A 57,671-nucleotide genomic window follows, 5' to 3' on the forward strand; every position below is an offset into this window, starting at 1 on the left:
CACAGGACCTATCGCCAACAAACCAAAAGAATGGAAAATCATCACGGAAAAATAACGCAAACATACAAATAAAAAGATGTTGAAAAGCGAATTCCTGCAATTCATAGGGGTTCGCTTTTTTTATTATCTTATGGGTCGCGACGATGTTCATAGGAATACCATTCTTTTACACCATATTCTTTTCTCACGGGACCCGTCGCCTATCAACTATAAGAAATCTAAACAGAAAAGATAACCATCACGCTTTTTACTCACACAAAAAGGAGCTGAACACCATGGACCACCCAATGGTTGTAAAAATGAACCAGTGCGGCTATCTTGGCACAGTCGAACAGGAAAACATCATCGAAACGTGTAAATGCTGTGACAAACCATTACAACGGGGAACCGACATTGTCGAATTTCAAGGCCACCTATATTGTGATACCGACTGTCTTACTGATGCGTTCTGTGATGATCCAGAAGCCTTTGGTATGGAAAAAACGGAAATAACTTAATTCATTACACTAAGAAGGAGTCGAAAATCTGTGAGTAAAAATCCGCGCGAATCCAAAATCGAAACCTACTTGAAAGAACAAATAAAAGCCGTCGGTGGATTATGCTACAAATGGAAAAGTACAGTCAACGGCGTACCAGACCAAATCGTAATTTTTGACGGCAATGTTCATTTTATCGAAGTGAAACGACCAGGAGAAAAACCACGGGCAAACCAGATCATTATTCATGAAAAGATTCAAAAACAAAGCGTTCCTGTCTACACCATTGATACGGAAGCATCTGTAGACGCTTTTATCAAGGACGTCTTGAGCGCAGAACCGAAGATGTCATCTAAACCAAGAGAAACGATCATCAAATCTAAAAACCAATTCAAACATATACAGGGATAAAGGGAAAGGTGTTGTATAAGACCCCCTCCCCTTTTCTTGCTATTCTTAAATTAATAACATAAAAGAAAAAAATTAGAGGTGAATTTCGATATGGATTTACAATTAGAAAATTCAAATTTAGATTGGTTAGGAGAAAGAACTATTCTGTTAGCACCGACAGGTAGTTACGCTTATGGGACAAATACGGAGAATTCCGATAAAGACTATAAAGGCGTTTGTATCCCTCCAATTGATTATTATCTAGGATTGGAATCATTCAATGAGTACAACACAAGCGGTGGAAAGAACTTCAAGAACACAAAAGATGATATTGATGTAAACATCATTCATGTTAATAAATTCGTAAAAGACGCCATGCAAGGTGTCCCAAATAATATCGAAATTCTTTTTGTCCATCCAGAGGATTGTTTAAAAATTACGCCTTTGGGACAGAAATTGTTAGATCATCGACATTTGTTTTTATCAAAAGCGATTAAAAAGAAATTTGGCGGATATGCCTATTCTCAAATTCAGAAATTAAAAGCGAAAAATTCAAATGGAACGGGAAGGCAAGATTTAATTCAGAAGTTTGGATACGATACGAAATTTTTCATGCACAGTATCAGACTATTAACCAGTGGAATTGAAATTCTGGAGACAGGTGACTTCCAAACGCTTCGTCCAAACAGACAACTGTTATTGGATTGTCGAAATGGACTTTATCCATTCAATGAAGCATTAGAAATGATAAATGTCTACGATGAAAAACTACAAACAGTTTTTGAAGAATCCACACTACCGACAAAACCAGATTATAAGAAAATCAATGATTTACTCATTGAAATAAATAAAGAAGGGCTTGCACTATAAAGCCTTTTCTTTATGCGCTTTAAAATTTAAAAAAAAGATGAATTAGCTCAGAAAAAAGGAGTTACGAACACAATGACACAAGGAATTAACCACTACAACGTCGGAGAAGCCTTTGAAGGGTTTCTATTAATCAAAAACGTAACGAATGGAACAACAAGCGCCGGTAAGCCGTTTCTGACTCTACAACTCGGTGATACCACTGGCAGTATTGACGCGAAATTATGGAACGTGACAGAAGATGATATCACCACCTATACAAACGGGACGGTCGTGGAATTAAAAGCAAATATCATTGACTTTCGTGGGAGCGCCCAGCTTCAAATGCAACAAATTCTAGTCAGTGATGCGACCAAAGAGATGTTACCTGAAGATTTTATGGAAAAAGCGCCTATTAGCAAAAGAGAACTCCAAGATGAAATCGACCAGACAATTTTTGAAATACAAAACACGACAATCCGAGGTATCGTCCGCTCTTTCATCGAGCGCTACAATCACGAATTCTTCGTATACCCAGCAGCGGCGTCGATTCATCATGCCTTTATTTCTGGTCTCGCCTATCACACCGTGACCATGCTACGTATCGCGAAATCGTTGTGCAGTATTTATCCGGAACTAAACAAAGACTTGTTGTATGCGGGTGTCATCCTACATGACATCGGAAAAATTCATGAATTTACGAGTGCAACCGACACGACAAGGTCTCGTGACGGGAACCTGCTTGGCCACATCCCTATCATGGCGTCTGAAATCAAAGAAGTAGCAAACGAACTATCCATTGAAAAAGACAATGAAGAAATCGCTTTGTTGCAACATATGGTCCTATCCCACCACGGAAAACCTGAATGGGGAAGCGCCCGTACACCATTGATTCAGGAGGCGGAAATCTTACACATGATCGATAACATCGACGCGAAAATGAACACAATGACAAAGGTGTTGAGTAAAACAAACGCCGGTGAATTCACCGAGAAAATGTTCGCACTTGATAACCGCTCTTTCTACAAACCACTGATTTAACCAACGGTTTAAGTATTCGCGCCATTTTATAGATATCACATAGATAGGAGGTGACGTCGAAAATGAATAAAGAACAAACGCGTGCAGTTGGAACAAAAAGTAAGCAAAATGGATATAAATTTATCGATTTAGTGTTTTTTGCAATGTACGTAATATTCATTTCTGGAATTCTTTGGTTTAATGAATTCAAAACTTCCCTTATGGGACTCCTTTTAGCAACGTTATTTTTATCTATTATGGCATACACTTCAGATGATAGGGAAAATCGAATGAAGATAGGTTTAAAAGTTGTATTTTTCGGTACTTTATTACCTTTCTTCGTTTTTATTACCCCAATGTTGTTATTAAATATAATGGAATTACTATAGACTTTTCTTTAAAAAATTTAAATGAGAGCTAACAAACGTATCGATCTGGATTCGGTCTTAATAACCGCTGATTAAATCAGCGGTTTTTTGGTGCGCGCATATTCAGATAAGACACGGAAAGGAGAATACCCAATTATGAATAGAAACGATTATTCATTCAACGGGGATGACAGAACGGAAAATACACACATGGAAACCACATACATCATCTTACTCCCTGATGGTTATCAGGCCGAATAGGAGGAACTCACATGAAAGCGACACTCTATGATTATCAACGATTCTGTGCGGAGTTTATAAAACATGTCCCCCGGTCTGCTCTATTTCTTGATGTGGGTTTAGGGAAAACACTCATCACGCTAACCGCTTTCGTCGAACTGGCACAAATAAACCGGCTACATGGACACATTCTGGTCATCGCGCCAAAGCGAATCGCCATTAATACTTGGCCCGACGAAATCCTAAAATGGGATCACACGAAACACGGCACGTTCACTCAGCTCGCGGGGTTACCCAAGAAAAAACGCGATAAAATTCTTGATGGAGTAGAAACTGACTCGCCAACAATTTACATTATCAACCGGGAACTTATCCCGAAGCTCGTTAAACGTTTTCCTGGAGAGAAATGGCCATTCTTGAACGTCGTCATCGACGAAGCACAGAGTTTCAAAGGATACAATACGAGCGGTTTTAAAGCACTGAAATCCATCGCACCGTATACAATGCGTTGGATTGAACTGACCGGAACCCCGTCTCCAAATGGGCTCATGGACATCTGGGCATTAGTTTACTTAATCGATGGCGGACAGCGACTTGGGCATAACATCACCGAATACCGCAATCGTCACTTCATCCCCGGTAGAAGAACACCGGAAGGGTATCCCTACGAGTGGTTATTGATTCACGGTCATGACCACTACATTCATCACGCCATAAAAGATGTGACCATCAGCATGATGAAGAAAGACTATCTTGACTTGCCACCAGTCACCCATAACGTTATCGAGCTTGAAATGACGAAGAAAGAATATGACATCTACAAACAGCTCAAAAAGGATAAAGTCCTCCCTCTTTTAAGTGGAGACGCCATCGAAGCAGCAAACTCTGCTGTGTTATCCGGGGCATTGCTCCAACTCTCCAACGGTGCGATTTACGCGGATGAGGAACGAAAAGAGATCATAGAGCTTCACGATCATAAAATTAAAGCGCTGGAAGAAATTGTAGAGGGTTCAAATGGACAGCCGATTCTCTGTTTCTATTGGTTCAAACACGACATCATACGGCTGAAAAAACATTTCCCGGATGCTGAAGTATTTACTGGTAATCCCGAGCAGTTAAAACGATGGAATAATAAAGAGATCCCGTTATTGTTCGCACATCCCGCAAGCGCAGGTCACGGATTAAATTTCCAGTACGGCGGTCACATCCTGGTTTTCTTTGTTGTCCCCCGCTCTCTCGAACTGTATTTACAGTCAATCGGACGCCTAGACCGCAACGGACAGACTGAACCCGTCATCGTACATTATCTTAAAATGCGTGGCACTGTTGAAGACCGGGTTATCGCAACACTTTTAGACAAACAAGATGTCCAGCAAGCCCTTATCGACGCTGTAAAAGTGGAAATCGGGGGTATGCAATCCGTGCCGTAAACCCATGAGAAACCTACAGGAAGGATACGCTACCGCCCTTCCTGTTCTCTATGGAAGCATACCATTATAAAAAGGTTGTGATTCAAACGGAAACCAAAACATCAACTGAATACAAAATAGCTATCAGCGTTGTTACAGGAACAGGACTCGTGGCAGCTTCTACAGCCCCTGAATTCGTACGGTATTGGGTTGATGCTCAATTCGCAGAACAGAACCCCCTAACTATGATCATAGCGATGACCGTTACGCTATTCATTGGAATAATCCTCGTACTAAGCATCGCAGAATTATTACGAGTTCTCCTCTCAACGATTTGCGTGAGGAACAAAATTTATGAAATACAGCACATCAGTTCAGAAACAGAACCAGGCGGTTTCGGCGCATTCGGAAGATGGGAAACCCGAGCAGTTACCCTAAAAGACACAAAATCAGGGAAAACCAAAGTGCTTGACGTATACCCGAACTTTGTTGCGAATTTGCATGCGGGTGATCGGGTAGGGCTCGTAAAACGACCCGCGGAACACACCTACGAAATCGACAAGTATTACCTCATACCCGAATCCGAATTTAACGTAAAAGCGGAACGAAAAAAATACGTATACGGAACCAGTATGAATATCGAAAAATACAACTGAATCAACATCATAAAACATTACAGGAGGGATGCTATGCTCCCCCTCCCTGTTTCACACAAAAAAGGAGGAACCAAACATGAAACAACCCAAAAGAAAAATCCTAAACCTAACCAAGCGTGACATCGGCCTGGTTATCGGTATCGGGACCCTGGCTGCTATTCTGAACGTCTACCCTTACCCATTCATCGCTGCCGCAGCCGTCGTTATCGGTATTCTGTTGCTACGACTCACCGAAACTCGGGAAGAAATCGAACCGGAAACGGTAGAGAAATCCGTACCTGAATCCCATCCGGAAACAACCGTCGAACAGAAATCCGCACAGGAAATTATCACAGAAAAACTGAACGGTGGGATCATCGAAAAAGCCATCGAAGAACAATTTGGAAAAACGGTAAACAAAGTAGTGAGTGACCTATTCGGTATTCACGGTGACATCACGCGTGAAATACAAAAACGACTGAAAGAAACCATGTCACCGTACATCGAACAATACGACTTTGGCAAGTACAACGTCAAGCTTGAGCATTTCCTAAATGAGTTGGTTACTAACGTAACCAATGATCAAGGGCGTATCATCAAAAACGTCAAAGAAATCATGGGTGTCGAGCCTGTGAAAGAAGTCAAAACGAGCGAACTGTTCGATAAATACACCGAATTTATCAGTGGTGCTATAGCAACGGAAAAGCTCGAAATCGACGAAGATGACACACCGAGATATGTACCGCTAAATGCACACTTGCAAACATTGGATAAACGAAGTTACGGTTCTTCCAGTGAAAGAAAAGTTATCTCATTTACCTGTGAAGAAGATGAAGAACTGAACCTATCTGTCGTCATCCATCGATGGACAGACTCCATCTTAGGGAATGATTGGACAATCGAGAGCATCGAGCGCCCCACAAGCGATGGTAAAACCATTTATGCGTTTCAAATCCAGAGCGGAAAGCAAGACATCACATCGCTTGAATTGCCAATGAGCAACCTTCGTGACTTAACAGACTTAGAGGTTTACTTGCTAAAACTACACTACGACCATACGGCCGTTATCATCGACGAAACCGATATCTCAGACGATTACGTCGAAGTGAATGCCGAACCGGAATACATTTTAACATAACAGTCGATATACCCGACTGTGACAAGCTAAGGCTTGCATTAAAAAAGGATAGACGTAACATAGCGAATAAAAGCAAAGAACAAGAAAGCCAAACAAATAGCTGTGAAAAATGTAATAGGCGCAGAATACAACGTACTCTACGAATACTGCGACGGAAGTGGAAAAGTATCCAAATAGAACAATAAAAAACACAAGGTTAGTTTAGACCTTGTGTTTTTTGCATTATTCGCTGATATCAGGCTGCTCCGTGTCAGACGGAAATAAAAGGATCATACCAGCAGGAATGAAGTCTGCATCATGAATTCCATTTAGCTCTACAAGCTGACCAAGTGAGACATTGAATGCACGACTTAGTTTAATTAACGTATCCCCTTCTTCCGCTACGTAATACATATAGTCTGTTGCATTTAGGTCTTCCACCAGTTTTAATCGTGTCGATCCGTTAATTTGTCCAGGATATAACCGTTCCGCTTCAGCATAAGCATCTTCAAGCGACCCCTGTAGCGACGACTCCGTCTTATCAGACATGACAGACGACTGCTGTTTGGAATTCGGACGTACGGTTGTTAGGAACGTATTTACGAGCGTATTAAATTCAACCGCGTCCATCTGTTTGAGATAAGCGATGATGTCTAATTTTTTATGCTCACTCTGTAATAGTAAATCGTGCAGCTCACTGGTTAAACCCGACGTTTCAATATCTCTCTGTTCCGTTTTTTCTGTGAACGTGTTGATAAACGTCTGAAAGTCTTCATCGCTCATACGACTTAAATAGTCAACAGCATCCTCCCTGCTCACATCTGGATCATTCAAGACAGAAGTGAAATCAAGGGTGGAATCCGAAACACCTGACAGGTTAGTATGATCTGATGTACTTGAATGTGTAGCATATACCGATGTTGTTTTCGCCGCTATGATTTTATTTCGTATATCCGAAGAAAAGAAAAATGCAAGAAACAAAAGTGTACCTATAACCCCTGCAATACAGAAAATCGCTAGCATGCGATGATTAAAGTCTTCTATCTGTTCTTTAATAAGACCACTTTTCTGTCTCACGGGTTTGTTTTGCCTTTTGCTTGTTCCGTTCGTCTTTTTACGAGCCATTTTACCATTCCTTTCCATATATTTACATTATACGGCATCATGGTACCTGGTACAATAAAAACATTTGCCAAATAACTGAACAGAGAGGGTTTTTAAAGAATGTCATATGCATATGTAAATAATCCGGCATACCACGCCGAAAACGAAGAATTAAAGAGTATTTACAATAAATGGAGACAAAGGCAATTTGGAAAACGTATTCCAGTACATGTCTTCGGTTCAGGGTCTGAGGGAAATTCCGTTTATCTAAAACCGCACCATACACTGATAGACTTAGGCCTTACGTTTAAATCCTATCAAGAATACAGTCCGACATTTTTCTTGGATGTTGATTATCTAATTATCACGCACCATCATGGCGACCACTTAAATCCAGCCACATTGCACCGAGTATTATGCAATTATCCGCATATCAAAGTCATCATGTCCGAGTTCATGTGGAAAATGATTACGTCGGATGACTATAAGCCTGAATATAAGAAACGAAAAAAAGGGGAAATTATTCCATTCGGTCATGACCCCTTGTACCAGACAGACAACAGTGGTCGCCGCATCAAAAAGCCGTCCAAATGGGCAAACGCATTCTTGCTTAACCAATCACGAGTATATATCGCCGAAGCCCAAACGCTGGTCACACATGACGGTAAGAAATTCTTATTTGAGCCATTAACCGTCAAGCACGGTGACATCGTAAACATCGCCGTGCAAATCAGTGACCCGGAGCTAGAATTCGAATTCTTATATGCCTCGGACCTAGATAATCTCGGTGGCGAACGAACATTCACAGACTGTTACGGCAACATTCAGCATGTAACCGGACTAGATCAGAAAAGGCGCTACACCTGTATGTTTTTAGAGGCCAATTATGACGAAACCATCTTGCAGAATTGGTATAACAATCTGAGTGAAGACGATCCGAATTACCGCGGAAAAAAAGCAAGGGCGGACGGAAACTTGAGGCATATTTCCGAACAGGAAGCGAGTGTGTATATCGAACAACATTTGGATGAAAACGGGCTGTTCGTCCCATTACATGCGTCCAAGACGTTCGGTACGCTTCATCAATCCTAAATATTCGAAAATAAAGCAAAAACACTTCGATACAAACAACATACAACGCAAAGAAGTCAACCCACCCTTTCAAAAAGGTTGGGTTGCTTTTAGGGCGAAAAGCGAACTTTTCGCCTAAATAAAATTTGAGAAAAAGTGCCACAAATGTGTTATAAAAACCTGTTAAAAAACCCATAAACGATTGAATGCACAACGTTTTTGTCGTAAAATAAGGGTATAGCAGGGCGAATTATCTACATCGACGGCATATCGACAAAAATAAAACGCATGGCTTATCCATGCGAAAGGAGAAGATGCATTATGGTAAAACAAAGACGTGAACAAATGGGTGTACAACCCGGAGATGAAATTGTCCTGAAAGGTACAGTAACATTTGCACGCTTGGATAAACCCGTCACAGGAGAAGCACTTGTGCAAGAAAACAATCGCCGCGCCCGACTTGGTATGAGCCCGATAGATGAATTCCGTAGCATCACAATTGAAAATCCCGAAATCGTACAAGGTGAAGGAACACCGCTTGCTAACTTCCACGCGCAGGGTGTGTATCAGGCGAAAGGTACAGGAAAACCGACGATGGGCTTCGAGAGTAAATCCTTATACCCGCCTAAATATGGACACATGCAAGAAGACGGAAGTGTTCAGGAAATTCCTGACCCACAGAAGAATCCGTCTCCCGGACAAGTTGTTTATCTATTGATTAGAGCTTACGGGAAGAAAGGCTATAATAACCTCGGTTCAACATTTGACAACATTGTGTTCGCACCCGGTGAGATCAATTTTTATGAAGGTAGAGGTAATGGTCTTGAGGGCTTCGGCAAAGCAATGAACATGCCGGTACATCCTATCAAAAATGACAACACGCAAAACCAACCAGTACAGGAAAATGTTGACCAAAAACAACTTGTCGGTGCAGGTGCGGGTCAGGGTCAAGGATTTGGCGGTTTTAGTCAAGCACCCGCTGGCGATCCAAACCAACCTGAAACGAACCAAGACGGATTTGCAGGTTTCGGACAAGCAAACGGAGCAACTAACAACCCGTTCGGTGTTCAAGAGGGAACAATACCAAATCAAGGCTCCCCGTTCGGTAACAGCGGACAGAGAGGTAAGAGTCCGTACGCTTAATTGATAATTCAGTGAGCGACGATAAACCGAGGGGTATAAGCCCCTCGGTTTTTTTTAATCACTACATAACCAATAAGGATGATGTAAAATAAAAGTATTATGTGTTAAAAAACTATATGCAACTGTATCGAATGACGGTCATTATTTAGATATTTCAGCTAACAGAAAAGAATGCGAAAATTGGGATAGAGATGACATTAATTCCAATGGAATTATTGAAGGATACGGAATTTTTAACAAAGAAACAAATTTCATCGAAGAGGAAGCCCTAGATTTTTATTATACGATTGATGAAGCAGAACAAGATTTAAAAACAATCATGTTTAAATCTTTATAAGATACACACGCGACATGACATAAGAAAGGAGTGTACGATGTATATGTCCCAATACCCAATGGTGCACCCGTTAACATTCGCACAAAACCCACTCATACATCACTTATCCGGAGACCCCTACTGGACGGTTTCCGATGATAATAAACGTCCGGTAAACGCCCGAATATTGCTTGACACGGGGAATGTATACAATGCGCGATTCGACGGCGAGTGGCCACTGGTCACACTCGATAAACTGGACGCAGACCAGAACCTACAAGCCGTGAACCGAGCCTATCGACTAAGGGCAAGAGAGAATCGCGTCATTGCTATTGACGTTGAACCAAATGCGCCAGAGAGCATGAAACAAGAGGTGCTTGAATTTCCGTCACATTTTACCGAGCTGTCCAAAAACGGTGGGGTTCATCTCTTGATTCTCGTACCGGAAGACTTAATTAACCAGGAAAACCGGTACATGTTCGACGAGTTATCTGTATTCAAAGAACCTGTACCTAAACCGGAAGACCCGAAGGAAAAGCCACGCGACGCTTACTTCGAGGTCTTGTTCAACGATCACTTCGTGACGTTCACCAAGCGCATGCTCACACAAAAACCGTGTATCGATTATAATCAGAATCCGGAGGCGAAAGAAAAACTCGCAGGATTCCTGAATAATATCGTCCAGATGGATAAGCAACGGAAAAAAGAGCGCGAGGTCGCCAAGCAGTACCGCATAGGAATGATGAAGAATCTCATCGACGAAGACAAAGAAAAGACCATTGAGTCTTTCATCTCGATTAAACCATTCGAAGAGGCGAAAGAACAAGCCAAGAACAAAACCGTGAGTGACTTCGGAGAAGATTATTCCCGCTATGAAATGAGTGTTGCCAACGGAATAGCGTTCCACACGATCCGCGTACACAAGCTAGCGAAAGATACGCAGTCGTTCCGTAAAATGGCCCGATCCCTCACCGAGCAAGACCTTGCCTATGCGATATACCTACTTCTCAAATCTGTCATTCCATACCGTGAAAAACACGATGAAACTCGCGATGGGCTACCTTGGTTGTTGTTCACATCAAAACGAGCATATGAATTCGTGAAGGCCCAGAACGCAAAAAGGAAAAATGGGAAAAAGTGAAAGGATGAAGGTGTATGAAGATAGCAGTTATTGTAGAAGGAGGCGTCGTTCAAAACGTTTTATCCAATCAAGAAAATGTAGACATAGTTATCGTAGATTACGATACAGAAGGTGCGGATGAAGAAGAAACCACGACGGTTCTTGAAAATGAGGCTTATGTTTATGGAGGAATAACTAAACCAGAAGTAAATAAAAAAGAAATCGACCAGATTTGTCAAGACGCTAGTCCATTAATTAAGTAAAGGATGAATGGTAAGCATGAATAAAAAACAAAAACAGGAAGTATTAGATGTCTTAAATGACTTAGAGGTAATCGAATCTAACGGTGGCGAAGACGCCTATATTTTAGTCAAAAATAACAAGGAAAACCAAGCAGCGTTGCATCATGTCGGTGTAGACACCGAAACCATTAGCAGATATGGCGATGAAGAAACATTTTGCATTTTGGCATTAGCATTTGGTGAAGGATATGCAAACGACTTTAGAAATGGCAAATTGACCAATGAACCAGAAGAAAATGCAGACTTTGACCTGTAATTATTCAATGGAAAAACGAATTAAAAGAGCGATAAACGACTTGGAATCAGACCGACCAAAAACAGCCGGCTATATATTGCGCAGCATGCTTTTTGATAATTTCGGCAACGAAAAGGGTATTCCTCAAATTATCCAAGACTGTTGTGAATCATAAGCACCACTAGGAGTGATACCGTGAAAACAAAGATATTTTCTAACGGGCTGGTTGTCAAATACCGACGGTCAGCCATTATTCTTGAAAATTCAAGTGGCAAAACCGAACGGGATTCGAACTTTGAATATGCATTTACAGCCGATGAACTCAAAGACTTCTTAGCATATATCACAAAAGTAGCAAACGAAGCTTGGACGAATATCACACCGAAAGAAGCGTACAGCATGGATTCGGATTATGATGAGTATTACGACCGGCGTTACGATAACAACGGCTATCTATCTATCACAGATTCCGGCATCGTGATCGAGGCTCCACATCTATCGAAAGACACGTTGTATCAATTTAATAAGGCGAAAATACAGTCGTTTCTCTATGATCTGGAGAAAAAACAGCAAGGAGGTTAAAGCGTGCCTAATCACATCAAAACCGAACACATCAACCGCATGTTCCCCTTCGAATTCTATGACGAGTTGAGCGAACACCTAAAAGCCTTCACACTGCTCAACCCGGCGCTATTCCTAAAGGGCAGACTCAATGATACAACGGAACAGCGAAAAGCGTTATTCGAACAATCTCGGAACAACAAGGCAAACGAAACTCTGAACCAAAACAATTTGTTTCAGGTGGAGCCATTCGGCGAGCTTTTGGCGCTTGACGTATGCTGTCCCAACGAAGATAAAGAAACCGTCCTGAAAGAACGCGACAAGCGCGGTCAATTGCCACTATCCGTCATCGTGGCGCAGCTTTATGATTCATCCAATACCCCGATATTCGCATCAGACGTCACTGAGGAATCTATTAAACAGATCCCTGAAGTTCTCTGGGATGACCCTAACCTTCTTTTAGGTGTCGTGTCGTTCACGCAGGAGGAACCGCGTGTCGCTGTAATAAAGATACCGAAGCAAATCGAAGGCCAGCTATTTGAAACTATCCAGGAGGACAATGATTAGTAATACATGACGTGTCAGTATATGCTGGCACGTTTTTTCTATTGCATTCCGTCATTTCATGGGTTCATACATATCACATAAGAAGAAGTGTAACAAACGGAACAAAAAACTGAAGTAAAACACTCTGTATGCATAGTTTTGTAAAGCATTTAATGTCATAATAGACTTATACTATTTACCAAAAAATGGAAAAGGAGTATAGCCCATGACCACCATAAGAAAGTCACTGAAAGTCCGCAAAATTAAAAGAACAAAAGAGAAGGAGTATTCAAAAACCTATTTAAAACGTAAACAAGAACGCATGGAAGAACCGAATAGTTACCCACTCACCCGGCTCATCCTCATTAAAGATTTTTTCCGGACACCAGATTTGTACAAAGCCGTTGGGTTCTTTTTCAGCGTTCAAATCGTCATCGCAACCATATCCGCAGGTGTGAGCTACCCAACGTTTGCGGGAGCCATGAATCTGCTTGCTATCTTTTTAGGATTAATAACCGTCGTCTTGTCCATCCGGACGATCAACAGGCGGCAACGAGTGGACCCTACACGAAGACGATTCAAGCTCTCCCGCGTACTGTTCATTGTGAGTGCTATGCTTGTCGCATTGTTCCTTTCAACTTACATCTTTAATCTAATCGGTATCACCATGCCAGCGCAACCGAACCAAACATCACTTGATAACCTACTCACCCAATTCCCGTTGGCGATGATATTTACAATGATCGTCGTATCACCAGTCACAGAGGAAATTGTATTTCGTGAACTGTTGCCGTTCGCAACAGGACCTAGTTATTTGAGCTTTGTCATTGCAAGCCTTATCTTCATCGCTCTGCATGCACCATTCGGTATCATGGGGTGGACAAGCTACGGGATATTGGCAGCCGGATTTTTATATGCCAGATTAAAAGATAACAATGTATATACCGGCATCGCTGTCCATATGATCTGGAACGCCTTAACAATTATTATATGACGATATAAACATAAAAAAAATATAAGCAGAAAGGGTCGAATCTATCGTGAATAGACAAGAAATATTCGAACAAACCAAAGAACAAATAATACATTTAATTCAAAAAGATTTGTTGTTTGACGCGGAAACCATTCATTCCGTGTATAGTGGATTATACCAATACGAACAATTTTTACACGCATTATGCGACATACCAGTTGAAGAAAATTTGAAGGAATCTGACACCAAAACAAAGATGGAATTGCCAACCACTCCAATCCAATCAACACAAAAGTTGCAAGATCAACAGGTGTCGAATCATGAGACAGTACAAATAGAAAATGACACTGAACCCTTATACACGTTCACACGTAATCTCAGAGGTGGCTGTATCATAGTTAATGGAAAAAAAGTGTATGTGCCCGAAACAACTATTCGGTTATTAAATATCGAACATGGTGACAAACTCATTCTGTCAAGCAAAAGAGATAACAAATATTTTTATGAAATTGCAGAAAAAACGGATGACCCAAATACCCCAGAGCGCGCAACAGTTGAGTATGCGCTCGTCGAAAAACAAGATGGTATGCTCATAGCAAATCGTTCTATGGTAGAAGGTGGATTAAATATCAAAATCGACGACATGTTACACACATTCCGTCTCCCAAAAGAAGACTGTCTAAAATTTAACTTAAAAGAAGGCGATTTGATTGACATTGCATACAACCCAAATGACCCAACGTTTCATCGTGTTATTTGGAAATACGAAATCGAAAAAATGGAACAAGTAGATCGACCGCAAAAAGCAGGCGAATATAAAGATAAAACCAAAAAGACAGAGAGCGAAAACCAAAAACAAGAATTAGACGGGAAAGTCGTGCTTGTAATCGGCTTAGAACCACGCAAAGCCATATTTCAAAAAGCTATTGAAGACCGAGGCGGACAATTCTTGTTTTTAGAAGGAACTGAACAAAAAGATCGTTTCACATCAGCCATACGACAAGCTGATGTGGTCGTAATTCTGACAGCTTTTATTAAACATCGTGCAAGTATCTTTGCTGTAAAAGTATGCAAAGAGCAGGATACGCCGTTTTCAATTATCGATACATTAGGAGTTTCCCGTATTTTAAATGGCGCCATTCATCCATCGGTGAATGTGCGCAAACATTATCATAATAGCTAACCTAAAATAACAACATCCCAGTAAAAAAGGAGAAAAATCGTATGAGAAGGACCACTAAAAGCGAACAAAAAACTTTTTATAAACGAAAAGCGGCTCGCCGACTTCATTATGAAAACTACATCAAGGGTTGGCGCCTGCGGGACTGTCACACATGTGATGGGAATACAGCAGACTGTCCTACCTGTTCGGGTTCCGGTCAGGAATGGGCCAAACCTAACTGTACGACCGACATTAAATCACTTATAGGCAAAACATTACGAATCGAAGTTATTCCAGAGGTAGACCTTCATCTCCATATCCAAAATAACAGGAGGGTCATTAAGCAATTCATCTCAACCGACGATGATACCCGGGAACCACGGATTTATGATAAATTAGAATTTTGATACGATGAAGATAACAACATCGAAGATTGGTACGTGACGAATACATTCGGCGGCCGATTCTATCTGCACGAATTCAAACGGATTGACGACCGTCAATCGGCCTAAATACAAAAAGGGAGCAACTAAACATGAACACCAGAGATACATCCAAAAAAACAGACAAAAACAAAGAAAACGATGACCTACAAACCATCGAACACAAAAGTGAATCATCCCCAGCATTTGAGACGGACATAGATCCTATTACCGTATTGAAAACACTGAACAACCACATTGAGATCTTACATAACAACCCGAGCAAAAAAGACGTCCAACGCGTCCACTCCGAGCTTACATCTATGGAAATCCTCACGATAGAACACGGGGATGAGACCTGGTGGATAAATGAACCACTTTCCCTACACCGACACGTCATGAGAAGACCAATGTCCAAACGTATCGGTCATCTACTCAAAACAAAAGGTGAATGGAAAGGCGAGTACGTCCATAAAGACAACATCGAAGTAAAAGCGCGCGTCTATCTACCGATAGACGTAGCCATACAACCCAAAGCAGAAGCCGGCATCAAAAACGGCGAAATCAGCACGTTGCTTCTTTCGGTGATCGGTCTTCACAACATCATTGAATCCATGCTAGAGGCCGGAGCCTCATTTTGTGGTATCTTTCGAAAACCAGATGGTGTTATCCATATGAACAAACTCAAAATGTGGCTAAAAGACAACGAAAACTACGGTACATGGAGCATGAAAGACGAGCTAAACATGATAACTCTCTATGACATCGTGAATACAGCCACACTTACAACAAATCAGTGATGAAAAAAAACCTCACAGGGATCAAATTCACCCCTTGTAAGGTTTTTTTGTTTGTCATACGGTATATCCTATAGTTTCGTAGGACTATATTAAAAGATTTTAAAAGGTAAAAACAAGACGAATCCCCAGCCAGATCAAATTTATCTGAGCAAGTCTACGTATATTTCCGAAGATAGTGTAGTGAATTGTTTTAGTTATGTTCCAATTCTTTCTTAATGAACGCTATTTTTGGTGTTCATTTAATTTATTTACTATATTTTCGGGAACATCCTCTTTCTTAACGACTGTCACATCATGCATTCGAGTATCGCTACCTTTTTTTATAGCTTTGATATATGTTCCAATTGGGTGCTTATTCTTAGAATTAAAACTTAAATCAATTTCATTTAAATCTTTATCATATCCAATTAAATCATATGAATTAACATCATCACCGTGTTCTTTTGCTATAGAGTCTTTTGTAGGTTCTACTGTTACCACTCCATACACATCTGTTTTACTTGCAAATGGATTATAGCGACTCAAGTTACTACTTAATGCTTCTGATTTCTCACACCCAGCTAATCCTATACTAAATACAATTGCTAATATCAATATGCAAAATCTTTTCTTCATATTTATTTACTCCTTATTTGTATGTTCTTTTGATGTTATATAGATATATTAACACGTCTAAAAATAATATACCCTTTCAATTATGTAAGGTGTATAAAACATATGAAATATATACTGCGCATATAAAGAATCCCTATAAAAAGGAGTACATTAGTAGAGATTTAGTTCCTGCCCCTGATATCACAATAAGTGGAAGGAAATATTGGAAGCAATCAACTTGTGAAAAGTTTTTAAAAGAACAGCAGCAATCAGAATGATTTTTTTTAAAAATGTATTTACACCATAAGTAAACGTTGATTTTCTTATTAAGTTAAGTTTTAAATGATACAATAGAAGAAAATATATAATTCAATCATTTTTTGGGGGATACAACTGTAGGAAGCTATTTTGGAAGCTAACATTAATAGTTAATAGGAAAGGAGTTTTTCCATGCAGGTAAGAAAACATAATGAAATAGGAGATTTGATTTTTGCGCAAATTATAAATACCGGTATGTATAAATCAGCGAGGTATGATGTGGTCTATAATAAAAAAACTAAAATTTTGCATATTTATGATGATTGTTTACATAATGATACTTCTATTACGAATAACACAATTGTTAAGCATGACATTTTAGAAGCTCTCGGGCATTCAGATGGTTTTGTTCAAACGTTTCTAAATAGAATTGGAAAAAAAGCAGATAATGCCCGTATTCGAATGTTTATTTATATATATCATATTATTTGGGAAGTAACGCAGGATAATGATTTTTTGTGGGTAGAAGATGAATCATTGTTATACAAGCCATTTGCTGAAAAAATATATGAATATGCGAAAAAAGAAGGTCAAAATTTTTGAGAAGAAAACTTATAGAACTGTTAGATAGTTTGATTGTAATAAGCGATTCTAATGATTATTTCAGTATGAAAGTTAAAGGTTATCTAAATTAATGTTAGGGGGTTTCCCCCCCCTTAACATACTCATACCTGTCCAAGACTTGACCAAATGACGAATACGGCACACAGGGTATGAACACCAATCGCCGCATAAAACATCATTGATTCTGCAACGCCACCTGTTTCATAGGTAAATGGGAGTCTTCGCTTTCGTCTGAACGAAGGAACGGGATAAAACCAATGGATACCCTGCTCGCTGAACGAATCCTCTACAATATGAGCCGTATATCCGAGCGCAAGCGCAAGCAGATATATCGACTCGAAATACCATGCAATACCCGCAATCAACAACGCTGCCCAGATTGTGTGCGTGATTGTTCGGTGTGGAATAAAACTGCTTATTGGTGCAATGTACTTTCCTATCGTGGATGTATTAGAATCTATGTCTGGTAAAACCGTCCCGAGTGCGAAACATAGGATAACCATGGTTATTGTAAACGAATAGCTTTCCCCAACCGTAAAGCGGAGCAATATTAAACTTACAGCCATCAAAACCAAATGCGTTGTACGAATACGCCAGTGGCCTCCTATATGAAGAAGCCACAAGATAAAGAAACCGACCGCTGCAACCATCAAACCATATTCCATAATTGACATCGGTTTGCCGATAGAAAGACCGAATACCTGCAGGTATTCCTCTTTTCCACTTTCTGTGACATCTCTATTTGCATACATCGTGTACCCGATCAAACCAGTATGCATCAAAGCAAGGGAACTTAAAATATGCGTCCTTCCGAGCATAAATTCTCACCTCTTTTCTCTTTTTTTGGTAAAGCAATCCTGCATGCTATAACTACAGAATTTAGTATTTATATTACATATTACTGTTACATATTATGTAATACTTTTGTTTCGGAAAATCATTCGGCATTTCTCACCCGATGATACGCATCATTGCGTATCGCTTCCCTTACCTCATCGGTATTATCAGTGATTACGGTCTGATGTAAGGCGACCAGTTCGGATAATAATACGTTCGTCACACGACTTTCAACCATAACGGCATCCAATCGGTCATGGATTCGCTCCAGTGTTTGGAGCTGAATATCGGACGCATGCAACTGTTTCCCAGACGTTACCGTCTGTTCTTTGGCAAGCTGCTGTACGTGAGCCAATTGTTTCTGCAATCCCTTGAACAACATCGACCATTCCCCATCCTGTGGCCGCATGGGTGGCATTCGTTTCTTAATTTCCGAGACGTTCGTCACGACAAATCCCCCTTTTTTGTTATATTATGACCCGGCTTACGCCGGGATATCTGTAACGTCAAATAATAAAGGTTCGTTCAAAACAAATCTGTGTTTTCCATACGGAGCATTGCCAGATATTCACCAGGGTCCTCGTTGACCTCCAAAACATTCTGTCCGTCAAAGTACGGTAGAATCGGTATACCAAGATACACCATCCCACTCACCAGACACACATTTTGGTATCGTGGTGAACCATCTACAAACAACGGGTGACGCGAGCGAAAGCGGAATGTCTTTTTCTTCGAGTAGTCACTATGTATACGCTCCACAATCTTAAATCCCGCTGGGATTCTACTCCGGCCGAAAGACGTACTAATGAACTTGATTAAATTAATAAGCGAGCTGTCGATCATGTGAGATTCCGGATAGAATTCTTCTTCGAACACTGGTAAAGCGTTTACTCCGTCCCCACCTTGAAGAAAATCCATCAACGGTTTCTCCAATACCTCATACATCGAAAAGGACCTTACTTTATTATCATCACACATCTAACCTTTCCACCTTTCCACTTTTTATGGGTTGCTTGAGATTTTTTTCCATATGTCTAACCTTGTTGTCCTAATACTATTTTACCATAAATAGTTATTGTTTAACAATCAAATCGCTGTGTGCATAGACATTTGAGTTTATATTTGATAGTTTACACCCATTGTCAATAAAAAGCAATACTTAGTTATAAAGTACCTGTTTTTTAAAAACGCTGATGGATCAACGAAATACGTAAGAAACACCGTCAATATGGGCGATCAGTCGCTTGGATTAAATGATTGAAATTTTCATAAAAACACTGTATACACAGTCAAATAAATGTAAAAACAAAAAATGACATTACTTTACAGATCTGTGATTAATACAGGTAAAAATACCTAATTACTTCGCCGAGAAATCAGGCGAAGTAATCGATAAAATACATGAGCCCAAGCCCAATAAGGACTTGCGCTTTTTAATTGAAAAAAAATTATAAAAAGGGAGTCATGCGCATGCCAAAAGAAAAACAGGAAATCCTGGACGAACTCACAGATATGTTCTACGAGGTGCAGCCAGATGAAGATTACTTGGGGAACGACGAAGAAACCACAGAAAGCATCAATGATGTGCAAAACCTTCTGGATGACGAGTCTGCACCAATCGAGCAGAAAATCGAGGAACTTGTATCGTTCAATAGTGAATGGTTCCCAGACGGACTACCAGCAAGCGAACAAAAAATATACCGACACCTATTGAATGAAGCAGAGAATATTAAAGCCTAAAAATGCCCTAGAAGTTTAGGGCGATATGTCTTAAAACCCTGTAATTCCGCTTAAATAACGTGCGGAATTACCAATAAATCAAAAGAAGGAGAACCCCACGTTCTGTCTGTGATCCTACATAACAGGACATGGGAAATCCATAAAAAAACAAATTATTCGAAAGAGAGGAATCTGTTATGAAATCAGCATTAACATTCGCACAAGTTAAACCATTCATCGAGGCCGACTTAAAAGCAGGTCAAACCCCAGCCCTTATGGGAGAGCCGGGTATCGGTAAATCAAGCCTTATCGAAGATTTATCCCGCACGTTCAAAACAGCAGTTTTCACCCTACCTGTTAACCAGTTAGCCGATCGTGCAGATCTGACCGGTGTCCGTATGACTCAGTCCGAAAACGGAACATGGCGTCAGGAAGCCTTCCCGCATTCGACGATCATGGAAGCTATCGAATACGCAGCGGATCACCCGGACGAAAATCCAATTTTGTTCCTAGATGAATTTAATCGAGCGTCTTCAGATATCACGTCTTCTATTCTGTCATTCCAAACGCTCCGCCGTATTGGAACAATCAATTTCCCGGACAACCTTCGTTTAATCGTTGCCGGAAATGACAAAGGAAATGTCACCAGCCTGGACCAAGCGAGTATCTCTCGTTTCTCCGTGTATCACGTACGTCCGGATCTTGACACATTCTTGAGTATCCAATCACTCAACCCGTTTATCACGGATGTGTTGACGAAACATCCGGAAGATTTAATGGCATTGGAAGCTATTGAAAACAGCAGCCAGGACTCTGCTGATGATGACGATGATGAAGATAGCGAAAGTGAAGATTACGCCTTCTCACAATTCGAATTTTTGGCAGAAGATACATTCACGCAAATTACACGCCCAAGAACCATTACGTATGCGAGTGAATGGCTAAACAACATGGGACTTGATAAATCCGGAAGCGACAAAGAACACGAATTGCTCGGACAACTGTTTGCTGATATGACAGAATCGGATGAGTCAAACATTTTATTTGCTGGTATTGAAGCACACGTCGGAAACACAACGTTCGCTCATCATCTGTTTGACGAAATCAATACACATTTCAACTCTATGTTAAGTGCTACACACGTTTCCAATCAGCCGGTTCTAAAGGACCTTCGTCCGAAACAAGACATCATCAACACGATGAGCCGTGCTGCAAATGTACAGGACGTGGAACAACTTATCGACGCCATGGACGAGAAAGATCGTTTGAACACGTTGGTTTGGTTGACAGAAATCTCCAGCACGAAAGAAATAAACAACAATCAAGCCGTGACAGCATTCATGTCCAATGCGCCACACCATATCACGCAGTTTGACAACAAAGCCATCCAAAACTTAATGAAAGTGCTACCAGATTCAGCAAAAGTGGCTGAAAACGCTGTACAATCGATGTTAAGCAGTACCGCACCTGTCATGAACCAGTGGAAAGGCATGATTCAATCCGTAATGGAGCAAGACTAATCGGAGCTAAATCCGCGCATTAAATTACCCTCTGAGGATAACGCTCAGAGGGTTCCTTTTTAATAAACGATAAAAGCGAGCAGGTGAATAAAGCGTGAAGAAAATTGAAAGTAAAGCATGGTAGACGTAATGGTGGACGCCTTAAAAAACGGAAACGAAATCCGCATCTCAGGTGTCGGTGTATTCCGTCCGGAAAAAACATGTGTCTGCTGCGGACAAACCACAAATGTTCAATTCTCATATAGTCGTTCATGGAAAGAAAAGCTCCAACAGAATGACACATTTCTATCCGAAGCGGGCGGTAACGCGACCCGCTTCCGATAAATAAAGCGAGAATCATTCTAATACGAATCCGAAAGGGGACTTATGTATGTCAATCAAAATCAGAAACCAGAAACCGGCAATTTTGTACCAAGACCCGTTCGATGTCCTACCGAACATTAACGCAGATAAAAGTGTAGCCGATTATCAAGATAAACTCACTGATCACATTAAAGAGCGCTACATCAAACCAATGTACGCCCCGATAAATGCCAATCATCCGGTCGTCATCGAGGACAACACAAACGGAAACAAACAGCAAATTGACGAAGATACGCTGTTCAATGGTGTTATGCACCTATGGACGAATCCTACGATTGATGTGAACTTGCAAAACCAAATCGGTGAAATTTATCGCCAGGGAATTCAATATCATGCCCAAAACGACTGGTATTTCGAAGAACAACTTGGAGTCGAAGCAATTACACGCATGAAGCTTCCCGTACCATCACAGAAAGCCGGAAGAATTGTGAAATATTCAGCATCAGTAGATGTCATCCCGACGGCGAAAGCGTTCCTGGCACAACCTGACGCTGCAGGTGCCATCAACTGGTTTGCCAACATCGCAGCGTATACGCATGATCGTCCGTTTAATAACTATTTACTCATGACGGTACAAACCGCGGATGTATTCAACGACATTAAACAGCAGTTGAAAAATTATGTACAAGCGTGGCAAGCACAACAACCAATTACGAAGGAAGTGAATAAACTTCTTGCCGATTTCGATAAAATCGACCTAACGAGCGACTTGTCAGCAGGATTATTCATGCCGAACGGCGGTGGTGGAAACCCAAGCGAACAAGATACATTATCGTTCACGCGCATCATCATGTACATCATGAGCCAATATGAGAAAAACACGACAAACCCAGGAGCGCTCACGATTCAACCATCGAATTTGCAACAGGTGTACATGCCAGAGAACATCATCATCCTAAATCTGGAGAACTATGCTCATGCCAAAGCGACAGACATCAAGAAGGATTGGGACGTGTTCGAGAAGGCACTCAACGCCAAGAAAAACCTACGCTTTGTTTCAAACAAAAAGCTAATGACAGCAAAAGCCATCAACCGAAGCATAGGTGGTGGTCAAAAAGCAACAAGCGCCGATGGTAAAGGGAAATCACTCGAACGTGCAAAAGTACAACCGTTCAGCGGAAAACCAATACCGGCACAACAAATGCTTGCCATGATGAAACGTGTGATTGAATCACAGGTCACAAAACAAGTTACGCAAAACACGTATAAAAGTCAGTCTACCTCATACATGCGTCCCAATAGACGAAAACCGGATGACATCAACCTACCAGGCAAACTGACCACAACAATGTATCGTCCAGACATTCATGTCTATCTCGATACATCCGGATCAATTTCCGAATCGCAATATCGGGACGCCGTAACGAACTTGATTATGCTAACCAAACGCATTAACTGTAACTTATACATCACAAGTTTCAGCCATTATGTTAGCCAGACAAGTCTTCTCAAAACGAAAGACCGCTCGACATCCCAAATTTACCAACAATTCCTACGTGTTCCGAAAGTCACAGGAGGAACAGACTTTGAGCAGGTATGGCGCAAAATTGACTTGATTGATGAGTTCAACAAGAAAAACAACTACTCACATCAGATCAACTTCATGATTACTGACTTCGGTTACTCTCTCTCAAGTGGTCACCGTTGGAGTCGAGAACAGGCGAGCTTAAAGAATACGTATTATGTGCCTATGTCGATGGACCCGTACGGGTGGAACCATCTTCGTCGATGGGCGAAAGAATTCCGAGAACAGATGATAAAGGCGGGCGATTACGGCGTGCGTAAGCGCATGCTTTTATAACACCATCTATCAAATACCTAAAAGGGAGCGGTGCAGAGTATCCATCGCTCCCTTTCACCAATAAAATCTATAAAGTTGAAAATCTATTACACCGGAAAAAAACAGACAACAGGGGGTTGCTTATGAAATGGATACAAGAGAGGTGTTACGACCATATAAAAAACAACGATTAGGGTTTGAAGGCGTACTGGTTGACGTTATGGAGCCGAATAGACGGAATGGACATACCTACGGTCTAGTATTCGGAAGCATATATGCACCGAACGAAAATATTGAACTAGACCACGCCGTTATCCAAATGGATATCGCAGATTTCAAGAAAGCTAAATTAAACCTATACACACGTTACTATTTTACAGCAGAAATTACCTCGTACTACAAGGCGACGAACATCATGGGAGTTATTGCTCAACGAGAAAATTTCATGCTTCAGAATATCAGCATTCTCAAACTACGAGAAATGCCTGACTCCAACATAACCCAACCGACGATGTATGTGATGAAACGTATCCACAACATCATGCTATGCAAAGGCAAACTACGCCATACCGAGGAAGAACTGATCAAGACCGTATTTCATACACCAAACGATGGCTCAGTTGAACGGTTCATCAATGAATGCACTGGAAGTTACCAGCAGGTCAGCATGAACAAACACAATATGGAGGAAATCCTTTATACCTAAACCAGAAAAGCACGAACTGCCTAGTACCATCCGTTATAAAATTAACGAAAAAAATTGCGGAGCACATCAGGCTAAACACAAAAAATCAGAGGAGTGTTGAAGATGGAAAATACAACAACTATCAAAATGGGAAAAGACGATACCTTACGCATGGCATCGATCCATGATTTTGGAAAAAACGACAACAAGGGAAACGGTAGTGCTTCCGGTACAAGCTCAAACGCACCCAATGCGGCTGCAACAGTCACGCAGGTTCCTTCCAAATCAAATGGAAATGGTCAGGAAGACGGAGATATGGACTTACTTGTCAATTACAATGAACTTGCCAAAAAAGGCGAATTCTCCGAAGCCCTATTTCGTGACGTCCAAATCATGCAGGTCTTGAGTGTGCTCGCTTCCAAGAATAAACCGAACGCTCTACTTACAGGGGACGCCGGTGTTGGAAAGACACAAATTGTCGAGGAGATTGCCCGTCGTCTGGTTGATGACGATCCAATTGTAAATGGCATACTGAAAGGCGTCACGCTGTATGAGTTACCTCTAGGGAAAATAGTCAGCGGTTCGAGCTTCGTCGGTCAATTAGAGGAAAAACTCTATCAAATTATAGACTTCGCACAAAATCCGAAGAATAAAGCCATCATTTTCATTGATGAAATCCATCAGATTATGGGATCTTCGGAATCAAACCCAACTTATAACAAACTCGCACAAATTTTGAAACCAGCTCTTGGTCGCGGACATTTGCGCGTCATTGGGGCGACAACGACCCAAGAAGCTGTCACGTTCCTAAGTGACCCGGCATTCTCACGCCGTTGGTCAGAAGTGCAAGTTCCGGAATTAAGCCCGGAGCAAACTGCAGAAATCGTCCTGAACATCCGTAACGCCTTCCAGAAACATCATAATGTGATTCTGCCAGACAACGTGATCGAACAGGCAGTTGCCATCGGAGACGAATTCAAGCAATACGGATCCCACCGACCGGACTCAACAATTACATTGATTGACAAAGCGATGGCGGACGCCCGCATTAAGCGTATCAAACTACAGGAGGAAGCGAAAAGCAATCCGAGCCTACAATACATCATTACAGCGCAGCCTCGTCCTGTGATTAACGTCAAACAGTTAAAACAATCAGCACTGTCGCTTCTCACTGGTGATGAACAAATGTTCGAACAGAACGCCGACCTGCTTGAAAACAAACTGGATACCCAAATTATCGGACAGGAAACGGCAAAAACAGCCGTCGTAGACGCTGTCAAACGTCTGGGTCTGCGCCTTATCAAACGCAAACGGCCTGTAAGCTTCTTGTTCGCCGGACCATCCGGAACCGGAAAAACCGAAATTGCCAAGCAAATGACCGAAGCGGTCTTCGGTTCTAAAGAGCGCATGGTGTATATCAATATGTCCGAATTCTCGAATTCAGCATCCATGACACGCATCATCGGCTCATCTGCCGGATATGTTGGTAGCGACTCCAAACAGGAGCTACCGTTCGATACACTGGAAAATAATCCGTATCAGGTCGTATTACTAGATGAATTCGAAAAGGCGCACACCGAAGTACAGCGCTTCTTCATGCAGGCGCTCGATGAAGGAACCGTGAAGACAAACCGTAACAAAGAAATCGACTTCTCCCGTACAATCATCATTGCAACGACCAACGCTGGTGTTATCGACTTAACAAAACGTTCCGTTGGCTTTATGCAAGAAGAAGAACCAGAACGTTCCAACGAAGATATTATCCGTATACTACAAGCATCATTCGATACGGAACTTTTGAATCGCTTCGAGAAACTCATCGCCTTTACACCAATTAAGAAAGAGGATTACACAAAGATCCTGGCAGTCAAATACAACGAGCTAATTGAAGAAGCACAAACGAACCGAAAAGATCTACTTCTCACACCAGATCATATCGACATTGATCAGGCACTTCAAAACGACAAACTGTGTGAATTAGCTGAGCAATCTTATACGCCAGCGTCCAATGGGCGTCCGGCCGAAAGAACGATTCGTGAATACATTGAAAACACCATTATGGAAGATACAAACGTCACACAATTTGATTTGCTGTAAAACCTGAATACCTTCCCTAACGACAAACCAAAGCGATTTGTCATAGGACACACGGCCATGTGTACCCATTTATCGTACACATGGCCAATTAACTATACAGAGATTAAAATCTAAAATCAAAACGAAAGAGGGTATAAATATGCCAATTACAATCGATACGACGTCTGATAATCTGAATGAACAGATACAACAAGTGAACAACAGCATCGCTTTGAATAAACAAGTAGACGCAAAATATTTTTCGAAAAATATGACCGGAAACGGTAAACGCAAAACCGGCCTGTTCTCCGTGGATAACGATACGATTAATACGTTTATTAAAGAAAGCCGTCGCCTTCTGGGGAATGTAGCTTTAAACGAAGCCGCCTATAAGAATATGGATCGCCACGAACAGCAGACGTTCGGTAACTTCTTTCACCAGAGTACAAAGGAAAAAGAAACAGAATTCAAGAAATTTGAAAACAACCTAACTACAATGGTTCCACCAATCATGTTGCTTCCGATTTTATCGGCGAGAACACCTGCGGCGCTGTCCTTCCCGAAAAATATTGGGATGTACAACTTGAATGCACTAGAGACAACTTGGGAGAAAATCACAAGCGGAACAATCGATGGAAAACCTGCGACAACTTATGCAAAACCGGTTGTGCAGTCCATGCGTCTGTACTCCCGTGAGAAGAAACACCAATTGAAATCCGGTCACGTCAGCACGGAATCACAAGTGTCCGGGCAACCTGATATCTATGTACTATTTGCAACAGTACTTGACAACATGGACAAAGACGGCGACATGATTTTTGCCAATGAGCGTATTAATGGCGGACGCTCTGTCACTAGGAACCAAGGTGTTGTTACACTTACAAGGCTTGAGGAAAAATCTATAACCCAATATAACTACACCAAATTAAACGAACAACTAAGCGATCACCTGGGTAAAGTTATAGGTAACACACAGGTCAACATCCCGGGAATTACCGACCATCAGCTATCTCTTGTAATCGGCGACCAATCTATGAGTGATTTGATGAAATCGCAAGCAATGACTATCACTCACCAAGCTAAAGAAACATTGCTTACGTTTGTAAAGGCTTTCGCTGCACGCATGAAAGAATTGCAAAATAAAAAGATTAAATATCCAAGCGTGCAGAAACAGCTAAATAATGCCCTTATCACGTTTGTCCAGCACATTGATTTATTAAACGACATAGAAGACAACCTGATTACGACGGATCTCTTGGCATCGATTTATCAGACACTGAAAGAGAACTTGGGTGACCAACGTACGATTAATAACATCGCCCGCCATAGCCTGCGTTTATTGTTGTCTCAACGCCTGCATGAACTGGAAGAAATCCGTGACAGCAACGGATTGTACCAATTTGACCCGAAAGACCAACAGGTTAGCCAAGCCATGCAACAAAATCCGAATTATTCGACGCAGCAAAAGCGTATCGTTACGACGACTGACCCACTTGTTATTGGTCAAGCTGGTGCAGGTTCTGGTAAGTCTCACACGCTCATCGGACGGATTAACTACCTGAAAGATCAGGGAGAAAACTTGAGCAAGGTACTCGTCTTGAGCTTTACGAATGTCGCGGCAATTAACATTACCAACCGTTTTCCAGGTGTACGGTCTGAAACACTTGCGAATATGTTCCATACGATTTATTCAGCAACGTATCCGGCACAAAGCCTGTCTCAGCCGTCAACAGTCGCCAATTCTATCCGCTTACTTAATCCAGCAAGCCAATATTTCCAAGACATGGGGCTGGATGCAGCGGAGCTAAAAGAGTTTATCGACAATTTCGCAATGAGGCTCGAACAATTCGACCAAACCGGATTCAAACGTGTGAACCTGCAACAAGAACTGAAACGTTTATCCAATCTTGTCGAAGGAAACCTAGATATGTGCGCCCATGTCTTAGACGCCGTCGAGCAGACAACGCTTGAACTTGAGCCAATTATTATTCATCATAAATTGCTTCAGGGTGGAGATGATTTGAACATTCCAGACGCGTATCAGAACCTAAACTACATCATCACAGATGAATCGCAGGACATCTCAACGTTCGAATACATCTTGCTATTGGAACTGACGATCCACTATCGTTCCCAGCTTTTGATTATTGGTGACGGTTCGCAAACATTGTATGAATTCCGTAATTCTGACCCGCGATACATGAACGCACTAGAAGCATCAAACGTATTTACCAGCCATAAGCTGGAAACGAATTATCGTTCCAACGAAGAAATCCTGATGTTTGCTAACCAGTTCTTGCAGGTCATCGACGCGAATAAATACGCCAACATCCAGCTCAAATCGTCCAATTTCAGCTCGCCGACTGAACAGTCTGTGCGTGACACCATCACCATTGGTAACAATGAAATTGAAAGCAGTACGTTGAAGGACTATACGGAAGGCTTAAAGAACTATTTACAGCATGACGACGACTTCAAAAAGTGGTTTATTGATCGTGTGAAGAAAGGTGAACAAGTTGCCATCATGGGGTGGACACGAAAAGAGGTTGTGGAGGCAGGAGAGGTTATCGAAGCCATGTTGAAAGATCATCAACTCGGCCACATCGAGATTACCAACATCATGTCAAATAACGAGCGACCAATGACATTGTTGTCACGTTTCGCACGAGCGAAAGCAGAGACGTTACGTTCTCTCGACCCAACGCACCAGCACTACCTGCAAGAAATTGAACGTCACGCCGATCAGTTTGTGCATAAGAATTTCAAACGATCATCTGGCAAACAGACGACATTTTATTATGACTTTATTATGAGAAATATAAAAACCGTCGTACAAAGTAATGAATGGAACGCATGGATTATCGACTACCGCAAAGGGAACATCAACAAACACCAAATTGGCAGTTTTCTGATTCAACAACTATTGCGTCTGGAAACACGCAAGAACGCGATGGATCAGTTCCTGCGCAAACAAAAAGACGTGCCAAACTACGACCAATGTCCGATCATTCTGTCTACCATTCATGGGACAAAAGGGCTGGAATTCGATCACACTGTCGTATTGTTCAATGAAGCGAAACGTGGCGCAACGTCACAAGAATCCATGCGGATGATGTTTGTGGCATTATCACGCGCAAAAAAGTCTGAGTATATTATCAATTCACACCGCGCATCAAAAATGCGCTCGGTGTCGGACACGCACGCGAGTATGTTCCAGACACCAATCAGCAGTGCGTATCTCCGCACGTTGAACGACGTAAAAAAGACAAATCAAGCCCAACCAGAGGTAGCAACACCATAATGATGAACTGATAAACGACCTCCAGACCCTAATGGGTGTTTGGAGGTCTTTTTTTATGAACGGTTCCTAATTAACATTGCATTGCAAAAATAAATGAAAGAGGGATGTAATATGAAGGTGAAACGAAAAAACTTATTACTAAATGATTGTACGATTGAAGATACAACGAGAAAATCCATCGATAGAACATTAACAAGCGAGATCAATTCAATGTGCAATGTTCTTATCAGTGAAGGTTTAGCTCAACATAGAGACGAAGCTCGCATACTAATCGCAAATGCCTTAGAAAATCACGCGGTTCAAGAAGAAATCATCAGAATTACAAAACACAGAATCGATCATGGTCATATCGGCTTTGGCGGATACGAAGATTCCCCGTTTTACAGAAACGTAAATTTCGATTAAGAAACATTTAATAAGCAACTTCTAACACAAACATTTTTTGAACGCATGGTTTCAAAAAATGTAAATAAAGTACCATGAAAGACGTTCCGTATTTCGATTCAATGCCAAGAGGGTTTGAGTGTAGCGAATTTGTCAACTCCTTAAATTCCCTACGCTGTCGCTTCGGTCAGACATTTACCGTTGACAAACGCCATACAGGGCGATTCTATCGTTTTTTAGTAGTCGTCCCTAGTAGTTTACCCCTTGAAAGCCAAAAGTAGTGCCTGTATGGCTCTTATTTTGCTTTCTATGGCTAAAGATCGTCACCCCCTCCTTATCAGGTTGAGAGAGTGAAGGCTAGGGGTGTGGGGGCTAGCCCCCACAAAACGTCTCTTAAATCTAGCAAAAGGCAGATATTTAGAGCGATTGCACTGGCGGTTTTGCGGGCTACACTATATTAGCGAACGACCGGTAACTTATGTTGTCCTTATCAGTATATCGGTCGTTCGGCGAAGCCCCCGAAGCCCGCAAAATTGCATGGAGCAAAGCCCTTTGATTAAGAAGAGAGCTATTTTCAAGATAAGAAAAAACAGAAAAAAACTATCAAGACTATAAAACTAATCTTAAAAAAATAATCTCACAAAAATAATAACCAAAGAGAATAAAAAAAGCTATTAAAGATCTTGGTGGAAATCTAAATAAAGACTTACAAGATGCATTACTAGATTTTGCGGGAATAACTGTAATAACTGCTATTACAGCAAACTGTACTTCTGCAACGTAATCGAATAGAGGGAAAAGTTAAGTAACTTTTCGCCCCTCTCAAACCATCGTATGTACGGATCCGTATACGGCGGTTCAATAGTTTGAGTGTACGAACTGGTATTGTAGAGCGATATCTTTATATCCTCTTGATGCCAGTTTTTTATCTATGTTAATTAATTCTTCGCTTCAACCATTCATTTAAATCCTCTATGCCATAAAAAAGAGTCACAGCAATAAAAACATAAAGAATAATTATTTATCATACACAAACATATCTGGAAATCCTGGAATAATTTTCTAATTTATTCATTGAATTTACTACAATTAATGTTAAATTTATAATAATGAAAAATACAAAAGTTGTTTGCCAGGGAATTGTGTTCAAAATGATCGACTAAATATAATATACAAGGAGGGAGAATTATGAAAAAAATTATCGGGATTATATTTCTAATTGTATTGGTATGCCTTTTCGTAATCCCATTTACAAGTTGGACTCTTCCAAAACCTGTAACACTCAGCGTTGCTACTGATAATACTAAAATCCCAGTAAAATACGGTCTTTATTGTGGAGATGCTTTTTTAACAAATAAATGCGATACAATTGAAAAAGTTGATATTTCTACATTAGAGGCAGTTGAAGTTTCTCCTAATTCAACAGTAAAATTTAACTTTGAAGAAAAACCAGATGAATTGCAAATAATTCGTGAGGATAAGGAAGGTAATGAAAAAGATCGAAAAAGCTATTTGGATGACGATAAAAATAATATTATTATACCTAATAAAGCTGGTATTCACTATTACTCTATCGAAGCCAAATGGGACGACAAAAGTAGGTCTGCATACTACTATTTTTCAATAAAAGTAATATAGATAAACGTATGGGGATTTCCCTATACGTTTATCTATCACTATCATCTGCTGTTTTTTGTTGATAAATTCAAAAAACCCGGGAATGTTAGTAAGATCAATATTGTCAACTTTTGCTAACATTCCAGTAAATAGCGTTTGTACCAAGTCTTCGTAGTTCTGCGGGTCTGTTTCCACAGATACTTTTTTTATAAGAGCATTCCTGTAACGAAGAAATTTGAGGGTTGAACAAAAAAGAGCCCTCTTGGTATAGTACAGCCGTAGCGACTCCAACATATGTCGCTATGGATTTAATAGAACTACCATGGACGTAATATCCAATAGATGTAGGATTACTCCACTCAGGATTACCCGCACAAATAAAATGCTCACCGCAATCACACTGACTATGATACGTAAAACCATACTTTCTGGTAACATCCTCTTTCGTTTTATAATCTCTTACAGAGAGCTTGGTTGCAGGTTTCATACGATGTACTCCATATAATAGGCAAGGTCTAATTGCCATTTTCCCATCCCTTTCTATTATGAAATAGTTATTATTTGAAGTTTAATCAAGTAAACTACCTCGATTAACTTCCTACCTTAAAAAGGGAAACTTAATTGAAAGATAACAACCCTATTTTTAAAATTTTCTGGGGAAATTTTAATTAGTAAAGCTAATCCTATTTAACATAAACCTTCACTTATATTATTATTTCCTCAACGTCCATAATTTCTATTTGCGCTAAGCCCTTTAGGAGATATAGAACACAATTAACCAAAAAACGCACAGAGAAGCTCTTAGATAGACAGAAAGATAACAGGTGATGGTCACAGAGTGAGAGCGATGTTTACTTAAACGTTTAAACGCGCACAGAAATCCCTCAAATTCGATATATGTTCCTCCGTTCCTCATTTTTTTGAGAAAACTTTATATGCGTGACATACGGCTATTATATATTTTTTATTATAGTCTTTAATTAAAAGAAGTAGGAACAAAGGAACATAAACGTGTGACCTATTGGTACAGAAGGGTTTAGTTGTTCCTTTTTGCTAAAAATAGGCAGGGACATTTAAGGAACATTTTGGGGTAAAAAGGAACAAAGTTCCAAAAAATACTTGCATCTATGCAAAACGAATCATTTGTTCGCGTAACCTTAGAGGATCGGAAAGCCTTAAAATTACTTGCATGCATGCAAAATAGACCTCAAAAAAGGAACATATCGACCAAAAAGGAACATTATATGGGAAAAAGGAACAAAACCAGGAACAAAAAATGAAACATATTTTAGGATTACATCCCTCATTTTTTCTGTGACTTACAGAATCAAATGGTCCGATTTTTGCCTATAAACAACACCTAACATAAAATTACCAAAACGCTGTACGCACAACAGAATAATTATAATCTTTTATTGTTAAACAATTAGGTATATGTTATAATAAATTCGAATAAAAACACTGAATAATCAACGTTTTGATATAATTTTGGCATAATTTTTATGATGGCTAGAATATTAAACAAACAGGAGGTTTTATAGATGATAAGCGAAACCAAACATATAAACCAAGTAAATCAGACAGAAGATACCAATCAAAACAACATCGAACCAATTCAGACGGCCATTGCTGAAGTAAACATCACACCAGCTATCACGGAAACATCCAATTTCCAAGCGGTATTACAAGAAATTCCCAAACGGGTGAAAGAAGCGGACGACCTGCTCGAAGATTACCGGAAGGACCCAGATGCTTTCCTTGAAAGCATCGATGACGCCGCTCTCGATGCCCAACTGAAAGAGATGACAAAGGTATCTGGTTTTGTAAGAGATATTGAGAAATCACGCAAAGCTATCAAGACGTATATAAACGGTGTTCGGGATCAACTCATTAATACGCTAGATAAACGGTTGGAAGGGGCTTCTTTTCATGAATTAGAACGAGCCCAATCTGACATCAAACAATTAAAGAAAGACGTCGAAGCTGACCGTCGCGCAAAACGCTGGGAGGAAATCCGATCCACATTTGAAGCCAACGTCAATCGTTATCCGTTGCTCGGAGAATTCGCTCCGGAACTTGCGGATTTCAGCCGGTTTAAGCTCTTGTTTCCAAAATTGATTTCCGGTGCAAAAACTCGAAAAGTGACAGAATCTGATCACACGATGGTCAATGAGACGCTATATGCATGGAACACTGCTGTCGAGCTTATGAAGGAAAATGAATGGTCGCTATCTCCTCAGGATTTGAACCAGCTACTGACGACGTTCAAACAGAACCCTAGCGTAGAATTCGTTCAACGAGAAGGGCGACAACTCAAAATCAACGCCGAAGCACGGGAGAAAGCGAAACAAGAAGCAGAAGCCCGTCGTATCGAACAGGAGCGCCAAATGAAAATCGCTGAACAACAGCGACAGCAGGAGATGGCTCGTATACAGGAACAAGAACGCCAGGCGAAGCTCAAACGGGACGCTGAAGCACAAAAACAGGCGGAACAGCAACGAAAGGAACTCGAAGAACGTTCCCGCTTAATGGCCGAAAAGGAACGGCAGCGCCAAGCGCAATACGCCCAATTTGGTGGACAATACAAGACGATTTTCAAAGAGTCGTTCCCGCAGTTTATCGAATACTTGTTTAACAACCCGGCCTACCACGATGTACATTCAAGCGCACAGACGAAAGCGTCCGTCATTTATGACGTTATGCGCCAGGTAGAGCATCCGAACTCTGTCGTTACACGGGAAACAGCGAAAGACCCACAGAAGGTACTGGATCTCGTCCGCTACATCCTGGATGCCTAATATAGTTTATAGTATTATAGGGGTATCGCGGATCGCCCATGACGCTACCCAATCCTTAAATATAATTGGTTCATAGTCCTATTAAAATTCTGATTAATTTATTTACTGAAAACAACGGATATCAAATATATTATTGATTGCATCACATTTTTAATATACAATAATTTCAATTGATGATATAGGAATTAAAAACAGTAAAACATAATGAAGTATCAATCACACAATAACGATAAGTCATGATATGCTCGTACTGCCAACCGAAAATAAAAAGGAGTAGTTCCAATGAGAAAATTTAAAAGGGAAGACAGTAAATATGAAAAAAAAATATAAAAGCTATTTAGCTATTATTATTATTTGTATTATTATATTGGCAGCCACTGTAATTTTTGATTTACCAGATAGTCTTTATGCTATTGTAATCATAGGATTTATTGTTAATGCAATAGTAATTGAAATGAAAAACAAGTAATCCTTTTTAGGGATCACTTGTTTTTTTTTATTTTAGTAAATTTTTATACTATCGATATAATAGTAGCCTTGATTAGATCCTGCCTGTCTATATCTATAAGTTATTTTTACTTTAAATGATTTTTTAGTGGATTTTTTTAATTTGGCGCTGATTAAGTCCCCATGTGTTTTAGAATATGATGTTAGTAAAGTGACAGCAGCTCCTGCCGGAACAGAAGCATAAACGTTCAGTGGTGCTGATAATATGGTTGCTGCCAAACCAGCCCAAGCTGATTGATGACCTTTTCGTTTATCAAAGTAGTCGCTGATTTTTATTAATTGAGATCTACTAATCGTTTTAGTTGTAGAGAATTTCCATCCTATTTTCTTTGCCTTTGATGGATGAGCATAAAAGACAGTTTTGGTAGCTGCAGATGCTTCGTCAGGTTTAACTGTGAATGTGCCTAAACCTATACTTCCAAATATTAGCGTAACTACTAGTATTTTCGTTAATATTTTCTTCATAATTTACCATTCCCTTATAAATTTCTTGCAAGAGTTAATATTCGATTAATTAATGTAATATCTTTAAATTATGTTAGAAATTCATACTAAAGGGCTTTCATAAAAGCAACCTTCTTTTGTTTACAAGAATAATTCTCTTTCTCTGAAGCTACTGGCTGAACAAAACTAATAAACGCAAAAAATCCAACAATAGTAAAAACAGATATTTTTTTAATCTATATAATATCCTCCTCTCCATTAGAAAATATTATATAAAATAAACCCAATAATCGGAAGTATATTTTTGAATTTTTCAAGAAATAGAAAAATAAATAACAAAAACTCTGTTTTGACTTCTTTTATAGCTTGTTCAGTATGCATTTAGTTATCAAGTTTGTAATTCACAACCGTTTTTTATTCTATGACCTAGCCCCAAAAGGATGGATTGTCGACTTTATAACCTTATAAGGTTACTTCTAATCTAGCGGAAACTGTCTACTTTAGTTTAGCAGTCACATTTGTCCAGTAACTACTATTCTATTAAGCGTCAGGATTTGGTGTTCCCCCCATCATAGAAATATTAGTTTTTTAGAAAAAATTAAGAGATGGTTTAATTTTGTACTGCAAATTCTCTTTATATAAATGAAACTACAAGCTTGTGATTTCAATTTTAAAAAGGGATAGGGTATAACATGTCATTTACTATACAATAAACCTTCAGTTAGGGCGCTTGACTGGTTGCCACCTGGCGATCTTAAAGACCTTGAAAAATTATTAGATCAACAAGACCTTTCTTATTTAATGAATGATTCTATTTCAGAACAAAATGCTGTAGAATTTTCAAGTATCGGATCGGAAAAAGAGTTACATCATATAGCGCAAGTAATAAAGTTTAACCAGAATGTTAAACTAGAAATTATTAGCGGTAATGAATTCCCTTTCTTTGCAAGATTGTTTCATTTGCAAGAGAAAGATGGTAAGAATTCCATTCGACTTTTAGCAATTGATAATGGTGAAATCATTGTTAATAAAGAAGAACCAATTGAAGCCGGAATGCTAGATACTCAGAATTTATTCCAGTTGTTTAAAGAAACATTTTCAACTGATGAAATTTCTACTCAAGCATGGTATGACAATTTACCTTGTGTCGGGAATGGGTGTTGTGTCTTCAGTGAACCAGCTTGGACTGGAGGTCCACTAATTCCAATTCCTTATAACTGGTGTGGGGCAAACTGTGGAAGTGGAAGTCCTGCTAATTCATTAGATAGATGCTGTAGATCTCATGATTATTGTTACCAAAGTTTTTCCGGATATCCAGACCGTTGTAGTTGTGATCAGAATCTAATTGACTGTGTAGCAGCAGTAGGAAATGCAAGTTCACTAGCAATTCGCATTGCTTTTAGTATAAGTTAAAAACCAAAAAAATTATACACTCTCCTTTTCAGTTGGAATCAAAAACGAAAATCTGAATCCTTGAAAAGGAGAGTGTTTTTATGCTTGAAAGTGGGGTAACTATATTTAAAGTGAATTCCTAAAAGTAGGAGGATAATATCTAACTGTTAAATTCTATTCGATTATTACAAGAATGTTGTTTTTGTTTTTACAAACGTAAGTCCATTAAAATGAAATTGTTGTGTATAATTGATTTATTACATAAATATCTTAAATTGGAGAAAGACTTCAAAAATTATAACTAATAAGGAGTGATTTCTTTGCAAAAGAGATTTTTTTCTATATTATCGGTCTTTTTCTTTATAATGACAATTCTATTAATACTATACATTCCTAATCAGCGTGAGTGGGAGAATGCTCTTTTTGAATATATTTTGGAATTTCCGTTTATATTTGGTGGGCTGGGAATAGTAAGTGCTTTGCTAGGGGTTAAGGGTAGTACTAAAATTACTCTTATTTTATTAATTTCTATAGTGATGGTTTGGTATCTTTTCGTATACTTAATGGGTACAGTTGGATTTCAAGAACCATAAATGAGTGGGTAGACTAGATAATTTGTTCATTTTACTTAAGAAGAGAATCCCGACATTTTGGGATTCTCTATACATTTATTTTCTAGTCTGCATATCGCAATATTCTTTGAGAAGACATGATGAATGATTAGCATATTTAATAAGTTCATATATTAATTCTCGTTTCTTGTTCTGAGAGGTTCTTATCCTCTAAACAATTAGTGTAAAATGCTTGTGTTTCTCTGGCTTTACAGTAGCAAGACATTATATCTCCAATATTCATTTTGACCACCTTTTCAATTGTTTTTATTAATCGCTTTAATGACCTCTGATAACTGCAATATGACAGTTTCTAATTTATCTAGCTTACGCTCAAATCTTACGAATAGATAAACTGTAATAGCTATTGGAAATCCAAAATTCCCTATTAATGTTATCCATGTTGGAACAGATTCAGGTGTCATGTATAATTTCAACTCCCGTATTGTTTATTTAATCACTTTAGAAAATAACTTAAGGTGATACTCGGATTCGAACCGAGGATGAAGGTTTTGCAGACCTTTGCTTTTACCTCTTGGCTATATCACCAAATGAATGATTATATTATAAAAAGTGTCTAAAATGAGTAAATAAACAACCTCTATTTGAATTTTACTAAGATAGCTTATTTTTATTTCCGTTAATCTCTTTTATAAATAAAGGAGGGTATTATAAATGAACTATAGTATAACTATATGTTCAAGTGATTCTTGTAGGTTTTGTATCAAACTAAAAAAGTGGTTGGATGAAAGTGGTATTTCTTACATTAATAAAGATGTTAACGATAAAGATGTCCTAGAGGAATTTAATAATTATAATGTAAACGCCATTCCATTTACTATTATTTTTGACGAAAATAGCAGAAAAGAAGAAAAGATTACTGGATTCAACCCTGAAAAAATAATGAATATATTAGAAAATTTAATATAAAAATATTAATCATCTATTCGACTAGGGATAGGTGATTTTTTTACATAATTATGACATTTCATCAAATATCCAACATATTTTATAGAACGTTTGTTCTGTGTGGTTTATAATTAAAGAATTCCATTCACTTTAATACTTAAGGAAAAAGGAGGGAAATTTTTAAAAGGAGGGGTGAATAGTGGAAGTTGATAAAAAGAGCAAGAGAAAAATTGACGAATTTTTTAAAAGAAATAAAGAGAACTTAAAAAACCCGATTATTAAAAGTTTTTTATCTGATAGTAAAAACTACAAATTACTATTGAATTACTTGTTAAACACTACCGATAATAACAAGAAAGCCGTAGATAACGCTTTTCAATTACATTATATTAATGTGAAGAAAATAAAGTATATTAGTAACTTGATTTACTATTTTAGTGTTGATTTCGATAAAAAAAAGAGAAGAGACGTAAATAGAAATTTATTAGTTCTGGATAAAAGATTACCAAATGACACTACTTCGACTTATAAAGATCTTATAGAAGATAAGAGTCGAAATATCGTAAACGTTTTTGGTGCAAGTTTATTTGATCATATAGAAGATAAAAAACTCGTAAAAGCATTAAATTATTTAACCCAAAAACAATTGAAAATAGTAGAAATGATCTACCTCAAAAACCTTTCATTAAAGGAAATTGCTAAATTATTACAATCAACCCCTCAAAACATATCAAATCAACATAGAAAAGCGCTTAAAAAACTGTACAAAAACTATAATGGAGTTGAACAATAAATGGGTGTTAGACTAAATAAAGATTTATATTCAGATGTTTCTGAACTAATTGAAGATTTTAATTGGAAGATTAAACAAAGTTTAAATAATACATCTTATCAAGATAGAGAAGATTTAGAACAAGAAATAAAGCTAAAGATCATAGAAAAAATATATACAGTTGAATTCAATGATCCTCCAACTTTATGGGATTTTATATCTTAATGGGCACCTCCATGGATTATACAGCTGCAGCAAGAAAGATTCTTTGTTTTATATTATTGGAATTGTAATGGTGTTTGTTATTATAGGGGTATCGCCCTGGCAGTACCCCTTATAGGTTTATAAAAAAGTCCCATCTAAACCACGAAGGAGAAATTATATATGAGTTATATATTACAGCATGTAAGTAAATCCTATTGCCCGAATTGCAACAAGAAGGTGAAACTACTTTGTCCAAAAGATACGTTAGAAATTCGTAATTTACCTGCTTTTTATATTTGTTTTGATTGTAACCTTGTTGATGAAATAGGTGTTGGGGAAGTGAAGTACACTTCGGAGTAACCTCAAAAATCACACAAAAACACCCATCTAATCAGACGGGTGTTCCTTTTTTTATATCATGAAAACCGGGAGAACTGGGAATAAGAAAAAAGATGTGTGAGTGTAAGGATAACAAACTGGTGATCCTATATGAAAACCCGCTCACTCATAAAAAATAAGCGGGTATCATTTTTTACACCTGACTATTGTTTATTCTTCTTGGCCAACTCCTTGCGACGTTCGCGCAAACGTCTTGCATAAGCTGGACTAGTTCGAAACGCCATTGCCTCTCGCTCCGGGACTTCAAACTCTTCCTTGGTGAGCGGATTCCTACCAATACGTGAAGATCGTTTTGATAAGTAAAAACTTCCCTTGCCATGCAACTTTACTTCATTACCATTTTCAAGTTCTTCGCATAACGAATCCCACACAGCATTAAAGACAGTTTTGACGGTGTCTTTATGGACACCTGACCGTTTTGATGCTTTAACTTCGATGTAATCTTGATTGCGTACATACCCGCCATCTTCATTTACTAAATTTTGTTTTTTCTGCTCTTGTGTATTGTCTTTTTTACTTGAACTCATGTACGTCACACTCCTTTCAGACATCTACGTATAGATATCGGTTTCCACTCCCCCCGTATCGCCTCACAGTTCCGGTCCATCGTTTTCTATTTCATGATCGTGCTCATCGAACCCGTAATCGTCACCAGCTGTCATCTTCTGATGAGTATCACCGCGACCCCGGGCATAACGATCGTACTGTTTATCATATCTGTTTCCTTTGATGCCTTGAGCTGCCATTTCTTCTTGTCTGATCTGCTGATATGAGCGGCGGCGCGTATGAGTCTTTACCTCTGGCGCATGACCTGTATAGGATAGACCCGCAGCCTTCATCTCTCCATCTCGACTGTATTGCTTTAATCTATCACGCTGCATTGCATCTAGGTCTACTTCCGTAGGTTCCTTAAAGTGTGGATCGACCCCGTCATTCTCCTGTACCATACGATCGTAATCGGCGGAAATATCAACAGGTTCCCCTTCATATCTACTTTCATACGAGTCAAACATAGACGTATAAAAGGAAGGACGGGACGCTGTAAACGCGTCAAAATCACGTATAAGATCTTTCTCCCAATCGGGTGAAAGACTTTCACCACCAATTTCTTTCGTCGATTTTTTGTATGCATCGAGCATAATGTCCCGGAGTACGGCGTCGTCCGGGTTATCCGCAAGGATGATACCATGACTTCGAAACGAACACTGAATTTCTTCTTTGACGATTGCATCGGATTCAGGATCGCCGGAGTTTGTCCGGTAATACAAGGACTCGTAACTGTTTTTTATACGGCTTTCCGGTGGTAAATTTTTTACCTGGTCTTTTCGCATCATCTTCACCATAAGACACGTCACTCCTTTAGTATGAGATATATTAAGGGAGTAAACTATTATTCGTATGCCAAATGGGAAAGGCGAAACACCTTCCATTTAGTATATCACGAACAAATGCTTACATGCACAACATTTTGCTAACTTTTTTATTGCATATTTTTTTCTGTTGCGCCCCTTTATATATTTCTTTTATTCCCTTTTTTTACTAATATTCCCATTTGGTAGTTTAAAAAAAGAAGGTCGGTCTTACCGAACCAACCTTCTTTTCTGGTTGTATCAGAGAGCAATTCCTGTATCTTCTTCCACGGGAGTAAGAGGAGACGCCTCCTGCTCTAACCCTTTTTCAGATGGCTGTACTAGTTGTTCGACGACGCGTTGGGTATCTTTTTTTGCAAGTTTTGTCTGCTCTGTCGCTTCTCGCATCATGAACGGAGCGAATCGTTTGTTCTGCTCTCCTTCAAGAAGAGATTCTCCGTTCTTCGCTAAACGTTTCAGTTCTTCGTAACCACCACCATACGCAACACGGTCCATCGGGGAACTTTTAAGAGTCATTGCGTCTTTCAGTGGCACAATCTGACCGTTATGGGTCAGTGTTTCGGTCACAGCGTCGATGTGTTCTTCAGCAACATCAACTTTCATATCTTCTTCCATAATCTTTGTTAATTGTTTTTTAAACCCGTTCGGTGACAACCCTCTTTTCGGATTATACATATCTTTACCTCTGAAAGTTTTGTTCATATCATCCGTCAGGAGTTTGTTCACCGTTTTTGCATGTACAGGGTCATGCTTGATTTGTAATGTACCTTGCGTGAGCGGGTACATAGACTCTAACGCCGCCGTAATATTTTGATTCCGCATGACGGAAACCAACTTCTGACTGAACGCCCCGGCAAGCCCAGTATCATCTGATTTAACACCTGTTGCATACTGAATATCTCGTGCATCGTTCGCAGTCTTTTTGCCGTTATGATAATTCTTATATTCATCTAATTTTTTCGGACTACCTTTCGCACCGTTTTCGACCATTTGACCGAATGACTCGAATACCGCTTTATCATCCTTGAACGATACGAAGTCACCTCCAAACCCGTGCTCACGGAATAACTTGTGGCTATATTCGTTCAGATCCCGCTGAGATTGTTTCAGAAGTTTCGGATTTGTGCTTTTTGCATTCTTCTGAGCTTTCTCATACAATTTCTTCGGACTATCGTCCCCAAGCTTCTCGGCTTTCGCCTCAGCACTAGCTAGGTCCATACCAGTCTGATAATACAGCTCGTCCTTACCGGAACCTTTATCAATCATGTTCGCCCAGTGGGAGAATTTATTGACCAAATCACGGTTCGCAGCCTTGGAATCGAACTTCATGATTCCCATGGTATCACCATCGAAATCCATGTCGTGGGACTTATCGGCAATCGGATTAATCGCAATACCGTGAACCGAATCGTCTTTCTTGACCGTCATCGCACGGATTGCTCCATCCCGCCACACCGGGTCACGGAACGCCATCACGACGTCTCCTTCTTTAGCATCAAGCGCATCCATCATGTCTTGGTTCATTCCAGCCTGACCGATATCGAGCCTTGGGTCTACGACTGCTACCCCTGTTGCTGAATGATTCATGCGTTTACCCATAATTTTGTCACGAAGGAAGCTGTGTTTTCCGTTGTGACCTCCATCAAATTGACGATCAATGATGGTAGACTGAATCTTATCGAAATGATCCTGTGCTTTTGCCTGGGCCTTCTCTTTCGCTTCGTCTGTATCGGCCGCATGATAATCACCGATAGCTTCATAGATGTTAGCATAATGATTCGTGAAATCAGAACGCCTCATGGAACCATCTACCAGCTCCACGTTCTGACGAAGTGACGCAGATAGCACCGGAATACTGTCCGTTTTTTGGCCTGTTTTAAAGGTTATATCAAACGGTACATCCAGGAATCCGCCCTGGTCTTTGATTTGGTCTAAGAATGCACCGGAATCCGTTTCTGGATCAAAAGTAAAATGATGGCGATCTTCATCAGCATGAGGAGTGTATCCCTTCATGATCGTTCCATCTGCCTTCATATCCAAACCGGTTGCGATTAGATACTCACGGTACGTGCTCCACGCGGAATCGTTACGACCATAAATTTCATCGAGAATACCATTTGCCTCTTTGGATTGAAGCGCCCATGCCAACTGTCCGCTCGCTTTACGCCCTTTTCCTTCGAGAACATCTTCACGCGTATAGGCGTGTGTTTTGTCATCGACTTTCATGTCTGTCACAATAATGTTGAGCTGCCCCATTGCTGCTTCAAAGGTTTCGCCAGTATCTGGATCAACCAAATTAGCAATCTCCCCGTCCATAAGTTCTTTCACGACCCCTGCGTTATGGCGTGACAACATGGAATAAGGGGCACTCACCACATCAAGCTCAGGATTTGCTTTCATAAAACGGACTTCTTTATCAAGCCCCTGTTTTTTCGCTTCGTCTAAGTCCATGTGACGGTCAATTACGATTCCAATAGTTCCTTTGTTCCCACCGAAGTCGGACAATTTGTCGCCACGTTGTAACGGGCGGAAACAACCGTGTTCTTCTTTAAAGTTGTTTAACTGATATCGCAAACGCTCACGATCCTCACGACTATCACTCGTATAAAAATCCGAATAAATACTATATCCTTCTTCTAACACTTCTTGTGACCATAGCATTCCTGCATCTTTTGCAAATTGTTGCCCTTGTTCCAGTGACATCAATCCTGCATCCTGCTGGCTAAATATACGATCCAACATTTCCATCGATTCCTCATTCGGCTTATGACCGAAAACCTTGTTACGTTCTGCAAATTCCTTCGAAATAGCATAGCTGTCATCAAATGTCCAACCACCGAACGACATAAGCGCTGTATTGACGTTTTCATCTACTTTCAAAGCCGTCATGAGCTGATTCGCAGCCATCTGGTTACGATCCCACGCATTAAACGACTTCTTATCGAAGTATGGGAGTTTTTGAAGCGCCGTCTTATCCGGTGTATACGTGCCGTCCTTTTGCAAAATGCCTTTTGAAGGGGTTACACTTCCATCTTCATTGACCTCAGCACCATCCGTCAGATACCAGATAAGTCCTTGCGTCTTACCAGTTCCAGTCATTGTTGTGTCGGCGTAATTCTCGATGTCCTTATTCAACACCCGCATGTTCGTCTCACCCGCTACTTTCCAATAACTGAATGCAGACGTATCATCCTCGTTGCCGTATTCACGGTTCGCCGCTGTCTCAGCACGTGTTGTCGCGTAATCCGAGAACTGGTTATCAAAGCGCACACGATTGGATAACGTTTGTAAAATGGCACTTTTCGTATCATGATTTAATTGGTTCGTTTCCATAAAGTCTAGTTCGATACGCTTCCCGTATACATCACCGTGATACAAACCGTTAATACCACTTGCATCAAGCACCGTCGGTACTGTCCCAATAGAATTATCAAACGGGCGAGTCATCTGGTGCGTCACTTTCGCACGCAGCTGCTCGTTCAGGTGCTGTTCGAATCCTTTCACGCGGAAACGGTCCATACGGTTGTCATAATCACCTTCAAAAGAGAAATAACCGGTATATCCAGGAACAATACCGTAATTGTTTCCACCTTGGAACTTCGTCGCGATAATCCCGTTTTCATCTGGCACCATTACCTGACCGATTTCCCCATTTACTTTTTGCCACATCTGATCTTTTTTCTTAGATCCTGTTCGTCGTTTCGCTTCCCAACGAATAACTCCATTTTCGTCAATACTTACATCTGGGTCAGAACCAAATCCATCTTCACCAACGAAACCACCAGATTTAAGCGTGTCTTGCACGGTCGTAAGCGCCTGCTTCAGCATCGGGTGATCAATTTCATCGATAGATTTAGCTGACTCCGGATCGAACTTAATCAAGCGTTCTTTCATGGCGTTCACCGCAAAATCATTTCCTTTGATTTTGTCTAAATCATAATTAACGGTTTTTAGAGCGGTCATCATGGCATCTCGTTCGTTTCCACGACCAGTCTGTTGCATGTGGTCGATAACGAATGCCGGATTAAACCCTTTTTCGTAATCTCCTACAATGGAATCTTTCACCAATGTTAGATACTCCAACCCACCGTCCTGACTATGGACGGCCATTTGGGCAGCTCTTTCCTGTGCTTCTCGAATCACTTCATCGTTGGAGTATAACTGTTCTAATTCAGCTTGGAATTCCGGACCGGTAATCAGCACGTCTTCGTTGTCAAGCCCCGCATCAAGTAAGGCTTGTAGTTCTTCGGTCTTAAATTCGTCATTCACGACCGCTATCGCATCCTCAATCGCCGTATCGATATATTCCTTTGCCTCGGCTTCCCCATAGAAGACCAAGGAACGGTAACGACCTTTAATCGGTTGTACCTGTAACGACTTTTGACGGGCTACGCCATCCAATTGAACACGGCTCGAATCACGGCTGACAGATTTAACCACTTTCCCTGTCTTGTGTCCTGTGACGTAATCGAGCAACGCTATAGAATCACTGGCTTCAAATTTTGTATTTTCCTTTACGGATTTCGAACCCATTACGTTGAAGTAGTATGCATTGTATGCATCATACACACGTCCGATATAACTACCATTAGCTTCTGGATCGAAGACGCGAACGTTAATATTCTCCCCTGCGTTCATACGTACTTCAATCTGATTCGGATTGCCGTTCTCACGAACATTAAAGTCGTATCCGTTCGAACGCATATGCTTGAGCAACTCCATACTGTTCTCTGCAAGCTCCGAATCAAATAACTGGTTTGTATCGATGTTTTTCGCTACAAGCTCCGCATCAGCTTTTGTTAGGTAAGCCCCTATTATATGAGAAAGCCCTCTATACTCGCGACCCTCAAATTGCCCACCATGCCAGCCGAGAAGCGGTTCGCCCGGAACATAATCCGGCTCTTCTGGCTCCGGCTTATTCTGTGAGGTCTGTGCGCTTCCTTGGATTTTATTGACCGCACCTGGACTAGATATACCTGCTTTGTTGAACCCTTCCCGTTCCTTTTCTCCAGCTACTGTTACCTGATAGGTAAAATCTGCATTGTTGCGGTCGTAAAAGGTCGCAGCATCTCCCGGGCTCAATTCCCGCGCCGATTTACCTCTATGGATAAAGAACGCTTTTCGCATCGGCTCTTTCGCCGCATTCAAGATATTGCTCCGGATGACCGGGTCAGTAACGGTATGCAGATAATTCCCATCCTGCGCATGTTTATCGTAATCTTCACGGCATTTCGCCCACATACTCTTGACTCCTTCATCCAGCGTTGGATAGTCATCCAACGATCCGAAGGAAGTCGCTCCAGTCGAGCGCAATAGTCGAACGAAATCGCTCGGTCTTGCTTTCATGTGCGTAAAATCCATCGACTTCCCATCACGCTCCCACTTATCGCGGAATTCCTGCATGAGGGCAGGTGTTACGGTAATACCCTGCTTTTTCAAATCAGGCATAGTTTGGGCGAGCATGACCATCGTGGCATACTCAGCAATGTCCCGATATCGGGTGTCAGTTGTTTGCTTATCAAAAGTTCCTAACATGTTCCAAAACCCCTTTCATTCTGCTCTGCACACAGTAATTTTGGAAAAATTTGTATACCTAATTATATCATAGGAAAAAGAGGCCGAAGCCTCTTTGGGGGTGGGGTTTGTTAAACATTCATACAGTTTCTTGAAACAATGGAACAAGAAAATACTTGCATATTCGATTTTTTATGTTAACTCTGCATTTTCAACTGATACGCCCGTTTCGCACACTGCTCAAAACGTCCTCCGGCTAAATCCTGCCAAGATTCAAGGTCCGCGAGGTACTTGATGAATTCATCCGTTACTTCATAGAAGACCTCGTCCACATCGCCTTCCCCGTACACGCGCCTCTCGGTGTCTGTCTCAGCATTCTCCAGCGATTCGATATCCTCCCGATCGGCACCCTTACTTGTACGAACGTACATCGCACCGGTATCGCTCATCAGCTCTCCGTCATCATTTACACGGAATCCCGGAGCGTCTTCGAAGTATTTCTGTGACTCGGCATACGCTTCGGCAAGTACCTTATCGAGCTGACGATTCACTTGACCACCTATAGAAACCAAGTCTTCCCGGCTGATTTGACCGCCGGCGTAACGTTTTTGTTGATGCATTTCCTGCTGGTTTTGCGCTTTCGCCGCTTCCTGCACCAACTCGGTGTTTTCGATGGCAGCATCCAAGATATTACCGAATTCGTCCATATCCGGAACATCTTCCATGGCCTCAACATGTACCTCCCCAGCTTGACGGTGCTTGATGTTATACAACTGCGAATTGATTGCATGCATGATGTCATCGGCAACAACGTTCTGATCAAGGCGGATAAGATCCGTCTCTGTGAGTCCATATGCTTCCAAATACGCTTTTTTCATGACATCGGCTGCTCTCGCTTGTTCCAGACGTTGTTCCAACATGTGGAAGAAGTCCGGCTGATTCTTTCTAACGTCAAAATCCTTGGCGCTTGAATTTGTCGGTATCGTCTGCAGACTGAATTTCTTACCAGGAAGACTGATTTGATTCTGAAATAATCGCCAACTCATCGGATATGCCGTTTCATTACGGTTCCAGATCGGGCTTACTCCTGCTTTAATTACAATGGAATTACGAGCTTCAATGAACATGAAATCATTGAATTGTATAACCGGACGTTCTTTTGTCGCCATCGTGTAGCTGATTTTCCCTTCGTTCTTGGCAAGAAGCCGTTCATTGTCACGCGTGACGGTCTTCTGATCCACACGCGCTTCATGCGTCGTTCCGCTCATCTTCACAAGCGTATCAATCATCGAGTCGTCCGTGGATTTTAAGAAAACGATGTTCTCCGTGTTCCCCTGGATAATTTTATCTACTGAGTCCCCATACACATCACGTAATTGCTGGAGAGTTTGCAGGATTAAAGATAGCGATAGGTAAGGGTTTGATGTAATCGTCGCCTTTTCCCCCGCTCCACACCGTGCATGCGATTTTCACCGCACACGGCGTTCCACCGAGCCGTAAGAAGCACTCGGCTTGTGACCATCACTCCTGCGACCATTACAACCGCGATCATCGCTGCGATCACTACTTTTCAATATCGATACGACTGCTTATTATTCTTCGTCAGTCTACGAAATACAGGTACTAAATAATAGAATGAAATTGTTTATCTAATTCTGACGCAATCGCCTTATACGTTTGGTGCGAGTAATGTATTTCAATTAACGGTAGATTTATCGCTTCGGCATGTTCTCGCTTTAATTGATCGTGCTGTCGTTGTATTTTAAGTTTTTCCTCACCACCGAAGTATTCCACCGGTTTAAAGTGTTGTTCCCCCTGATATTCAATCAAACATAGCGGCGAACCATCTTTATACACCATAAAATCATAAGATAAAGAGCGACCACCAACACCAACCAGACCATCAAATATTTTTTGTTTGGTGTACGTAAGGTCACTAGCATCCAGATAACGCGCGACATACGTTTCCGATTTTGACTCAAACGGAAAGGCGCAACCGCAGGATTGACTGATCCCCGATTTTAGCATGTTTCCCGCCACGATATTTTCAGTACCGCAAGCGCAGTGGCATTTCCACATCGTCGCCCTGCCACCACCGGGATAAAAGCGATCGGGAACACGCTCCAGCACTGTCCATGAACCATACTTGTTACCTGTTAAATCTTCATATACAACTTTTTCTTTATGCTGCTCCTTCCGGTAACAACCACACGATATGCTTTTTCCTCGAACCAGTGACTGTTCCGTCACCTCCCGGACTTCACCACACTCGCATTCACAGACCCATCGCTTCAAACGACGACCGCTCGGCACCACTTGCTCCGAACCTACTCCAAGCACTAACCATCGACCAAACGTTTGACCTTCAAGATTACGCACTTTGCTTAGTACGTCCGTTTTCAGACAACCGCATGATTTGGATTCACCTGATTTCAACGTCCCCGCGCGTATATCTCTTTCCGTACCACACTCACAACGGCAATGCCACATCGTGGCTTTTCGTCCCGATGGTTCTGTGATACTTTCCGCATGGTATAATACCGTCCAGCGATTAAACGTCTGTCCTGTTAAATCCTCAAACGTGAAGTTTGCCTTCACACGTTCTTTCCTAAAACATCCACAGGATGCCGTTCTACCGTTTTTAAGACTTGTCGCTCTCACAATACACTTTGCTCCACATTCACATTCACACGAATACTGCACGTGAGCTGTACCGCTTTTTGTAACATAATCACTGGTTCGATACAAAACCGACAACCTGTTAAATGTGCGCCCTGATAAATCTTCGTATTTGCGTGTTCGTTTGTTTGGTTTAAATACAGGTATTGTCATATCGTTAAACCTCCCAACCCTTGTAGTAAAATCTAAACGCTACACGCTCAGTCATTTTCACTCTATTATTTAGTTGTCAAAGAACAAATGTGTATTTCGCTCAATATCTTTCCCAGTTCCACCATATCTATCTGTACATAGCTGCCCTTAGACCTTTGCTCTGATCCCATTTGCAATAGAAGCGCCTGTAACGCAACGAGGGGTTTCATAAGTCCAATTTTTACTCACCCTCTGCAAATTTAGTTGCATTTCTACAACGGTCAGCTAAGGAATCGTACATTCGCAAATTCGTCAGTCGCTATTGCGACATTCTAATCATAGGCAGTTTATAGACACCCGGCATATAGGCAACACACCAATAAGGCGCTTTCGTGGGAAAACCCCGACGGTTGCTCTCTGCCGCCTTTAACGGGCTTCGTACATGATTATCATGCACGCCGTAGCTCAGTGTGAGTGTTTCAAGGTGTTACCCCATCATTCCACTCATCGACATGGCAGTTCACACATCATGTGTGGCTAAACTTTTCATTTAACAACTGGTCGCACTAAACTGCTGATCCTGACCAAGCCCGATACTAAGCATTGTTTGCAATGCCGGAATACCATTCCCCTCGGACTGCAAGTTACCGACCTCATCAAGCATATAACGTGTCTTATAGAGAGGTTTCTGGTTTTCTTTTGTGAGATACGAACTCTCGAAGTTTACATCCACCATCTGTTTTATCAAAATTAGGATGAGCTTTGCATAACTCATCAGGTGTGGTGGAGTGATGAAAAAAATCGCCTTCGGTCGCTCCGTATACTTCACGGTTTTCTGGCTAAACGCCGGAATTTCGACAATCTGTTGTTTTCTATCTTCATCAAGTAAGTCATAATAGCGACGCTTCACAGCGGTGTCGCGGTATTCAAATTTGTTCTTTTTCTTGTTAAAACGAAGCTCACGAAGTACTCCATCCCGCATGATTTTTTTATTCAACACCGGGTCTTTCACATATCGGCGACCAGATAAGTCCGTCTTAAACGTAAGCTCCAATTCAAAATAAAACGTTTTGACGAGTAAATCTGTCTTCGGATTCTTGATTTGCAGTTTAATATAACTCTTACGCTTTTTGAATTTCCCGTCGAAGAAATAACGAGCCCAGCCCTCACGGTCAATCATCTGCGTGTGACCAAACAGCTTCTCATCAAGCGGTTTTTCGAACGTTGGATCTTCATAAGCGCTCCAGACGGACTGAAGTCCAACTAATTTATACTTTTCAAGATACTCGGATGCAAAGCGAACACCGACACGTCTCGGGAACGACAAGCCTTTTGCATCGAAATTCTGCGACGGTTTACCGGACGTCAACGTAGAAATCGTTGGGTCGGTAAAGAAACTCATGGCGGTCAGAGCAATCCCATACACCGACGCAATCGTCTTATCCGACCCTGCCATCGCACGAAGTGCATTATCTGTATTCTGGACGAGTTTACGCATTTCGTTCTGTGGTAGTTTCGCCGTCGCGTCAAAAAATAGCGTTAAATAGTCTTTCTCTTTAACGTTTTCATTCTCATCAATTTTGATAACCGACGGGTCCGTGGACTTTTTCGACGATAACACAACGAATAACTGATAAGCGTTATATAGCGTGACTTTCCCCCACATATCATCGAGTTCTTGCATCAAAACTTTCTCCGGCTTCCCTTCGAACTCCGCCTGTTTACGCACACGTTTTTCTTCTTCCAGGTAAAAGTCGATTAAACCAAAAGCAGAACGTTTAAAGGCATTATTCGCCGCATTCGATAGCGATAGGTTCACGTACTAAGTGTTTGCCATGAGCAAATTGTCTTTTCCGTTTACCCCCGCTCCGCACCGTGCGTGCGACTTTCACCGCACACGGCGCTCCATCCGTGCTTCAACTAAAATAACTGTCTATTTGAGCCATTTACCGTATTTCGTCGTTTCCGACTTTTTTACGGTACTTATTCACATGAGTCAATTCTTTATTATTTAGCTTTAATTTCGTAAGATAACGTTGGATTGTCGCTCCTTGCGTCGCATGAATCAATCTATGAATATCTTCATGAACGATGACAAGGTTTGTATATGAATCGTCATTCGATATGTGATAAGGAATAATGTGATGGCACGTTACTTCGTCTGCATAGAGCAGGACGCCAGTTACCGCACATTTTCCTTTTTGGGCTATGAATCTTGCAATTCGATTGTCCATGTACTCAATGCTTCGTCGATTGTTGTAGTGAGCATTGTTTCTTAGCTTTACTACTTCGACTTTCACATGTACATCCTCAATGGTGTCGAAGTGTCGGTAATCTTTCTTCAACATCATCGGACTTTTATGCTGCACATATGATAGTGGAACAATCGGATAACCCATGTAATACCGCATGCTTTTTGATTTCATATACCGCTTAATTCTTACATCTTTTCCATCATATTGACCTTTTCGCGAGAAATTATCTCTCTCATTGTTTCGGTTCAAACGATTGTACATTTTTCTCAGCAGACCTAATGACATTCGTTGAAAATTGGCATTTACATTCGTTGCGATGTGATAGTAGTTATGAATTCCGACTACCATCGAGTTGTATTTCAGCACTTCATCCATTCCTCTTTTCGAGGTTGACGCCCGCTGTATAGCTTTTATTTGATCAGCCAGCTTAGATTTTATTGTTGCTTGTGCTTTCTCACTCACATCGCTTCTCATGATAAACCTTGCTTTACCGTTCCGTGCCTTGCCTTTCTTGGTGATACGGAAGCTGAACCCTAGAAATTCAGCCGATTGCTTTTTCAAGTCCGTGACACCCGATTTATCGGGAGACACTTGCAGTTTCAATCTTTCATACAGCCATTTTATGACTGCAATAAGGATTTTCTCTGCAGACTCTTTTGTATTGGTGAAAATCTTGAAGTCGTCCGCATATCTCACAATCGTCATTTCTTTTAGGTTCGAGCTTTTGCGTAAAGCTCGGTATTTTCCTGATTGGTCAAGTGTTCCGTTGGCTCGCTTTAGTGTATAATCCTTGCGGGTTTTGAATGTTTCCCATTGGCTACTAACCCACCAATCCAACTCATTAAGATAAATGTTTGCAAGCAATGGACTTAACACTCCGCCTTGCGGCGATCCTTTTGTCGCTTGCTCAATCGTTCCGTCCGGGTGCAGTATTTTGGCTTTCAGCATTTCTTTTACGATGGATAATAGCTTTTTATCCTGTATTCCCATGTTCCACATGAGTTTTAGCAGAATGTTATGGTCTATTTCATCGAAGAAGCTCTTTATATCAACGTCTACAACGTATATATAATGTTGTATGTTGACTTTGAAGGCTACATCAGCCATTGCATTTTCAGCGCTTCTGTGGGGTCTAAAACCGTAACTGTGAGGGTTGAACTTCGCCTCGCATATCGGCTCTAAGACTTGCAGAATGGCTTGCTGAATCAATCTGTCCCATATTGACGGAATGCCTAGAGGGCGTTTATCTCCGTTTGGTTTTGGAATATACACTCGCTTAGTCACTTCCGGTTTATACCAATCTAGCCTTCTATGAACCTCAAGAATGATTTCATTAGGCGATAATTTCTTGATGTTATTTATCGTCATGCCGTCTGCTGACGGTGTATTTGAACCTTTATTTCCTTTGATGTTACGATAAGCCAACATGATATTGTCAGGTTGTTTAACCCTATCCAACAATCGCTTAAATTTCACGTTATCTACTGATTTAGCATAAAGTTTCTCGTAAACTTCTACTCTGTCGTAGTATTTACGGTTTCTTTCTTGTTTCGACTCAATTTCACTCATGGTCTATCACCAGTCCTTTACTAAGGTGTCGGTGACTTTTTTGTCGTACCCGAACCCATAAATTATAGTGATAGTTATTTTAGTTGTTTTCATTTCACGGACTTGTGGCTATTGCTCCAGTTTCATTACAAAACCTTCATTGCTCATGCCACTACTCTCACTGTGATTAAGAATAGTTCCCTCAGCATTGCCGTTTCCTATTCAACTTCGCTCCCACACAGAAGGTTAAAACCTTCAACGTTCACAGCTTTCGATGTTCCTTACCAACTATGATTAGTACCGGTTAGGTGCTTGCTCTACTCCGTGGCTAACACTTGTGCCTGTAACACAAGGAAGATGGGGTATGTATGTGGCATTAGCCCCCTTCTCCTAGCCGGAAGTCGTTTTATAGACCAAGACCCATTTCTGGGCCTACCCTTATCGAAGCGTACATTCGCAAGTTCGTCAGTATTGCTACATTCTCACCATACGGTACTCACAGCATACGTAATAGTATCAGTTTCCTCTCGGTCTTTCTCCGTAGGGCTTTCCTCGCCATTATGCGTTAGGGATACGTTCCGCATATGTCACCCGGCTATTGTCCCCGATATTCGTTGGGCGAACATCAGGTTAGGGCAGATTACTGGGGAAGTTTCAAGGCGTTACCCTATCATTCCATTCCCTCGTCGGTAAAGTTAGCCAAGACTCAATTCTTGACCGTTCTCTCCCTGATAGCTTATTAGGCTATCTTTTAAGAACAACATCTCGCACGCCACATGGGATCATCGGCACCTTCTTTCGGGAAGAAAATATCCCCGATATTTTCGATATATGAAGCGGCTTTCGTGAAATCCCCTTCACGTGCTGACTCCGCCGCGAACCCTAACGGGTTATAAATGTCCGTATTTAATGGGTTAATCAAGTTGAACTGGACGATTTCATACCCCCGAATTGTCGCAGGGATAAAGAACTTAACGAGCAGTTCCCCTTTCGGATCATTTACTACCATGTTGTTTTTGCGCTTTTCGCGCGTCCACATATCAAGCGTTGGTTCAATAACTGTTTGACATTATCTTCGGGTTCATTCGCAAGGTGAACCCCGTGACACCTAAGAGGTATCACAGCTTGTATTTTTCATACAACGTTGAGATTATTTCGTAATCTTGTTTTGTTTTAATAAGTGTTTTCCGGTAACCAATTTTGCGGAGACGGGCACCCCGCATCAAACCACGCATATACATCACTCAAATTAGGTACTTGCTTTTTATTGACTTGCTTACATGAACCATCCCAGAAGACTAAATAGTTCAATTTATTAACTTTTGCCGTCAAACGCTTTTTAACATCACGTTCCGTCCATGTTTGAATAAATTGGCGATACCTCGACGGTTTGCCAGATTCTAATTCCAATCGGTTCATGTTCTCAATCCAAGACCTTACTATCTGTTGGTCACGTGAATTAGATGCGTCATACCAATGTGTATTGTGGCAACGATCACCATTCAGTTCAATAAATAAATCTAATGATTTAATATAATAATCAACTCTGAAAGGATACCGATCATCAACAACGACATTATATAAAACATCATCATCACCGAAATAGGCACGTAATAGAACTCCTAATTCTTGTTCAGGTTTAGACGTATGCAATGTTCTATTTTTACGTCTATTATTGAATATTTTATCCCTAATCGCTTTAACCTGTACGCTATTGCCAGCACCATATTTCTCTTTCATAGCCGACTGTCGAGCATATGCTGATTTCATAGCAATACCCGGCGCCTTCATCGGATTATCAACGCCGTAATGGTCTAACATTGTGGTTTCAAGACTTTCAATCATTTTTGCAGCAATGTTAGGGTGCTCGTTCGGGTGTTCTACTCCATAACGCTCAACTAATGCTTCTGTGCGTTCCCGTCGGCCATCAGCCGCAGCTTTTGCTGTAACAAATTGGTCGTATGTCTCTTTTTCAAAAACATTAGAGACACCATAATTCGCTTTAACTGTCGCCACCTGTTTCTTTTTCCAACATTCATTACGCAACTGTTTATAAGTATCAGCACCTAATATATCTGAAAAAACACGTTTATAATTACCGAAAGCGCAACCTAACATCACAATGTGTCTTCCGCGTGTAGCCTTATATGGATCAGCATACTCGCGTGACATATCACGATACGCTTTTTTAATGTCATCATCTGTATAGCGGTCACGGATGTACGCAATCTGATGATGAATAATATCCTCTTTTGTATATCGAATTCCTTTTGCTAATTGTTGTTTTAACAATGATTGCATCGAAATGCCCGTTCGACGCTTAATATATTGACTGTTAAAACCGCGCAAATAAAACGCTGCAGCCTTCTCTAATTTGCTCATCACTCTCATCCTTTACAAACAAAACAAGATTTATTATTTTTCTTCCGCCCTTAGCTTGCGGATTTACTCTCCCACAAGGAGATAATCGTTGAACCTTCCGCCTAGTTTCGTAAACCGTAGCGGATTGGCTGCTAAACACCCATTGTTAGTAAACACTTAGGATTTAACCGTATGTTTATCCTTTTTCTTTTTTCTACTTTCGTTACCACTCAGCTTGACTTTTCAGCCTACTGTTTCGGCAAAAAGGCTTTAGGGCTTCAAAGCATTTAACATATAGGATTTGCTTATCACTAAACAAACCGGGCCAATTTACCCTTACCAGCTCTTGTAATAGCCAACACCATAGTATTAACGGGAGCGGTATCAACAATATACGCTCCGGCCGGTCGCTGTACTTCGTATTCTGGAAATTCCCAGTCTTTATTAATTAAATCGGCAACGGTGTCATACGGCAGTTTGTCACGGTCTTTGCGGTTGCCTGTATCATCGACCGGATTATATTCGATTTTCTTCACATCCAAAGGCTTGCGGATGTCTTTTTCTGTGACCGGGATTCCGCTTGCCGTAAACAAATCCTGACCGAATTTCTCATCAATCAGGGGCTTCTTGGTCCGGACGATCTTCCCGTTTTCGTCCTGGACGACTTCGCCTTTATGGATAACAACCTCACCATTTTCTTTCATGTCTTTTTTGTGACGTTCGGTCACATCCACCCGTTTCAAACCCTTTCTGTCGAGCATCATATGAGAAAGTAAGCTCGACACCTGTACACTGGAATGCGCCCCGACATCCGGGAACCAGTCATACGTGCGCTGCACTTCTTCCGGAAGCATAATATGTTGATCATTTTCGTATGTATTAATATCGGTGGAATCAATCATACTATTTTTGGAACGCCAACTCGCCATCAGCCTCTCATTAGCAATCAACCACGTCATCAGAAACACAAATGCTGTCCAGGCATACACTTGCCAATTCGACGTGATTTGGATTTGACTCATATCAAAATCCAAAAACGATACGCCGTCCCCGTTCGATAAGAACTGGAAAAACCCCCACATAATCATACCGATACATCCAACGAAAAAACCCAAAACGGCAAATATACCTGCAATGAAGAGAGACAAAACCCTCTCTTTGACAGGTTTGTCCACCACCCCGCGCTCTCCGCGTTCCATTGTCTGTGTGGCATGCACTTCTCGGTTTTTCACCCGCTCTTTATAATCCTGATCCTTGAGTATCTCCCAGTTTTTTGATTTTTTACTTCGTAGACCCACTGAACCACCCTTTCTGTATTCCTTCATGTTTAAATAAATGGAAATAATCGTAAAAAACACTGTGTGTACAGTGTTTCAAGTTAAATTGATTATATCATATTTCTTGTGTGTAAGGAATAATTTTCCATTTTATTTATGTCATAAAAAAGACGAAACCCCTTTTAAAAAGAGGTTACGTCTTATCCTTTTATCCAGCTAGACGGCGATATGAACGTTAAATGGCTCCATCACTTCTGCCGGTATTTCATTGTTGAATGGCACCGTTTGTTCAGTCGGTTGCGCTTCGTTGGACGCTGGTGCAATCTCTATAGAATTGGCACCGAACAGGAATCCGAAGATAATTCCAATTGCAAGTGTCACCGCACCAACCGCACCGAGAACAAATTTCATCGGTCTATGCGCTTGGTTGGCGCGCTCATTCGCATACGCCAATTCTTTTTCTTTGGCTTCGAGGGCATCTTCAT

General features: G+C 40.7%; 53 protein-coding genes and 1 tRNA gene (1 of these 54 only partly in view). 35 read left to right on the forward strand and 19 right to left on the reverse strand.

All coding sequences use genetic code 11. From position 1 onward, the window contains the following. Positions 1 to 275 precede the first annotated feature (275 nt). The 8 genes from JUJ52_RS03000 (at position 276) to JUJ52_RS03035 (ending at position 6,522) form a co-directional block, all read left to right on the forward strand. The gene (locus JUJ52_RS03000) at positions 276 to 497 is read left to right on the forward strand and encodes a hypothetical protein (protein WP_228088701.1); all 222 of its coding nucleotides are present in this window, start codon (positions 276 to 278) and stop codon (positions 495 to 497) included. A gap of 30 nt (positions 498 to 527) precedes the next feature. Then, complete coding sequence (locus JUJ52_RS03005) at positions 528 to 887, forward strand: PDDEXK family nuclease (RefSeq protein ID WP_228088702.1); 360 nt, start codon at positions 528 to 530, stop codon at positions 885 to 887. 90 nt (positions 888 to 977) lie between these two features. Continuing rightward, positions 978 to 1,736: a nucleotidyltransferase domain-containing protein gene (locus JUJ52_RS03010; RefSeq protein WP_228088703.1), complete on the forward strand. Its 759-nt coding sequence runs from the start codon at positions 978 to 980 to the stop codon at positions 1,734 to 1,736. Between the two features lie 72 nt (positions 1,737 to 1,808). After that, positions 1,809 to 2,753 carry an HD domain-containing protein gene (locus JUJ52_RS03015; RefSeq protein ID WP_228088704.1) on the forward strand — a complete coding sequence of 315 codons (945 nt, stop codon included), beginning with the start codon at positions 1,809 to 1,811 and terminating at the stop codon, positions 2,751 to 2,753. A gap of 62 nt (positions 2,754 to 2,815) precedes the next feature. Then, complete coding sequence (locus JUJ52_RS03020; protein WP_228088705.1) at positions 2,816 to 3,121, forward strand: hypothetical protein; 306 nt, start codon at positions 2,816 to 2,818, stop codon at positions 3,119 to 3,121. A gap of 251 nt (positions 3,122 to 3,372) precedes the next feature. Continuing rightward, positions 3,373 to 4,770, forward strand: a complete 1,398-nt coding sequence (locus JUJ52_RS03025) for an SNF2-related protein (protein WP_228088706.1) — start codon at positions 3,373 to 3,375, stop codon at positions 4,768 to 4,770. 149 nt (positions 4,771 to 4,919) lie between these two features. Next, positions 4,920 to 5,405, forward strand: coding sequence for a hypothetical protein (locus JUJ52_RS03030; protein ID WP_228088707.1), 486 nt, complete (start codon positions 4,920 to 4,922; stop codon positions 5,403 to 5,405). Between the two features lie 76 nt (positions 5,406 to 5,481). Continuing rightward, positions 5,482 to 6,522 carry a hypothetical protein gene (locus JUJ52_RS03035; RefSeq protein WP_228088708.1) on the forward strand — a complete coding sequence of 347 codons (1,041 nt, stop codon included), beginning with the start codon at positions 5,482 to 5,484 and terminating at the stop codon, positions 6,520 to 6,522. A gap of 222 nt (positions 6,523 to 6,744) precedes the next feature. Here the strand turns inward: JUJ52_RS03035 and JUJ52_RS03040 are convergent, their stop codons facing one another. Continuing rightward, a complete protein-coding gene (locus JUJ52_RS03040) occupies positions 6,745 to 7,626 on the reverse strand; it encodes a LysM peptidoglycan-binding domain-containing protein (RefSeq protein WP_228088709.1) in 882 nt (293 codons plus the stop codon). A gap of 99 nt (positions 7,627 to 7,725) precedes the next feature. On the opposite strand from JUJ52_RS03040, the gene JUJ52_RS03045 reads away from it, so the two are divergent. The 10 genes from JUJ52_RS03045 to JUJ52_RS03090 all read left to right on the forward strand — a co-directional run bounded on the left by JUJ52_RS03045 (position 7,726) and on the right by JUJ52_RS03090 (position 16,256). After that, positions 7,726 to 8,697 carry an MBL fold metallo-hydrolase gene (locus JUJ52_RS03045; protein ID WP_228088710.1) on the forward strand — a complete coding sequence of 324 codons (972 nt, stop codon included), beginning with the start codon at positions 7,726 to 7,728 and terminating at the stop codon, positions 8,695 to 8,697. Between the two features lie 300 nt (positions 8,698 to 8,997). Continuing rightward, entirely contained in the window at positions 8,998 to 9,819 is an 822-nt protein-coding gene (locus JUJ52_RS03050) for a hypothetical protein (RefSeq protein WP_228088711.1), read from the forward strand. 374 nt (positions 9,820 to 10,193) lie between these two features. Next, on the forward strand, positions 10,194 to 11,276 hold the full coding sequence (locus JUJ52_RS03055) for a hypothetical protein (protein ID WP_228088712.1): 1,083 nt from the start codon (positions 10,194 to 10,196) through the stop codon (positions 11,274 to 11,276). 14 nt (positions 11,277 to 11,290) lie between these two features. After that, complete coding sequence (locus tag JUJ52_RS03060) at positions 11,291 to 11,518, forward strand: hypothetical protein (protein ID WP_228088713.1); 228 nt, start codon at positions 11,291 to 11,293, stop codon at positions 11,516 to 11,518. A 16-nt stretch (positions 11,519 to 11,534) separates the two neighbouring features. Then, complete coding sequence (locus JUJ52_RS03065; protein ID WP_228088714.1) at positions 11,535 to 11,813, forward strand: hypothetical protein; 279 nt, start codon at positions 11,535 to 11,537, stop codon at positions 11,811 to 11,813. Positions 11,814 to 11,987: 174 nt separating this feature from the next. Next, positions 11,988 to 12,374, forward strand: coding sequence for a hypothetical protein (locus tag JUJ52_RS03070; protein ID WP_228088715.1), 387 nt, complete (start codon positions 11,988 to 11,990; stop codon positions 12,372 to 12,374). A 3-nt stretch (positions 12,375 to 12,377) separates the two neighbouring features. After that, positions 12,378 to 12,920: a hypothetical protein gene (locus JUJ52_RS03075; RefSeq protein ID WP_228088716.1), complete on the forward strand. Its 543-nt coding sequence runs from the start codon at positions 12,378 to 12,380 to the stop codon at positions 12,918 to 12,920. A gap of 205 nt (positions 12,921 to 13,125) precedes the next feature. After that, positions 13,126 to 13,893, forward strand: coding sequence for a CPBP family intramembrane glutamic endopeptidase (locus tag JUJ52_RS03080; protein ID WP_228088717.1), 768 nt, complete (start codon positions 13,126 to 13,128; stop codon positions 13,891 to 13,893). Between the two features lie 46 nt (positions 13,894 to 13,939). Next, positions 13,940 to 15,055, forward strand: a complete 1,116-nt coding sequence (locus JUJ52_RS23565) for a DUF2325 domain-containing protein (protein ID WP_228088718.1) — start codon at positions 13,940 to 13,942, stop codon at positions 15,053 to 15,055. A 514-nt stretch (positions 15,056 to 15,569) separates the two neighbouring features. Continuing rightward, positions 15,570 to 16,256, forward strand: a complete 687-nt coding sequence (locus JUJ52_RS03090) for a hypothetical protein (RefSeq protein ID WP_228088719.1) — start codon at positions 15,570 to 15,572, stop codon at positions 16,254 to 16,256. A 222-nt stretch (positions 16,257 to 16,478) separates the two neighbouring features. Here the strand turns inward: JUJ52_RS03090 and JUJ52_RS03095 are convergent, their stop codons facing one another. After that, positions 16,479 to 16,871 (reverse strand): YxeA family protein, encoded by a 393-nt coding sequence (locus JUJ52_RS03095; RefSeq protein WP_228088720.1) that lies wholly within the window; start codon positions 16,869 to 16,871, stop codon positions 16,479 to 16,481. A 429-nt stretch (positions 16,872 to 17,300) separates the two neighbouring features. Between JUJ52_RS03095 and JUJ52_RS03100 the strand changes: the two genes are divergently transcribed. After that, complete coding sequence (locus tag JUJ52_RS03100; protein ID WP_228088721.1) at positions 17,301 to 17,711, forward strand: hypothetical protein; 411 nt, start codon at positions 17,301 to 17,303, stop codon at positions 17,709 to 17,711. A 122-nt stretch (positions 17,712 to 17,833) separates the two neighbouring features. On the opposite strand, the gene JUJ52_RS03105 is transcribed toward JUJ52_RS03100, so the two are convergent. Then, a complete protein-coding gene (locus JUJ52_RS03105) occupies positions 17,834 to 18,550 on the reverse strand; it encodes a metal-dependent hydrolase (RefSeq protein ID WP_228088722.1) in 717 nt (238 codons plus the stop codon). A 119-nt stretch (positions 18,551 to 18,669) separates the two neighbouring features. Next, positions 18,670 to 19,017 carry a hypothetical protein gene (locus JUJ52_RS03110; protein ID WP_228088723.1) on the reverse strand — a complete coding sequence of 116 codons (348 nt, stop codon included), beginning with the start codon at positions 19,015 to 19,017 and terminating at the stop codon, positions 18,670 to 18,672. A gap of 1,022 nt (positions 19,018 to 20,039) precedes the next feature. Between JUJ52_RS03110 and JUJ52_RS03115 the strand changes: the two genes are divergently transcribed. The 8 genes from JUJ52_RS03115 to JUJ52_RS03150 all read left to right on the forward strand — a co-directional run bounded on the left by JUJ52_RS03115 (position 20,040) and on the right by JUJ52_RS03150 (position 32,035). Continuing rightward, entirely contained in the window at positions 20,040 to 20,309 is a 270-nt protein-coding gene (locus JUJ52_RS03115) for a hypothetical protein (protein ID WP_228088724.1), read from the forward strand. A gap of 176 nt (positions 20,310 to 20,485) precedes the next feature. Continuing rightward, positions 20,486 to 21,808 carry an AAA family ATPase gene (locus tag JUJ52_RS03120; RefSeq protein WP_228088725.1) on the forward strand — a complete coding sequence of 441 codons (1,323 nt, stop codon included), beginning with the start codon at positions 20,486 to 20,488 and terminating at the stop codon, positions 21,806 to 21,808. A 370-nt stretch (positions 21,809 to 22,178) separates the two neighbouring features. Continuing rightward, on the forward strand, positions 22,179 to 23,972 hold the full coding sequence (locus tag JUJ52_RS03125; protein ID WP_228088726.1) for a hypothetical protein: 1,794 nt from the start codon (positions 22,179 to 22,181) through the stop codon (positions 23,970 to 23,972). Between the two features lie 127 nt (positions 23,973 to 24,099). Beyond that, positions 24,100 to 24,657 (forward strand): hypothetical protein, encoded by a 558-nt coding sequence (locus JUJ52_RS03130; protein WP_228088727.1) that lies wholly within the window; start codon positions 24,100 to 24,102, stop codon positions 24,655 to 24,657. A 102-nt stretch (positions 24,658 to 24,759) separates the two neighbouring features. Next, complete coding sequence (locus JUJ52_RS03135; RefSeq protein WP_228088728.1) at positions 24,760 to 26,733, forward strand: AAA family ATPase; 1,974 nt, start codon at positions 24,760 to 24,762, stop codon at positions 26,731 to 26,733. A 139-nt stretch (positions 26,734 to 26,872) separates the two neighbouring features. After that, the gene (locus JUJ52_RS03140; protein ID WP_228088729.1) at positions 26,873 to 30,013 is read left to right on the forward strand and encodes a UvrD-helicase domain-containing protein; all 3,141 of its coding nucleotides are present in this window, start codon (positions 26,873 to 26,875) and stop codon (positions 30,011 to 30,013) included. Positions 30,014 to 30,124: 111 nt separating this feature from the next. Beyond that, positions 30,125 to 30,418, forward strand: a complete 294-nt coding sequence (locus tag JUJ52_RS03145; protein ID WP_228088730.1) for a hypothetical protein — start codon at positions 30,125 to 30,127, stop codon at positions 30,416 to 30,418. A gap of 1,167 nt (positions 30,419 to 31,585) precedes the next feature. After that, positions 31,586 to 32,035, forward strand: coding sequence for a hypothetical protein (locus tag JUJ52_RS03150; RefSeq protein ID WP_228088731.1), 450 nt, complete (start codon positions 31,586 to 31,588; stop codon positions 32,033 to 32,035). Between the two features lie 103 nt (positions 32,036 to 32,138). On the opposite strand, the gene JUJ52_RS03155 is transcribed toward JUJ52_RS03150, so the two are convergent. After that, positions 32,139 to 32,501, reverse strand: coding sequence for a hypothetical protein (locus JUJ52_RS03155; RefSeq protein WP_228088732.1), 363 nt, complete (start codon positions 32,499 to 32,501; stop codon positions 32,139 to 32,141). Positions 32,502 to 33,555: 1,054 nt separating this feature from the next. Between JUJ52_RS03155 and JUJ52_RS03160 the strand changes: the two genes are divergently transcribed. Together JUJ52_RS03160 and JUJ52_RS03165 are read left to right on the forward strand one after the other, a co-directional pair. Beyond that, a complete protein-coding gene (locus JUJ52_RS03160; RefSeq protein ID WP_228088733.1) occupies positions 33,556 to 34,812 on the forward strand; it encodes a cell envelope integrity TolA family protein in 1,257 nt (418 codons plus the stop codon). Positions 34,813 to 35,125: 313 nt separating this feature from the next. Beyond that, complete coding sequence (locus tag JUJ52_RS03165) at positions 35,126 to 35,281, forward strand: hypothetical protein (RefSeq protein WP_228088734.1); 156 nt, start codon at positions 35,126 to 35,128, stop codon at positions 35,279 to 35,281. Positions 35,282 to 35,313: 32 nt separating this feature from the next. Here JUJ52_RS03165 and JUJ52_RS03170 read toward each other — a convergent pair whose 3' ends face one another. Further along, positions 35,314 to 35,784: a hypothetical protein gene (locus JUJ52_RS03170; protein ID WP_228088735.1), complete on the reverse strand. Its 471-nt coding sequence runs from the start codon at positions 35,782 to 35,784 to the stop codon at positions 35,314 to 35,316. Between the two features lie 717 nt (positions 35,785 to 36,501). On the opposite strand from JUJ52_RS03170, the gene JUJ52_RS03175 reads away from it, so the two are divergent. After that, a complete protein-coding gene (locus tag JUJ52_RS03175) occupies positions 36,502 to 37,176 on the forward strand; it encodes a phospholipase A2 family protein (protein ID WP_228088736.1) in 675 nt (224 codons plus the stop codon). Between the two features lie 299 nt (positions 37,177 to 37,475). After that, positions 37,476 to 37,748, forward strand: coding sequence for a hypothetical protein (locus JUJ52_RS03180; protein WP_228088737.1), 273 nt, complete (start codon positions 37,476 to 37,478; stop codon positions 37,746 to 37,748). A 275-nt stretch (positions 37,749 to 38,023) separates the two neighbouring features. Here JUJ52_RS03180 and JUJ52_RS03185 read toward each other — a convergent pair whose 3' ends face one another. Together JUJ52_RS03185 and JUJ52_RS03190 are read right to left on the reverse strand one after the other, a co-directional pair. Beyond that, positions 38,024 to 38,191, reverse strand: a complete 168-nt coding sequence (locus JUJ52_RS03185) for a YvrJ family protein (RefSeq protein WP_228088738.1) — start codon at positions 38,189 to 38,191, stop codon at positions 38,024 to 38,026. Between the two features lie 52 nt (positions 38,192 to 38,243). Continuing rightward, positions 38,244 to 38,315 (reverse strand) — tRNA-Cys (locus tag JUJ52_RS03190). Positions 38,316 to 38,441: 126 nt separating this feature from the next. Between JUJ52_RS03190 and JUJ52_RS03195 the strand changes: the two genes are divergently transcribed. The 4 genes from JUJ52_RS03195 (at position 38,442) to JUJ52_RS03210 (ending at position 40,011) form a co-directional block, all read left to right on the forward strand. After that, the gene (locus JUJ52_RS03195) at positions 38,442 to 38,696 is read left to right on the forward strand and encodes a glutaredoxin family protein (protein WP_228088739.1); all 255 of its coding nucleotides are present in this window, start codon (positions 38,442 to 38,444) and stop codon (positions 38,694 to 38,696) included. A 178-nt stretch (positions 38,697 to 38,874) separates the two neighbouring features. Continuing rightward, complete coding sequence (locus tag JUJ52_RS03200; RefSeq protein WP_228088740.1) at positions 38,875 to 39,468, forward strand: sigma factor-like helix-turn-helix DNA-binding protein; 594 nt, start codon at positions 38,875 to 38,877, stop codon at positions 39,466 to 39,468. Next, a complete protein-coding gene (locus JUJ52_RS03205) occupies positions 39,469 to 39,672 on the forward strand; it encodes a hypothetical protein (RefSeq protein WP_228088741.1) in 204 nt (67 codons plus the stop codon). Between the two features lie 159 nt (positions 39,673 to 39,831). Next, positions 39,832 to 40,011 carry a hypothetical protein gene (locus JUJ52_RS03210; protein WP_228088742.1) on the forward strand — a complete coding sequence of 60 codons (180 nt, stop codon included), beginning with the start codon at positions 39,832 to 39,834 and terminating at the stop codon, positions 40,009 to 40,011. A gap of 182 nt (positions 40,012 to 40,193) precedes the next feature. Here the strand turns inward: JUJ52_RS03210 and JUJ52_RS03215 are convergent, their stop codons facing one another. The 11 genes from JUJ52_RS03215 to JUJ52_RS03265 all read right to left on the reverse strand — a co-directional run. Further along, complete coding sequence (locus JUJ52_RS03215; RefSeq protein ID WP_228088743.1) at positions 40,194 to 40,577, reverse strand: HU family DNA-binding protein; 384 nt, start codon at positions 40,575 to 40,577, stop codon at positions 40,194 to 40,196. A 63-nt stretch (positions 40,578 to 40,640) separates the two neighbouring features. After that, complete coding sequence (locus JUJ52_RS03220; RefSeq protein WP_228088744.1) at positions 40,641 to 41,189, reverse strand: hypothetical protein; 549 nt, start codon at positions 41,187 to 41,189, stop codon at positions 40,641 to 40,643. A gap of 471 nt (positions 41,190 to 41,660) precedes the next feature. Then, positions 41,661 to 46,955, reverse strand: a complete 5,295-nt coding sequence (locus JUJ52_RS03225; protein ID WP_228088745.1) for a hypothetical protein — start codon at positions 46,953 to 46,955, stop codon at positions 41,661 to 41,663. Between the two features lie 176 nt (positions 46,956 to 47,131). Further along, positions 47,132 to 48,364: a TraM recognition domain-containing protein gene (locus JUJ52_RS03230; RefSeq protein WP_228088787.1), complete on the reverse strand. Its 1,233-nt coding sequence runs from the start codon at positions 48,362 to 48,364 to the stop codon at positions 47,132 to 47,134. Between the two features lie 193 nt (positions 48,365 to 48,557). Continuing rightward, on the reverse strand, positions 48,558 to 49,766 hold the full coding sequence (locus JUJ52_RS03235) for a hypothetical protein (RefSeq protein ID WP_228088746.1): 1,209 nt from the start codon (positions 49,764 to 49,766) through the stop codon (positions 48,558 to 48,560). Positions 49,767 to 50,295: 529 nt separating this feature from the next. Beyond that, positions 50,296 to 51,474, reverse strand: a complete 1,179-nt coding sequence (locus JUJ52_RS03240; RefSeq protein ID WP_228088747.1) for a P-loop NTPase family protein — start codon at positions 51,472 to 51,474, stop codon at positions 50,296 to 50,298. 217 nt (positions 51,475 to 51,691) lie between these two features. Then, on the reverse strand, positions 51,692 to 53,569 hold the full coding sequence (gene ltrA / locus JUJ52_RS03245; RefSeq protein ID WP_228088748.1) for a group II intron reverse transcriptase/maturase: 1,878 nt from the start codon (positions 53,567 to 53,569) through the stop codon (positions 51,692 to 51,694). Between the two features lie 730 nt (positions 53,570 to 54,299). Continuing rightward, positions 54,300 to 54,557, reverse strand: a complete 258-nt coding sequence (locus JUJ52_RS03250; RefSeq protein ID WP_228088749.1) for a type IV secretory system conjugative DNA transfer family protein — start codon at positions 54,555 to 54,557, stop codon at positions 54,300 to 54,302. Between the two features lie 164 nt (positions 54,558 to 54,721). After that, entirely contained in the window at positions 54,722 to 55,930 is a 1,209-nt protein-coding gene (locus JUJ52_RS03255; protein ID WP_228088750.1) for a DUF7487 domain-containing protein, read from the reverse strand. 290 nt (positions 55,931 to 56,220) lie between these two features. Next, the gene (locus tag JUJ52_RS03260; RefSeq protein WP_228088751.1) at positions 56,221 to 57,207 is read right to left on the reverse strand and encodes a hypothetical protein; all 987 of its coding nucleotides are present in this window, start codon (positions 57,205 to 57,207) and stop codon (positions 56,221 to 56,223) included. Between the two features lie 195 nt (positions 57,208 to 57,402). Further along, positions 57,403 to 57,671: the 3' end of a hypothetical protein gene (locus tag JUJ52_RS03265; protein ID WP_228088752.1), read on the reverse strand. 2,047 nt of this gene lie beyond the right edge of the window; only the last 269 of its 2,316 coding nucleotides appear in the window; the start codon falls outside the window, past its right edge; it ends in the stop codon at positions 57,403 to 57,405.

The organism is Virgibacillus sp. AGTR (genome assembly GCF_016919725.2).
Lineage (GTDB): Bacteria > Bacillota > Bacilli > Bacillales > Amphibacillaceae > Virgibacillus > Virgibacillus salarius.

Coding starts and splice junctions, on each gene's coding strand:
- JUJ52_RS03000 (WP_228088701.1), top strand. CDS start 276: ATGGACCACCCAATGGTTGTAAAAATGAACCAGTGCGGCTATCTTGGC.
- JUJ52_RS03010 (WP_228088703.1), top strand. CDS start 978: ATGGATTTACAATTAGAAAATTCAAATTTAGATTGGTTAGGAGAAAGA.
- JUJ52_RS03015 (WP_228088704.1), top strand. CDS start 1,809: ATGACACAAGGAATTAACCACTACAACGTCGGAGAAGCCTTTGAAGGG.
- JUJ52_RS03020 (WP_228088705.1), top strand. CDS start 2,816: ATGAATAAAGAACAAACGCGTGCAGTTGGAACAAAAAGTAAGCAAAAT.
- JUJ52_RS03025 (WP_228088706.1), top strand. CDS start 3,373: ATGAAAGCGACACTCTATGATTATCAACGATTCTGTGCGGAGTTTATA.
- JUJ52_RS03035 (WP_228088708.1), top strand. CDS start 5,482: ATGAAACAACCCAAAAGAAAAATCCTAAACCTAACCAAGCGTGACATC.
- JUJ52_RS03040 (WP_228088709.1), bottom strand. CDS start 7,626: ATGGCTCGTAAAAAGACGAACGGAACAAGCAAAAGGCAAAACAAACCC.
- JUJ52_RS03045 (WP_228088710.1), top strand. CDS start 7,726: ATGTCATATGCATATGTAAATAATCCGGCATACCACGCCGAAAACGAA.
- JUJ52_RS03050 (WP_228088711.1), top strand. CDS start 8,998: ATGGTAAAACAAAGACGTGAACAAATGGGTGTACAACCCGGAGATGAA.
- JUJ52_RS03055 (WP_228088712.1), top strand. CDS start 10,194: ATGTATATGTCCCAATACCCAATGGTGCACCCGTTAACATTCGCACAA.
- JUJ52_RS03060 (WP_228088713.1), top strand. CDS start 11,291: ATGAAGATAGCAGTTATTGTAGAAGGAGGCGTCGTTCAAAACGTTTTA.
- JUJ52_RS03065 (WP_228088714.1), top strand. CDS start 11,535: ATGAATAAAAAACAAAAACAGGAAGTATTAGATGTCTTAAATGACTTA.
- JUJ52_RS03080 (WP_228088717.1), top strand. CDS start 13,126: ATGACCACCATAAGAAAGTCACTGAAAGTCCGCAAAATTAAAAGAACA.
- JUJ52_RS03090 (WP_228088719.1), top strand. CDS start 15,570: ATGAACACCAGAGATACATCCAAAAAAACAGACAAAAACAAAGAAAAC.
- JUJ52_RS03095 (WP_228088720.1), bottom strand. CDS start 16,871: ATGAAGAAAAGATTTTGCATATTGATATTAGCAATTGTATTTAGTATA.
- JUJ52_RS03100 (WP_228088721.1), top strand. CDS start 17,301: ATGCAGGTAAGAAAACATAATGAAATAGGAGATTTGATTTTTGCGCAA.
- JUJ52_RS03105 (WP_228088722.1), bottom strand. CDS start 18,550: ATGCTCGGAAGGACGCATATTTTAAGTTCCCTTGCTTTGATGCATACT.
- JUJ52_RS03115 (WP_228088724.1), top strand. CDS start 20,040: ATGCCAAAAGAAAAACAGGAAATCCTGGACGAACTCACAGATATGTTC.
- JUJ52_RS03120 (WP_228088725.1), top strand. CDS start 20,486: ATGAAATCAGCATTAACATTCGCACAAGTTAAACCATTCATCGAGGCC.
- JUJ52_RS03125 (WP_228088726.1), top strand. CDS start 22,179: ATGTCAATCAAAATCAGAAACCAGAAACCGGCAATTTTGTACCAAGAC.
- JUJ52_RS03130 (WP_228088727.1), top strand. CDS start 24,100: ATGGATACAAGAGAGGTGTTACGACCATATAAAAAACAACGATTAGGG.
- JUJ52_RS03135 (WP_228088728.1), top strand. CDS start 24,760: ATGGAAAATACAACAACTATCAAAATGGGAAAAGACGATACCTTACGC.
- JUJ52_RS03140 (WP_228088729.1), top strand. CDS start 26,873: ATGCCAATTACAATCGATACGACGTCTGATAATCTGAATGAACAGATA.
- JUJ52_RS03145 (WP_228088730.1), top strand. CDS start 30,125: ATGAAGGTGAAACGAAAAAACTTATTACTAAATGATTGTACGATTGAA.
- JUJ52_RS03150 (WP_228088731.1), top strand. CDS start 31,586: ATGAAAAAAATTATCGGGATTATATTTCTAATTGTATTGGTATGCCTT.
- JUJ52_RS03155 (WP_228088732.1), bottom strand. CDS start 32,501: ATGAAACCTGCAACCAAGCTCTCTGTAAGAGATTATAAAACGAAAGAG.
- JUJ52_RS03160 (WP_228088733.1), top strand. CDS start 33,556: ATGATAAGCGAAACCAAACATATAAACCAAGTAAATCAGACAGAAGAT.
- JUJ52_RS03165 (WP_228088734.1), top strand. CDS start 35,126: ATGAAAAAAAAATATAAAAGCTATTTAGCTATTATTATTATTTGTATT.
- JUJ52_RS03170 (WP_228088735.1), bottom strand. CDS start 35,784: ATGAAGAAAATATTAACGAAAATACTAGTAGTTACGCTAATATTTGGA.
- JUJ52_RS03185 (WP_228088738.1), bottom strand. CDS start 38,191: ATGACACCTGAATCTGTTCCAACATGGATAACATTAATAGGGAATTTT.
- JUJ52_RS03195 (WP_228088739.1), top strand. CDS start 38,442: ATGAACTATAGTATAACTATATGTTCAAGTGATTCTTGTAGGTTTTGT.
- JUJ52_RS03205 (WP_228088741.1), top strand. CDS start 39,469: ATGGGTGTTAGACTAAATAAAGATTTATATTCAGATGTTTCTGAACTA.
- JUJ52_RS03210 (WP_228088742.1), top strand. CDS start 39,832: ATGAGTTATATATTACAGCATGTAAGTAAATCCTATTGCCCGAATTGC.
- JUJ52_RS03215 (WP_228088743.1), bottom strand. CDS start 40,577: ATGAGTTCAAGTAAAAAAGACAATACACAAGAGCAGAAAAAACAAAAT.
- JUJ52_RS03220 (WP_228088744.1), bottom strand. CDS start 41,189: ATGCTCGATGCATACAAAAAATCGACGAAAGAAATTGGTGGTGAAAGT.
- JUJ52_RS03225 (WP_228088745.1), bottom strand. CDS start 46,955: ATGTTAGGAACTTTTGATAAGCAAACAACTGACACCCGATATCGGGAC.
- JUJ52_RS03235 (WP_228088746.1), bottom strand. CDS start 49,766: ATGACAATACCTGTATTTAAACCAAACAAACGAACACGCAAATACGAA.
- ltrA (WP_228088748.1), bottom strand. CDS start 53,569: ATGAGTGAAATTGAGTCGAAACAAGAAAGAAACCGTAAATACTACGAC.
- JUJ52_RS03250 (WP_228088749.1), bottom strand. CDS start 54,557: ATGGTAGTAAATGATCCGAAAGGGGAACTGCTCGTTAAGTTCTTTATC.
- JUJ52_RS03255 (WP_228088750.1), bottom strand. CDS start 55,930: ATGAGCAAATTAGAGAAGGCTGCAGCGTTTTATTTGCGCGGTTTTAAC.